The organism is Pseudonocardia kongjuensis, from assembly GCF_039526905.1.
In the GTDB taxonomy this organism is placed as follows: Bacteria; Actinomycetota; Actinomycetes; order Mycobacteriales; family Pseudonocardiaceae; genus Pseudonocardia; species Pseudonocardia kongjuensis.
This window is the reverse complement of the sequence record NZ_BAAAJK010000055.1, coordinates 1-57,671: the sequence shown is the minus strand read 5'-3', so window position 1 is coordinate 57,671 and position 57,671 is coordinate 1. Positions and strand designations below refer to the sequence as shown.

At 74.8% G+C, this 57,671-nt stretch carries 44 protein-coding genes and 1 pseudogene; 14 read left to right on the top strand and 31 right to left on the bottom strand.

Annotated elements, in window-relative coordinates:
- Positions 1-77: 77 nt before the first annotated feature.
- Entirely contained in the window at positions 78-992 is a 915-nt protein-coding gene (locus tag ABD160_RS31780; RefSeq protein ID WP_344029971.1) for an SAM-dependent methyltransferase, read from the top strand.
- A 52-nt stretch (positions 993-1,044) separates the two neighbouring features.
- Here ABD160_RS31780 and ABD160_RS31775 read toward each other — a convergent pair whose 3' ends face one another.
- The 4 genes from ABD160_RS31775 to ABD160_RS31760 all read right to left on the bottom strand — a co-directional run bounded on the left by ABD160_RS31775 (position 1,045) and on the right by ABD160_RS31760 (position 7,916).
- Complete coding sequence (locus ABD160_RS31775) at positions 1,045-1,878, bottom strand: helix-turn-helix domain-containing protein (protein ID WP_344029969.1); 834 nt, start codon at positions 1,876-1,878, stop codon at positions 1,045-1,047.
- 260 nt (positions 1,879-2,138) lie between these two features.
- A complete protein-coding gene (locus tag ABD160_RS31770; protein ID WP_344029967.1) occupies positions 2,139-3,338 on the bottom strand; it encodes a hypothetical protein in 1,200 nt (399 codons plus the stop codon).
- A 520-nt stretch (positions 3,339-3,858) separates the two neighbouring features.
- Positions 3,859-5,703 carry an aspartate--tRNA ligase gene (gene aspS / locus ABD160_RS31765; RefSeq protein ID WP_344029964.1) on the bottom strand — a complete coding sequence of 615 codons (1,845 nt, stop codon included), beginning with the start codon at positions 5,701-5,703 and terminating at the stop codon, positions 3,859-3,861.
- An 89-nt stretch (positions 5,704-5,792) separates the two neighbouring features.
- Positions 5,793-7,916 (bottom strand): intein-containing Rv2578c family radical SAM protein, encoded by a 2,124-nt coding sequence (locus ABD160_RS31760; protein ID WP_344029961.1) that lies wholly within the window; start codon positions 7,914-7,916, stop codon positions 5,793-5,795.
- Between the two features lie 104 nt (positions 7,917-8,020).
- Here ABD160_RS31760 and ABD160_RS31755 point away from each other — a divergent pair, with 104 nt between their 5' ends.
- Complete coding sequence (locus ABD160_RS31755) at positions 8,021-9,991, top strand: YibE/F family protein (RefSeq protein WP_344029958.1); 1,971 nt, start codon at positions 8,021-8,023, stop codon at positions 9,989-9,991.
- Between the two features lie 82 nt (positions 9,992-10,073).
- Here ABD160_RS31755 and ABD160_RS31750 read toward each other — a convergent pair whose 3' ends face one another.
- Entirely contained in the window at positions 10,074-10,628 is a 555-nt protein-coding gene (locus tag ABD160_RS31750) for a class I SAM-dependent methyltransferase (RefSeq protein ID WP_344029956.1), read from the bottom strand.
- Between the two features lie 8 nt (positions 10,629-10,636).
- On the bottom strand, positions 10,637-11,950 hold the full coding sequence (gene hisS / locus ABD160_RS31745; protein ID WP_344029953.1) for a histidine--tRNA ligase: 1,314 nt from the start codon (positions 11,948-11,950) through the stop codon (positions 10,637-10,639).
- Between the two features lie 128 nt (positions 11,951-12,078).
- On the opposite strand from hisS, the gene ABD160_RS31740 reads away from it, so the two are divergent.
- A complete protein-coding gene (locus ABD160_RS31740; protein WP_344029950.1) occupies positions 12,079-12,930 on the top strand; it encodes a peptidylprolyl isomerase in 852 nt (283 codons plus the stop codon).
- Positions 12,931-12,968: 38 nt separating this feature from the next.
- Here ABD160_RS31740 and ABD160_RS31735 read toward each other — a convergent pair whose 3' ends face one another.
- The 8 genes and pseudogenes from ABD160_RS31735 to ruvC form a co-directional block, all read right to left on the bottom strand.
- Positions 12,969-15,311 carry a RelA/SpoT family protein gene (locus ABD160_RS31735; protein ID WP_344029946.1) on the bottom strand — a complete coding sequence of 781 codons (2,343 nt, stop codon included), beginning with the start codon at positions 15,309-15,311 and terminating at the stop codon, positions 12,969-12,971.
- A gap of 83 nt (positions 15,312-15,394) precedes the next feature.
- Positions 15,395-15,964, bottom strand: a complete 570-nt coding sequence (locus ABD160_RS31730; RefSeq protein ID WP_344029943.1) for an adenine phosphoribosyltransferase — start codon at positions 15,962-15,964, stop codon at positions 15,395-15,397.
- Positions 15,961-17,085: a protein translocase subunit SecF gene (gene secF, locus ABD160_RS31725; protein WP_344029940.1), complete on the bottom strand. Its 1,125-nt coding sequence runs from the start codon at positions 17,083-17,085 to the stop codon at positions 15,961-15,963. The genes ABD160_RS31730 and secF overlap by 4 nt, the downstream gene beginning before the upstream one ends.
- Positions 17,082-18,785, bottom strand: coding sequence for a protein translocase subunit SecD (secD, locus tag ABD160_RS31720; RefSeq protein ID WP_344029937.1), 1,704 nt, complete (start codon positions 18,783-18,785; stop codon positions 17,082-17,084). The genes secF and secD overlap by 4 nt, the downstream gene beginning before the upstream one ends.
- Before the next feature lie 160 nt (positions 18,786-18,945).
- A complete protein-coding gene (gene yajC, locus ABD160_RS31715; RefSeq protein WP_344029934.1) occupies positions 18,946-19,347 on the bottom strand; it encodes a preprotein translocase subunit YajC in 402 nt (133 codons plus the stop codon).
- A gap of 450 nt (positions 19,348-19,797) precedes the next feature.
- On the bottom strand, positions 19,798-20,853 hold the full coding sequence (ruvB, locus tag ABD160_RS31710; RefSeq protein ID WP_344029931.1) for a Holliday junction branch migration DNA helicase RuvB: 1,056 nt from the start codon (positions 20,851-20,853) through the stop codon (positions 19,798-19,800).
- A complete protein-coding gene (gene ruvA / locus ABD160_RS31705; RefSeq protein ID WP_344029928.1) occupies positions 20,850-21,446 on the bottom strand; it encodes a Holliday junction branch migration protein RuvA in 597 nt (198 codons plus the stop codon). The genes ruvB and ruvA overlap by 4 nt, the downstream gene beginning before the upstream one ends.
- 86 nt (positions 21,447-21,532) lie before the next feature.
- Positions 21,533-22,153: pseudogene (gene ruvC, locus ABD160_RS31700) on the bottom strand (crossover junction endodeoxyribonuclease RuvC); the annotation flags it as partial.
- Between the two features lie 128 nt (positions 22,154-22,281).
- Here ruvC and ABD160_RS31695 point away from each other — a divergent pair.
- Positions 22,282-23,427 (top strand): alpha/beta hydrolase, encoded by a 1,146-nt coding sequence (locus ABD160_RS31695; protein ID WP_344029926.1) that lies wholly within the window; start codon positions 22,282-22,284, stop codon positions 23,425-23,427.
- A gap of 318 nt (positions 23,428-23,745) precedes the next feature.
- Positions 23,746-24,315 (top strand): hypothetical protein, encoded by a 570-nt coding sequence (locus ABD160_RS31690; RefSeq protein ID WP_344029923.1) that lies wholly within the window; start codon positions 23,746-23,748, stop codon positions 24,313-24,315.
- A 70-nt stretch (positions 24,316-24,385) separates the two neighbouring features.
- Here the strand turns inward: ABD160_RS31690 and polA are convergent, their stop codons facing one another.
- Both polA and ABD160_RS31680 read right to left on the bottom strand, forming a co-directional pair.
- Positions 24,386-27,241: a DNA polymerase I gene (polA, locus tag ABD160_RS31685; protein ID WP_344029921.1), complete on the bottom strand. Its 2,856-nt coding sequence runs from the start codon at positions 27,239-27,241 to the stop codon at positions 24,386-24,388.
- Between the two features lie 94 nt (positions 27,242-27,335).
- Positions 27,336-28,085 (bottom strand): YebC/PmpR family DNA-binding transcriptional regulator, encoded by a 750-nt coding sequence (locus tag ABD160_RS31680; protein WP_344029918.1) that lies wholly within the window; start codon positions 28,083-28,085, stop codon positions 27,336-27,338.
- 298 nt (positions 28,086-28,383) lie between these two features.
- Here ABD160_RS31680 and ABD160_RS31675 point away from each other — a divergent pair, with 298 nt between their 5' ends.
- Together ABD160_RS31675 and ABD160_RS31670 are read left to right on the top strand one after the other, a co-directional pair.
- Positions 28,384-28,662, top strand: coding sequence for a DUF1490 family protein (locus ABD160_RS31675; protein ID WP_344029915.1), 279 nt, complete (start codon positions 28,384-28,386; stop codon positions 28,660-28,662).
- A 244-nt stretch (positions 28,663-28,906) separates the two neighbouring features.
- The gene (locus ABD160_RS31670) at positions 28,907-30,994 is read left to right on the top strand and encodes a heavy metal translocating P-type ATPase (RefSeq protein ID WP_344029913.1); all 2,088 of its coding nucleotides are present in this window, start codon (positions 28,907-28,909) and stop codon (positions 30,992-30,994) included.
- Here ABD160_RS31670 and ABD160_RS31665 read toward each other — a convergent pair.
- The 4 genes from ABD160_RS31665 to ABD160_RS31650 all read right to left on the bottom strand — a co-directional run bounded on the left by ABD160_RS31665 (position 30,902) and on the right by ABD160_RS31650 (position 34,560).
- Positions 30,902-31,705 (bottom strand): hypothetical protein, encoded by an 804-nt coding sequence (locus ABD160_RS31665; RefSeq protein WP_344029910.1) that lies wholly within the window; start codon positions 31,703-31,705, stop codon positions 30,902-30,904. The two genes, ABD160_RS31670 and ABD160_RS31665, sit on opposite strands and share 93 nt — an antisense overlap.
- 77 nt (positions 31,706-31,782) lie before the next feature.
- Positions 31,783-32,244, bottom strand: coding sequence for a hypothetical protein (locus tag ABD160_RS31660; protein WP_344029907.1), 462 nt, complete (start codon positions 32,242-32,244; stop codon positions 31,783-31,785).
- 98 nt (positions 32,245-32,342) lie between these two features.
- Entirely contained in the window at positions 32,343-32,957 is a 615-nt protein-coding gene (gene pdxT / locus ABD160_RS31655) for a pyridoxal 5'-phosphate synthase glutaminase subunit PdxT (RefSeq protein ID WP_344029905.1), read from the bottom strand.
- Positions 32,958-33,153: 196 nt separating this feature from the next.
- On the bottom strand, positions 33,154-34,560 hold the full coding sequence (locus tag ABD160_RS31650; RefSeq protein WP_344029902.1) for an NAD-dependent malic enzyme: 1,407 nt from the start codon (positions 34,558-34,560) through the stop codon (positions 33,154-33,156).
- Between the two features lie 130 nt (positions 34,561-34,690).
- Here ABD160_RS31650 and ABD160_RS31645 point away from each other — a divergent pair, with 130 nt between their 5' ends.
- A complete protein-coding gene (locus ABD160_RS31645) occupies positions 34,691-36,763 on the top strand; it encodes an elongation factor G (RefSeq protein WP_344029899.1) in 2,073 nt (690 codons plus the stop codon).
- 21 nt (positions 36,764-36,784) lie between these two features.
- Here the strand turns inward: ABD160_RS31645 and ABD160_RS31640 are convergent, their stop codons facing one another.
- Positions 36,785-38,047 (bottom strand): DUF4032 domain-containing protein, encoded by a 1,263-nt coding sequence (locus ABD160_RS31640; RefSeq protein WP_344029896.1) that lies wholly within the window; start codon positions 38,045-38,047, stop codon positions 36,785-36,787.
- Positions 38,047-39,066, bottom strand: coding sequence for a LacI family DNA-binding transcriptional regulator (locus ABD160_RS31635; protein WP_344029894.1), 1,020 nt, complete (start codon positions 39,064-39,066; stop codon positions 38,047-38,049). Before ABD160_RS31635 ends, ABD160_RS31640 begins: the two co-directional genes overlap by 1 nt.
- A gap of 226 nt (positions 39,067-39,292) precedes the next feature.
- On the opposite strand from ABD160_RS31635, the gene ABD160_RS31630 reads away from it, so the two are divergent.
- The 4 genes from ABD160_RS31630 to ABD160_RS31615 are packed head-to-tail and all read left to right on the top strand — an operon-like array spanning position 39,293 to position 43,663.
- The gene (locus ABD160_RS31630; protein WP_344029891.1) at positions 39,293-40,588 is read left to right on the top strand and encodes an extracellular solute-binding protein; all 1,296 of its coding nucleotides are present in this window, start codon (positions 39,293-39,295) and stop codon (positions 40,586-40,588) included.
- A complete protein-coding gene (locus ABD160_RS31625) occupies positions 40,585-41,550 on the top strand; it encodes a carbohydrate ABC transporter permease (protein WP_344029889.1) in 966 nt (321 codons plus the stop codon). The genes ABD160_RS31630 and ABD160_RS31625 overlap by 4 nt, the downstream gene beginning before the upstream one ends.
- Positions 41,550-42,383 carry a carbohydrate ABC transporter permease gene (locus ABD160_RS31620; RefSeq protein WP_344029886.1) on the top strand — a complete coding sequence of 278 codons (834 nt, stop codon included), beginning with the start codon at positions 41,550-41,552 and terminating at the stop codon, positions 42,381-42,383. Before ABD160_RS31625 ends, ABD160_RS31620 begins: the two co-directional genes overlap by 1 nt.
- 35 nt (positions 42,384-42,418) lie before the next feature.
- Entirely contained in the window at positions 42,419-43,663 is a 1,245-nt protein-coding gene (locus ABD160_RS31615; protein ID WP_344029884.1) for an ABC transporter ATP-binding protein, read from the top strand.
- A gap of 77 nt (positions 43,664-43,740) precedes the next feature.
- Here the strand turns inward: ABD160_RS31615 and ABD160_RS31610 are convergent, their stop codons facing one another.
- The 9 genes from ABD160_RS31610 to thrS form a co-directional block, all read right to left on the bottom strand.
- Positions 43,741-45,207, bottom strand: coding sequence for a DUF2867 domain-containing protein (locus ABD160_RS31610; RefSeq protein ID WP_344029881.1), 1,467 nt, complete (start codon positions 45,205-45,207; stop codon positions 43,741-43,743).
- 171 nt (positions 45,208-45,378) lie between these two features.
- Positions 45,379-46,293 (bottom strand): glycoside hydrolase family 16 protein, encoded by a 915-nt coding sequence (locus tag ABD160_RS31605; RefSeq protein WP_344029877.1) that lies wholly within the window; start codon positions 46,291-46,293, stop codon positions 45,379-45,381.
- A 1,068-nt stretch (positions 46,294-47,361) separates the two neighbouring features.
- Positions 47,362-48,279 carry a pyridoxal 5'-phosphate synthase lyase subunit PdxS gene (gene pdxS / locus ABD160_RS31600; protein WP_344029874.1) on the bottom strand — a complete coding sequence of 306 codons (918 nt, stop codon included), beginning with the start codon at positions 48,277-48,279 and terminating at the stop codon, positions 47,362-47,364.
- A gap of 16 nt (positions 48,280-48,295) precedes the next feature.
- Entirely contained in the window at positions 48,296-48,862 is a 567-nt protein-coding gene (locus ABD160_RS31595) for an NUDIX hydrolase (RefSeq protein ID WP_344029870.1), read from the bottom strand.
- 11 nt (positions 48,863-48,873) lie between these two features.
- Positions 48,874-50,007 (bottom strand): glycosyltransferase family 4 protein, encoded by a 1,134-nt coding sequence (locus ABD160_RS31590; protein WP_344029991.1) that lies wholly within the window; start codon positions 50,005-50,007, stop codon positions 48,874-48,876.
- An 8-nt stretch (positions 50,008-50,015) separates the two neighbouring features.
- Positions 50,016-50,933, bottom strand: coding sequence for a phosphatidylinositol mannoside acyltransferase (locus tag ABD160_RS31585; protein WP_344029867.1), 918 nt, complete (start codon positions 50,931-50,933; stop codon positions 50,016-50,018).
- A complete protein-coding gene (gene pgsA, locus ABD160_RS31580) occupies positions 50,926-51,540 on the bottom strand; it encodes a phosphatidylinositol phosphate synthase (protein WP_344029865.1) in 615 nt (204 codons plus the stop codon). Before pgsA ends, ABD160_RS31585 begins: the two co-directional genes overlap by 8 nt.
- A 43-nt stretch (positions 51,541-51,583) precedes the next feature.
- Positions 51,584-52,159 carry an HIT family protein gene (locus ABD160_RS31575; protein WP_344029862.1) on the bottom strand — a complete coding sequence of 192 codons (576 nt, stop codon included), beginning with the start codon at positions 52,157-52,159 and terminating at the stop codon, positions 51,584-51,586.
- A gap of 9 nt (positions 52,160-52,168) precedes the next feature.
- Positions 52,169-54,220 carry a threonine--tRNA ligase gene (gene thrS / locus ABD160_RS31570; RefSeq protein WP_344029858.1) on the bottom strand — a complete coding sequence of 684 codons (2,052 nt, stop codon included), beginning with the start codon at positions 54,218-54,220 and terminating at the stop codon, positions 52,169-52,171.
- Between the two features lie 152 nt (positions 54,221-54,372).
- On the opposite strand from thrS, the gene ABD160_RS31565 reads away from it, so the two are divergent.
- Complete coding sequence (locus ABD160_RS31565; protein WP_344029855.1) at positions 54,373-55,380, top strand: LLM class flavin-dependent oxidoreductase; 1,008 nt, start codon at positions 54,373-54,375, stop codon at positions 55,378-55,380.
- 7 nt (positions 55,381-55,387) lie between these two features.
- Positions 55,388-55,765, top strand: coding sequence for a nuclear transport factor 2 family protein (locus tag ABD160_RS31560; RefSeq protein WP_344029853.1), 378 nt, complete (start codon positions 55,388-55,390; stop codon positions 55,763-55,765).
- Positions 55,766-57,671 lie beyond the last annotated feature (1,906 nt).

Here is a 57,671-nt window from a genome sequence, read left to right as displayed (position 1 = left end):
GGACTGATGCAATTGCAACCGTAGCAGTCGTCGGCTCCCCCGTTCGCCGTTTACGACACGTCCGGGTGGCGGCTCGAATGCACGGCGCAACCGCTACCATCGGCACGACCGGACACCGTCGTGCACGATCGGGGGCCGGGCCCGTCGGAACGGTCGAGCAAGGGAGCGTCGCAGGAATGGATCGAGCGCGATCGGTCACGCCGTCCGAGGTCGACGTCAGCACACCGAGCGTGGCTCGGATGTACGACTTCTATCTCGGGGGCAAGGACAACTACGAGGTGGACCGGCAGGCCTGCGCCGCGCTCTCCGCGGCCGCCCCGGGCACCGCGGCGCTCGCGATCAACAACCGGCGCTTCCTCATCCGGGCCGTCCGGTACCTGGCGGAGGAGCACGGGATCCGCCAGTTCCTCGATCACGGCTCGGGCCTGCCCACCCAGGACAACGTGCACCAGGTCGCGCAGGCGGTCGATCCGGCCTCGCGCACCGTCTACATCGACAACGACCCGATCGTGCTCGCCCACGGCCGCGCCCTGCTGGAGCAGGACGACGCGTCCACCGTCATCCAGGCCGACGTCCGGGACTTCGCCACCATCTACAGCGACCCCGAGGTCACCCGGCTGCTGGACTTCTCCCGGCCGACCGCGGCGCTGTTCCTGTCCTTCCTGCACTGCATCCCGGACGGCGACGACCCGGCCGGCCTGGTCGCCGGCGTGCTGGACCGGCTGCCGAAGGGCAGCGCCGTCGTGATCTCGCACCTGGCGAGCACCGACGCGGAGGTGCGGCGCAACCTCACCGACATGATGCTCACCAACACCGGGGGCAACTGGGGCCGGGTGCGCACGCCGGACGAGGTCGAGGCGCTGTTCGGCGGGCTGTCGGTGATGGAGCCGGGCATCGTCGAGGTGTCCACCTGGCACCCGGACGACGTGGCACCGGAGGTGCAGGCCACCAAGGAGTGGATCGAGTACGGCGGGGTGGCGTTCAAGAACTGACCGCGGGCCGCTCCGGTCACCCGGGCCGACGGGTGACCGGAGCGGCGTCCGGTCAGAACATGCCGCGCAGCGACGAGATCATCGCCTGCGAGCGGCGCGGGGTGAGCGCGGCCGCGGCGAGCCGGTCGATGAGCACCAGGTAGGTCTCGACGTCGGTGCGCTTGTCCAGGTAGAGCGCGCTGGTCAGCTGCTCCAGGTAGACGATGTCGGGCAGGTCGGCGTCGGCGAACCGCAGCAGGATGAACGGCCCGCCGGTGGCGGCCGCACCGCTCTGGTTGAACGGGAGCACCTGCAGCGTCACGTTCGGCAGCTCGGACACCTTCAGCAGGTGCTCCAGCTGGTCGCGCATGGCCTGGTCGCTGCCCATCGGGCGGCGCAGCGCCGCCTCGTCGATCACCGCCCAGAACTCGGGGGCCGACGAGCCCTCCAGGATCTGCTGGCGCTCCATCCGCAGGGTGACCCGGCGCTCGACCTCCGCGGGCGGCGCGGGGCGGCCCAGCTCGATCACGGCGCGGGCGTAGCCCTCGGTCTGCAGCAGGCCCGGCACGAACTGCGGCTCGTAGGTGCGCATCGTGGCGGCGGCCTGCTCGAGCCCCACGTAGGTGGTGAACCAGTCGGGCATGGTGTCGCTGAACGGCTGCCACCAGCCCGGCTCGCTGGCCCGCTGTGCGAGGACCAGCAGCTCCGAGCGCTCGGTCTCACCGATGTTGCCGTAGAGCGTCAGCAGGTCGGCGACGTCGCGCTGCTTGAACCCGACCCGGCCGGACTCCATCCGGCTGATCTTCGCCTCGGAGCCGCGGATGAGATCGGCGGCGACCGCCCGGCTGACGCCGGCGGCCTCCCGGAAACGCTTCAGGTGCGTTCCGACGAGGATGCGCAACGCCACCGGCCCGGCCGCGGTCTCGGCTGCTGCCGAACCGCTCGGACGAGACTCGCCGGAACCCATCAACCACCCCGGAACGTGGACGGACGCGTACGGAGAGTGTGGCATGCCGCGCCCGCGACACCGCCCAGGCTCCCCCGGGTGACGATCATCTCACGATCGTCGCAGCCGAGGGAGTCTGCACGTACCCGTGTCGCGCGGACGCCCGTGCCGCCCCGGGGCCGGGTTCGCCACGGACACCGACCGGCCGAGACCGGCGGGGGTCAGCGGTCGGCGGTGCGGAACGCCGGGAAGACGGGCAGCTCGGAAGGCGCGTCCGGGAAGCGGGCGTCGAGCGCGGTGACGACGGCGGCGGCCAGCTCGGCCGTCGCGGCCCGGTCGGTGGCCGCGGCGGCGGCGGCGAGCCCCTGCCAGTAGTGCCGCAGCGCGGTGCTGATCCGCGGCGACCGCCCGGCGTCGCGCCCGATCGGGCGGTCCCGGTGCAGCACCCGCGGCAGCAGCAGCCAGCTCGACCACCACACCCAGAGCAGGTGCGCGTCGGTCAGCCTGGACTCCAGCAGCTCGGTGTCGTCGAGCTCCGGCCAGACCGGCGCGACCTCGGCCCGCCACGCGTCGAGCATCTGCTCGCGTACCGGTGACGGCAGGGCGTAGCTGGCCGCGCAGCCGGGGAACGGGACCCGCACGTAGGCGGCGTCCAGCACGACGTCCCGGAAGCATCCCCACTCGAAGTCGACGAACCGGACGCCGCGGCTGGTGACGAGATTGTTGTCGGGACAGGTGTCGGACGGGCTGAACGCCCGGAACCCGGTCCCCCCGAGCAGCCGGACCCCGCCCCGGGCCTCCAGCACCGCCATCTCCGGGACCTCCACGCCGACGGCGTCGGCGAGCAGCCCGGGCAGCCCGGCGAGTGCGGCGCGGGCCTGGTCGGCGATCGGGTCCCTGCGGACCTTCTCCCCCAGCCGTCGCAGCAGCGCCCCGAAGTCACCCTCCCGGCCCGCGGTGGCCGCCTGCATCCGGCCGAGCCCCCTGGCCCAGCCGAGCAGGCAGATCCGGGCCGCCTCACGATCCGGGCCGAACAGCTTGTCCGCGAGCGTCATGCTGCGGCCCAGGTCCTCGAGCACCAGCAGCCGCTGCTCCGGGTCGTGGGCGATGATCACCGGGCTGGGCCGGACGTCGCTGGGCAGCGCGGTGAACAGCTGGCAGGACGCGACCTCGTAGCGGTACGGGTCGGACGTGATCGGGTCGTCGTCCGGACCCGGCGGCGCGTACTGCTTGATCACGACGCTGCGCCGGTCGGAGAACGGGTTCTGCGCCATCCTCGCCCGGGCGACGACCGAGCGGCCGCTGCCGCCGAGGTCCTCCGGCTCGGAGAGCTCCACCTCCGAGCCCGCCCGCCGGGAGAGCAGCCGCGCGGCACCGGCCATCGCCGCGACCGCGCCGGGAGTCGCCTGCGGATCGGTCATCGCCTGCGGACCCTACCCCTCGTGTCGGACGTGCCCCTCCGGACGGAGCAGCTCGGAACCCGGACGCCTTCACCCTGCCGGTGTCCCGCCGGGGCCGGTAGTGCCGCCGCGGGACGTGCCCCGGCGCCCGTCGTGCTCGGTGGTGACGGGCCCGTGGTGGGCCGGTGCCGGTCGGCCGGTGCTGGTCGGCCGGTGCTGCCGGGCCCGTGCTGCCGGGCCCGTGCTGCCGGGCCCGTGCTGCCGGGCCCGTGCTGGTGCACCGCCGCCGAGCGGGACGAGCCGCCGGACGTCCGCGCGCGGCGAGTGGTGTGGTGCTGCGCGGCCGGCCGTGCCGGGCTCCTGGACGGATGGCGGCCCGCCGGCGTGGGGCCGGCGGGCTCCCCGGTGCCGGTCGGAGCCTCGACGGCAGTGCCCGATCGGACCACGGCGCGCCGGCCGGCCGGGCCCCTGCGCGCCGGCAGACCGGACCCCGCCGCGGTGGCCGGCCGGTCGGGCCGGCCACCGGTCGTGCCGGGGGCGCTCAGGCGGCCGGGCCGGGCTTCTCCGGCGCACCGCCGCCGGTCTCCGCGGGCCGCCCGGGGGCCGAACCGCCGGGCGCCGGGCCGGCCGGGCGCGCGTCCACCCCGGCCTCCTTGCGCTGGCCCGCGGTGATCGGGGCGGGCGCCTGGGTGAGCGGGTCGAACCCGCCGCCGGTCTTCGGGAACGCGATGACCTCGCGGATCGAGTCGCTGCCGGCCAGCAGCGCGGTGATCCGGTCCCAGCCGAACGCGATCCCGCCGTGCGGCGGCGGCCCGTAGGTGAACGCGTCGAGCAGGAAGCCGAACTTCTCCTTGGCCTCGGCCTCGGACAGCCCCATGATCTCGAAGACCCGCTTCTGGACGTCCGCGTCGTGGATACGGATCGAGCCGCCGCCGATCTCGTTGCCGTTGCAGACGATGTCGTAGGCGTAGGCCAGCGCGCTGCCCGGGTCCTGCTCGAAGGTGTCGATCCACTCCGGGGTGGGCGAGGTGAACGCGTGGTGCAGCGCCGTCCAGGCCCCGCCGCCGACGGCGACGTCGTCGCTGTCGGCGGTCGACTCGAACAGCGGCGCGTCGACGATCCAGACGAACGACCAGGCGGAGGAGTCGATCGCGCCGATCCGGCGGGCGATCTCGCCGCGGGCGGCGCCGAGCAGCGCGCGGGCCTCGTTCGGCTTGCCTGCGGCGAAGAAGATGCAGTCGCCCGGCTGGGCGCCGGTGGCCTCGGCCAGCCCGGCCCGCTCGGTCTCGGAGAGGTTCTTGACGACCGGGCCGCGCTCGTCGACCGTGCCGTCCTCACCGATCAGGACGTAGGCGAGGCCGCGGGCGCCGCGCTGCTTGGCCCACTCCTGCCAGCCGTCGAGCACCTTGCGGGCCTGCGACGCCCCGCCCGGCATCACGACGGCGCCCACGTAGGGGTTCTGGAAGACCCGGAACCCGGTGCCGGCGAAGTACCCGGTCAGCTCGGTCAGCTCGATGCCGAACCGCAGGTCCGGCTTGTCCGAGCCGTACCGGGACATCGCCTCGGCGTAGCTCATCCGCGGGATCGGGGTCGTGATCTCGTGGCCGACCAGCTTCCAGAGCGCGACCAGGACGCGCTCGGCGAGCGCGATCACGTCGTCCTGCTCGACGAAGCTCATCTCGATGTCGAGCTGGGTGAACTCGGGCTGCCGGTCGGCGCGGAAGTCCTCGTCCCGGTAGCAGCGCGCGATCTGGTAGTAGCGCTCCAGGCCGCCGACCATCAGCAGCTGCTTGAACAGCTGCGGGCTCTGCGGCAGCGCGTACCAGGACCCGGGGCGCAGCCGGGCGGGCACCAGGAAGTCGCGGGCGCCCTCCGGGGTGGAGCGGGTCAGCGTCGGCGTCTCGACCTCGATGAAGTCCTCGGCGGCCAGCACGTCGCGGGCCGCCTTGTTGACGTCGCTGCGCAGCTTCATCGCCGCGGCCGGGCCGGGGCGGCGCAGGTCGAGGTAGCGGTGCGTCAGCCGGATCTCCTCGCCGACGCCGCTGTGCTCGTCGATCGGGAACGGCAGCGGCGCCGACTCGGACAGCACGGTCAGCTCGGTGACGGTGACCTCGATGTCGCCGGTCGGCAGCTCCGGGTTCTCGTTGCCGGCCGGGCGCGCGACGACGGTGCCGACGACCTGCACGCAGAACTCGGAGCGCAGCCGGTGCGCGCGCTCGGCCATCTCGCCCTCGCGGAACACGACCTGGGCGGATCCGGACCGGTCACGCAGGTCGATGAAGATCACGCCGCCGTGATCCCGGCGGCGGGCCACCCATCCGGCGAGGGTCACGGTCTGGCCGGCGTTCTCGGCACGCAGGGTGCCGACGGGGTGGGTTCGCATCACGGCGGACAAGGCTATCCGCACGCCCCACCGGGCCCGCCACCAGGTTTGCGGTCCGGTGGGCCCGGCGCCGGTGCGAACCCCGCCCGGCGTCACATCAGGCTCAGCTGGCCGGCCCGCGGATCGGGCGGCGCCGGCGGCCCGGACTCCTGCCGTGTCCAGCCCGGGTCCCGCGGGTTCGGCTCCGGCCGGTCCAGCCCGTGCCGGGCCAGCAGCGGCGCCACCCGCCGGGCCAGCGCCTCCCGGTAGTCGCGCCCCGCGTACGCGCCGCGCCGGTAGAGCCGCTCGTAGCGCGGCAGCAGCGCCGGGTACTCCCGGCCCAGCCACCCGAGGAACCACTCGCGGGTCCCCGGCCGCAGGTGCAGCGCGAGCACCGTCGCGCCGCTCGCCCCGGCGGCCGCGATGTCGGCGAGCAGCGCGTCGAGTGCCTCGGCGGAGTCGGTCAGCCACGGCAGCACCGGCGCGACCATCACCCCGCAGGGCAGACCGGCGTCGGTGATCCGCCGGACCAGGTCGAGGCGTGCCCGCGGGCTCGGTGTGCCGGGTTCGAGCCGGGACTGCAGCTCGCGGTCGAGCAGCGCGACCGACACCCCCACCCCGACCCGGACGTCGGTGTTCGCGGCGGCCAGGTCCGGCAGGTCGCGGGTCAGCACGGTGCCCTTGGTGAGGACGGAGAACGGCGTCCCGGACCGGGCGAGCGCGCCGATCACCCCCGGCATCAGCCGGTAGCGGCCCTCGGCCCGCTGGTACGGGTCGGTGTTGGTGCCCATCGCGACGTGCTCGCGCCGCCAGCCCGGGCGGGCGAGCTCCCGTTCCAGGACCCGGGCGACGTTGACCTTGACCACGATCTGCGAGTCGAAGTCCGTGCCCGCATCCAGGTCCAGGTAGGTGTGCGTGTTCCGGGCGAAGCAGTTGTGGCTGACCACGCCTGCGGCGACGAAGTCGCCGGTGCCGGTCGTGATGTCGAACATCGGCACGATGTCGCCGGTGTCCTGCACGTCGACCACCCGGGGCGCGCCGTCCCGCGGTTCCTCGACGAGCGCCCCCGCCACGTCCCGGACCCGGGCGAGGGCCGGATCGGCCACCGCGACGAGACGCAGCTGCTCCGCGGCCCCGCCGAGCACCCGCAGCGACCGGCCGCCCGGCCGGCCGGACGGCTCGGAGGCGACCCGGAACCCGAGCCTGCGCAACGCGTCCACGGTCGCCCGGGTCAGCTGCTCGTCGCCCGGGGTGATCCGCAGGACACCCGCGGACACCTCGCCGCTCGCGTCGAGCACTCCCCCGAGGAAGCCGGCGGACCAGCCCGGCCCCGGCCGCTCCGGCCACACCGTCGGCGAGGGGGCGGCGCGGTGCGGCGCCGGGGCGGCGGAGGCGTGCCGCGCCGCTGCCGCCTGCCGCGCACCCGCCGGACCGGCGCCCGCCGGGACGCGGCCCGCACCGGCCGCGCCGGGACGGTTCGCCGCGCCCGGGCCGGTGGCATCCGGGCCGCCCGGGCCGCCCGAGGTGAGCAGGTGGTGCGCACGGGCCAGCGCCTCCAGCTCGACCCAGTCGGACGGGAACGGCTCCGCGGACCGCCTGCTGCGGACCGCGTCGGCCCGGACCAGCCCGCACAGGTACCCCTCGGCCCAGCCGGCCGGGTGGCCCTCCGCGGGCATCGCCGCCGCACCGGGCCCGACCAGCGCCGATCCGGCGGTCAGGTGCGGCCGGTCCGCCGACGAGCGGCAGCGCCCCGGCCGGACGTGCGCCCAGCCCTCCCGGGTCAGGAACCGGTGCTCGGCCGACGTCACGAGGACCGTCCCGTCGTCCAGGGACACCCGCTGTGCGCGGCGCCGGGTCGACCAGTGGGCCAGCACCGGGGTGCGCACGAACCGGCGCCTGCCGTGCCCGTCGGTCACGGTGCCGATCACCTCGTCGCCGGGGCGGAGATCGGCGATCGGCCGGGACCGACCACCGGCGGTCAGCACCGGGGTGTCCCCCCGCAGGCAGTACGTGCAGGCGTGGGCGCATCCCCGGTACGGGTTCACCGTCCACCCGAAGGGCACCGGCGACGACGGCCCCACCCGGTTCAGCGCCGAACGCGCCTCCACCTCGTGGAAGACCGCGCCGGCGAACTCGGGGGTCCGCACCGAGCGCAGCAACCCGGCCATGCCCGGCAGCACCGCATCCGCCCCGACCCCGTCGGTTCCCACCTGCTGTCCGCTCCACCGCACGGGCATCAGTCGAACACAAGTTCGAACGCGGGGCAACCGGTCGTCGCCCGGCGGTGCCCTCCGGGCGAGCACCGCTCCGGCGCCGGGTGATCACTTGCGAGGATGCCGGGGTGCACCCCGACGATCCCGACCGGTCCGCCGGTGACGTGCGTCCGGACCGGGAACCCGGCGGGCGTCGGCGGGCGGACGGGACGGGCAGGCACCAGCGGCCGGAGTCGCCGCCGCGGTCCGCCGGCGCACCGGACGAGCCGGCCCCGGCCGGGGGCCGTCCGGCCGGCCGGCCGGCCGTACCGCGCTCCGGCGGCACCGGTGGGGGTACCGGCGCCCGGCCGTACGACGCGGACGGACCGCAGCGCGGCGCCCGCCGTGGCGCACCGGGCCCGTACGAGCGCGATCCGGCGCCGGGCGGGCCCGGTGCCGAGCGGCCCCGTGCCGAGCGGCCCGGTGCCGGGGCGGCCCCGGCCGGGGCCCGGCCGGGGCCGCCCGGACCCGGTGCCACGGGGGGCCGTCCGCCGGGCACCGCGCCGCAGCCCCGCCGCAGCGGCCCGGCCGGGCACGGGCGCGGGGACCGCGACGCGGGGGCCCGGCGGCGGGCCGGCCGGGGCGACACCGGCGGGACGTACGGCCACGGCGCTCACGACGAGGAGACGCCCACCCACCGCCGCAGCCGGGCGGAGACCGGCGAGCACCCGGCCGCGGCGCCGGAGGCCACCGGGGCACGGGTCCGCGACACCGCGCACGGTCCCCCGGCGGACCGGGCCCGCGGCGCCGGCCTGCCGGACGGCGGCGGGCGTCGCGTCCGCGGGTCGGCACCGGCACCGGAGGACGCCGGTCCCGACGACGACGCCGGGATCGCCGGGACCGGCCCGGTCACCGCGGGAGCCGCCGCTGCCGCCGGACGCCGGTCGGCCCCTCCGACCGGCCACGGCCACGGCCACGGGCACGGCCACGGCAGCCCCACCCCGGCCGGACGGCGGGTGCGGAACCTGCTGGTCGCCCTGCTGATCCCGTGCGCGCTCGCCACGCTGGCCGGCGTCGCACTGCTGTGGCCCGGAGACGTCCCGACGCCGGAGTTCCCGCCGACCGAGCAGGTGCGCGGGGACGTCACGGCGGTCGCCGTCGCGGACTGCTCCCCCGGCTCCGGGGACGGCGCCTGCACCGGCGTCACGATCGCGATGACCGACGGCCCCCGGGCCGGACGCGACCTGGTGCAGCTGGTGCCGAACGAGCCGTCCAGCCCGCGGTTCGCGGTCGGCGACCCGGTGACCCTCGCCTGGTCCGGCGGCGATCCCGACTCCGCCGGGTCGTACCAGCTCAACGACTTCCAGCGGACGCCCGCGCTGATCTGGCTGGCGGCCGCGTTCGCGCTGGCCGTCGTGCTGCTCGGGCGGCTGCGCGGGTTCGCCGCACTGATCAGCCTGGGGCTGACGTTCGTCATCCTGCTGTGGTTCGTACTGCCCGCGATCCTGTCCGGCGGTTCACCGCTCGCGGTGGCGGTGACCGGGGCGTGCCTGATCATGTTCGTGGTGCTGTACCTGACCCACGGGTTCAGCGCCCGGACGTCGTGTGCGGTGCTCGGCACGCTGGTGTCGCTGGCGCTGATCGGGGTGATCGGCTACGGCTTCACCGCCGCCGCGCGGCTGACCGGGCTGGACGACACCACGGCCAACCTGATCGGCACCCTCGGCGGGATCCCGATCGACCCGCGCGGCCTGGTGCTCGCCGGGCTGGTGATCGGCGCGCTCGGTGCGCTCGACGACGTGACGGTCACCCAGGCGTCGGCCGTCTGGGAGCTCGGCGCGGCGAACCCGGAGCTGGGTGCCCGGGAGCTGTTCTCCGCCGGGATGCGGATCGGGCGGGACCACGTCGCGTCGGCGGTGAACACCCTGGTGCTCGCCTACGCCGGTGCGGCGCTGCCGCTGATGCTGCTGTTCTCGGTCGCCGCCGGGGGCGTGTCGGACGTGCTGACCAGCCAGGACGTCGCCACCGAGATCGTCAGGACGCTGGCCGGGAGCATCGGTCTGGTCGCCGCGGTCCCGGTCACCACCGGCCTGGCCGCCCTCGTCGCCGCGCATCGCTGACCGCAGGCCCCGGTCCTCGCACCCCTGGGCCGCCGGCGCACCGGGCCCGCGGCTGCGACCGCCGCCCGGACCGCTCAGCGCATCACGGCCGGCGGGCCAGCAGGTGCGCCTCGCCGTCGGCCTCGTGGTGGGCGAGCACCTCGAACCCGCCGAACGCGGCGAGCAGCTCCCCGGGGGCCGCGCGGAACCGGCCGCCGGAGTCGCCGACCTCGGACAGCACGGTGATCGCGAGCAGCCCGCCGGGGGCCACCGCGGCGGCCAGCGCCGGGTACAGGGCGGGCACCCGGAACCGCTGGCAGACCACGACGTCGTAGACGCCGTCGTCGGTGGGGAAACCGTCGTCCAGGTCGGCCTCGACCCAGCGGATCCGGCCGGGCGGGGCGAGGGCGGTGGCCAGCTCGGCGCCCGCGGCGAGCCCGGCCGGGGACACGTCGACCGCGACCACGTCGAGCCCGCGCCCGGCCAGCCACACCGCGACCGCACCGCGGCCGCAGGCCAGATCGAGCGCCCGGCCGGTCTCCGGGACGAGCTCGAGCCGGCCGCGCAGCGCGTCCGGGGGCAGCGCGGCACCGGCACCGGCACCCGCACCGACGGCGCGGTGCCTGCGGTCCCAGTCCTCCCGGTCCGACGCGGCCATCGCGGCGCTCAGCCGACCTCGGCGGCGACCGCGGTCACCACGGCGTCGACCACCCCGTCCAGCGGGACGTCCTGCTGGTCACCGGAGACCAGGTCCTTCAACCCGATCGTGCCGTTCTCCAGGTCGCGGCCGCCGAGCACCAGCGCGAACCGGGCGCCGGAGCGGTCGGCGGACTTCATCGCGCCCTTCAGCCCGCGGTTGCCGTAGGACAGGTCGACCCGCACCCCCTGGGCGCGCAGCCGGGCCGCGATCACGACCAGCCGGCGGCGGGCGTCCTCGCCGAGCGGCACGCCGAACACCTCGGCCCGGGCGCCCGACCACGGCTGCACGCCCTCGACGGTGCAGGCCAGCAGCGTGCGGTCGACGCCGATGCCGAACCCGACGCCGGACAGGTCCGGACCGCCGAGGGTGCCCATCAGGCCGTCGTAGCGGCCGCCGCCGCCGATCCCGGACTGGGCGCCGAGGCCGTCGTGCACGAACTCGAACGTGGTCTTGGTGTAGTAGTCCAGGCCGCGGACCATCCGCGGGTTCGGGGTGTAGGCGACGCCGAGGTCGTCGAGGTGCGCCAGCACGGCGGCGTGGTGCTCGGCGGCCTCGGCGGACAGGTGGTCCATCAGCAGCGGCGCGTCGGCCATCGCGGCCCGGACCTCGGGGCGCTTGTCGTCGAGCACCCGCAGCGGGTTGATCGCGGCCCGCTCGCGGGTCGGCTCGTCCAGGTCCAGCCCGGCGAGGAACTCCTGCAGCAGCTCGCGGTACCGCGGCCGGCAGGCGGCGTCGCCGAGCGAGGTGAGCTCCAGCCGGTAGCCGGTGAGGCCGAGCGCCCGGAAGCCCTCGTCGGCGATCGCGATGACCTCGGCGTCGAGCGCGGGATCGTCGACGCCGATCGCCTCGACGCCGACCTGCTGCAGCTGCCGGTAGCGGCCGGCCTGCGGGCGCTCGTACCGGAAGAACGGCCCGGCGTAGCGCAGCTTGACCGGCAGGCCCTGCTTGTCCAGGTTGTGCTCGATCACCGACCGGACGACGCCCGCGGTGCCCTCCGGCCGCAGCGTCACCGAGCGGCCGCCGCGGTCGGCGAAGGTGTACATCTCCTTGGAGACGACGTCGGTGGACTCCCCCACCCCGCGTGCGAACAGCCCGGTGTCCTCGAAGACCGGCAGCTCGATGTGGCCGTACCCGGCGCGCGCGGCGGCCCCGGCCAGGGTGTCCCGGACATGGGTGAACCCGGCCGAGTCCGGCGGCAGGTACTCCGGGATGCCCTTCGGCGCGGCGAACGGTTCGGGCTTGCGCGCCCGGCCCTCCGCCTGCTGCTCGGTGGCGGTCACTGCAGGTCCACGTCCTCTCGTGCCGGTGCGCAAGGCTCCCCCAGCCTAGAACCGGTGTCTCCCCGATTCGCCCCCAGGTGCCCCCGATACCCTCCGGTGACCGGTGATCGACTAGGGAGCAGCAGAGCGTGGCGACGAACGAGCAGCGCCGGGAGGCGGCCAAGCGGAAGCTGGCCGCCCAGCAGGCGCACCGGGTGGAACGGGCCCAGAAGCAGAAGCGGAACACGACGATCGCCGTCGTGGCGACGGTGCTGGTGGTCGCGGTGGCCGCCGGCGGCGTCTACGCCCTGACCGCGGCCTGGGGCGGCGGCGACACCGAGCCCGCCGACCCGGCCGCGCAGGCCCAGCAGGACACCGGACCGGACACCTCCGGGCTCCCGGTCGTCCCGCTGCCGACCCGCCCGACCGCGCTCCCCGCGTCGGTGAACTGCGCCTACCCGGCCGAGGCGCCCGCGTCGAAGCCGGTGGACCCGCCCGCCGACGGCGAGGTGTCCGCCGAGGGCACCGTGCCGGCGTCGTTCAGCACCAGCGCCGGCACGATCGATCTCACCCTGGACCGCGCGCTGGCGCCGTGCACGGTGCACAGCTTCGAGAGCCTGATCCAGCAGGGCTACTACAACGGGACGTCCTGCCACCGGCTGACCACCAGCCCCGGCCTGCAGGTGCTGCAGTGCGGCGACCCGACCGGCCAGGGCGCCGGCGGGCCCGGCTACACCATCCCGGACGAGGTGTTCGACGGCCTCACCTACGGCCGCGGCCTGCTGGCGATGGCGAAGACGGCGGCCCCCAACAGCGGCGGCAGCCAGTTCTTCATGATCTACGGCGACGCGCAGCTGCCGCCCGAGTACACCGTGTTCGGCTCGATCGGCGAGGAGGGCCTGCGGACCCTGGACGCGGTCGCCCGGGCCGGCGAGTCCACCGGCGGCGGTGACGGCACCCCGAACACCCCGGTCGACATCGAGAGCGCGACCGTCGGCTGAGCCGGCCCCGGGGGCGGGGAGTCCCGCCCCCGGGCCGCTCAGGCCGCCGAGGTGACCCGGTAGACGTCGTAGACGCCCTCGATGTTGCGCACCGCCTGCAGCAGGTGCCCGAGGTGCTTGGGGTCGCCCATCTCGAACGAGAACCGGGACACCGCGACCCGGTCCCGGGAGGTCGTCGTCGAGGCGGACAGGATGTTGACCTTCTCGTCGGCCAGCACCTTCGTCACGTCGGACAGCAGCCGGTGCCGGTCGAGCGCCTCCACCTGGATGGCCACCAGGAACACCGACTCCGGCGACACCGACCACGCGACCTCCACCAGCCGCTCCTCGCGGGCGGTGAGATCACCGGCGTTGGTGCAGTCGGTGCGGTGCACGCTGATCCCGCCGCCGCGGGTGACGAAGCCGAGGATCTCGTCGCCGGGCACCGGGGTGCAGCAGCGGGCCAGCTTGACGTAGAGGTCGCCCATCGCGTTGCCGTCGCCGTCCTGCACGACGACGCCGGCGTTCCCGGACGGCCTGCGGTGCCGGACGGTGGACGGCGTCGCCCGCTCGGCGAGCTCCTCCTCGGCCTCCTCCTCGCCGCCGAACCAGGCGACCAGCCGCTGCACGACGTGCTGGGCGCTGGTCTGGTTCTCGCCGACCGCGGCGTAGAGCGCGGACACGTCGGAGTAGTGCAGTTCGCGGGCGATCGCGGACATCGCGTCGCCGGAGATGAGCCGCTGCAGCGGCATCCCGGTGCGGCGCGCCTCCCGGCTGATCGCCTCCTTGCCCTCCTCGACGGCCTCCTCGCGGCGCTCCTTCGCGAACCACTGCTTGATCTTCGCCTTGGCCCGCGGCGACTTCGCGATGGCCAGCCAGTCCCGGCTGGGCCCGGCGTCCTCGGCCTTGGAGGTGAAGATCTCGACGACGTCGCCGGAGGACAGCTGCCGCTCCAGCGCGACCAGCTTGCCGTTCACCCGGGAGCCGATGCAGCGGTGCCCGACCTCGGTGTGCACGGCGTAGGCCAGGTCGATCGGGGTGGAGCCGGTGGGCAGGGTGACGACGTCGCCCTTGGGGGTGAAGACGAAGATCTCCCGGGCGGCGAGGTCGAACCGCAGCGAGTCGAGGAACTCGCCGGGATCGGCGGCCTCGCGCTGCCAGTCGAGCAGCTGGCGCATCCACGCCATCTCCTCGACCTCGACCTCCTTGCCCTGACCGCCCTTGACCTCCTTGTAGCGCCAGTGCGCGGCGATGCCGTACTCGGCGGTGCGGTGCATCGCGTGCGTGCGGATCTGCACCTCGAGCGGCTTGCCGTCCGGGCCGATCACGGTGGTGTGCAGCGACTGGTAGACGCCGAACCGGGGCTGGGCGATGTAGTCCTTGAACCGGCCGGGCATCGGCTGCCACAGGGCGTGCACCATGCCGATCGCGGCGTAGCAGTCGCGCACCTCGTCGACCAGCACCCGGACGCCGACCAGGTCGTGGATGTCGTCGAAGTCCCGGCCCTTGACGATCATCTTGCGGTAGATCGAGTAGTAGTGCTTGGGCCGGCCCTCGACCTTCGCCGGGATCCGCGCCGAGTCCAGCTGGGAGGCGACCTCGTCGATCACCTGGCGCAGGTAGGTGTCCCGGGACGGCGCCCGGTCGGCGACCAGCCGGACGATCTCCTGGTACTTCTTCGGCTGCAGGATCGCGAAGGACAGGTCCTCCAGCTCCAGCTTCACCGTCGCCATGCCGAGCCGGTGGGCGAGCGGGGCGAACACCTCGAGGGTCTCGTTCGCCTTCTTGACCTGCTTCTCCGGACGCAGGAAGCGCATCGTGCGCATGTTGTGCAGCCGGTCGGACAGCTTGATGACGAGCACCCGCGGGTCGCGCGCCATCGCGACGACCATCTTGCGGATCGTCTCGGCCTCCGCGGCCGTGCCGAACTCGACCTTGTCCAGCTTGGTGACGCCGTCGACCAGGTGCGCGACCTCGTCGCCGAACTCGGCGCGCAGCCGTTCGAGGGAGTAGTCGGTGTCCTCGACGGTGTCGTGCAGCAGCGCCGCGACCAGCGTCGTGGTGTCCATGCCGAGCTCGGCGAGGATCGTCGCGACGGCCAGCGGGTGCGTGATGTACGGGTCGCCGGACTTGCGGGTCTGCCCCTCGTGCTTGGACTCGGCGACGTCGTAGGCGCGCTGCAGCAGGACCAGATCGGCCTTGGGGTGCAGCGACCGGTGCACCGCGGCGAGCGGTTCCAGCACCGGCGTCACGATCGCGACCCGCTGCGGCGTCATCCGGCGCGCGATCCGGGCCCGCACGCGCCGGGTCGCGGACGGGCGGGGCGGTTCGTCGTCGGGCGTGAGCGGGCGTGTGGCGGGATGTGCGTCCGCCGTGGTGCTCGTCCGGTCGACCTCGGTCACCGCACCTCCTGCTCGTGCCCGGTAGCGGGTGGTCCGTCCCCGAGGATAGTCCGCGGACCGTCCCCCGGCGGAACCGCGCCGGATCAGGCGCTCAGCAGCGCATCCACCCGCAGGTCGCCGAGCCGTCCCCGGCCGTTCAGCGCGGTCAGCTCGAGCAGCGTGCCGAACCCGACGATCTCGGCGCCGACGTCGGTGAGCAGTGCGCAGGCCGCGGCCGCGGTGCCGCCGGTGGCCAGCACGTCGTCGACGACGTAGACCCGGGTCCCGGGCTCGACGACGTCCGCCGGGAGCTCCAGGGTGGCGCTGCCGTACTCCAGCTCGTAGCTGCGCGACGCGGCCACCGCGGGCAGCTTGCCCGCCTTGCGGACCGGGACCGTCCCGACGCCGGCGACGAGCGCGACGGCGGCACCGAGCAGGAACCCGCGGGCCTCGACGCCCACCACCAGCTCGGCCTCGCCGGTGTGCGCGGCCAGCTCGGTGGCGACCGTCGCGAACGCGCCGCCGTGCGCGAGCACCGGCGTGATGTCGCGGAACAGCACCCCGGGCTCGGGGTGGTCGGGCACCGAGCGGATCAGGTCGGCGATCCGCAGCAGGTCCTCCGCGGAGTCGCCGTCGACGCCGGGGCCGGGCCGGATGTCGTCGACGGCGGTCACCGGCGGGCCCGCCCGGTCTTGCCGGTGGGCCGGGACGCCGTGCTGGGGCGGGAGCTGCTCACGACCGCGAGGGTATCCGCCGCGGCCGCGCCGTCCTCCGGGGTGGTGCGCGCCCGGCGCGCGGCGACCCGCAGTGCCTGGTCGCGGAACCGCTTGTCGCGCAGCTTTATGTCCACCAGCAGCGGGGTCGCCAGCAGCAGCGACGAGATCACGCCGGTGATCATCCCGACGAGCTGGACCAGCGCGAGATCGGCGAGTGTGCCGACGCCGAGCAGCCCGACGCCGATCACCAGCAGGCCGAGCACCGGCAGGATCGCGATCAGCGAGGTGTTCAGCGAGCGCATCAGGGTCTGGTTCAGCGCGAGGTTCGCCGCCTCGGCGTAGGTCCGGCGGGTCCGCTTCAGCAGGCCGCGCGCGTTCTCCCGGACCTTGTCGAAGACGACGACGGTGTCGTAGAGCGAGAACCCGAGGATGGTGAGCAGGCCGATCACCGTCGCCGGGGTCACCTCCAGGCCGATGATCGAGTACACCCCGGCGGTGACGACGATGTCGTTGACCAGCGCGACCAGCGCGGCCGCCGCCATCGCGCGTTCGAAGTAGACCGCCAGGAAGATCGTCACCAGCACGATGAACACGGCCAGTGCGATCAGGGCCTGGCTGGTCACCTCGCCGCCCCAGGTGCCGGACACCTGGGAGTCGCTGATCGCCGCGGCGCTCGGCACCCCGTCCGGGCCGAGCGGCTGCAGCTGGGTGAACAGCGCGTCCCGCAGCGGGATCAGCTGCTCCGGGGTCAGCGGCTCGGACTGCACCACGATCGACGCCGCGGCGCCGCTGCCGACCGCCTGGGTGACCTCGGGCGGGCTGCCGATCACGCCCTGGTAGACCTGCTCGACCTGCTGGGTGCTGATCACGCCGCCGGCGCCGGTGGCCGGCAGCTGGAGCTGCGAGCCGCCGGTGAAGTCGATGCCCAGGTTGAACCCGCGGAACACCAGCGACAGCAGGCAGATCCCGACGAGCACGGCGAACCCGATGTACCAGGTGCGGCGGCGGCCGACGATGTCGACGTCGGCGGTGCCGGTGGTGAGCCGGGTCCAGCCCGACAGCCGCTCGGGCGCGGTCATGCCCGTCCTCCCTGCGCTGCGACGCGGCGGCCCGCCGCGGGGGCGGTGCGGCGGTGGCGCGCACCGATCCGGTCGACGGCGGCCAGCCCGGACAACCCGGGCCGGCCCAGCGTCCGGGACCGGGATATCAGCACGACCAGCGGGAACGTCACCAGGAACACCACGACCAGGTCGAGCACGGTGGACATGCCGAGGGTGAAGGCGAACCCGCGGACCTCGCCGACGGCCAGGATGTAGAGCACCGCGGCGGCCAGGAAGCTGACCGCGTCGGCGGTGAGGATCGTCCGCCGGGCCCGTTCCCAGGAGCGCGGGACGGCGGAGCGGAACGTGCGGCCCTCGCGCATCTCGTCCTTGAGCCGTTCGAAGAAGATCACGAACGAGTCGGCGGTGATGCCGATCGCGATGATGAACCCGGCGACGCCCGCCAGGTCCAGGGTGAACCCGATCCAGCGGCCGAGCAGGATCAGCACCGCGTAGACGACCAGCCCGGACAGCACCAGCGACAGCATCGTGAGCAGCCCGAGCAGCCGGTAGTAGGCCAGGCAGTAGACGAGCACCAGTGCCAGCCCGACGGCGCCGGCGATCAGCCCGGCCTCCAGCGAGGCCAGGCCGAGGGTGGCGGACACGGTCTGCGCGGTGCCGGAGTCGAAGGCCAGCGGCAGCGAGCCGTAGCGCAGCACCTGGGCGAGCTCCTGGGCCCGCTCCTGGTTGAACTGGCCGGAGATCTCGGTCGCGCCGCCGAGGATCGGGACGGTGATCTCCGGGGCGGACACCACGTCGCCGTCGAGCACGAACGCGACCCGCTTGCCGATGTTCTGCGTCGTGTACTCGCCCCACGCCTGCGCGCCCTGCGACTTGAAGGTGAGGCTGACGACGTAGCCTGCGCCCTGCGGGTTCGGCTGGGCCTGCGCGGACGCGATCTGGGTGCCCTCGATGAAGGTGGGCCCCAGGACGTACTTGACCGAGCCGTCCTCGCTGCAGGTGACCAGCGGCCGGGCCGGGTCGTCGTAGCCCTGCAGCGGATCGGTGCCGGTGCAGTCCAGTGCGAGCAGCGCCTGCGCCTGGACCGCCGGATCGTCGCTCTGCCGGGTCTGCCTGGCCTGCGACACCTCCGCGGCGATCCGCGGGTCGTCCGGCGCCGGGGGTTCCGGGGCGGGCGGCGGGTCCTGCAGCGGGCCGGCGTACGCCACCGGTGCGACGGCGGCGGACCGCTCCGGCGGACCGCCCATGCCCTGCGGGACGGTCGCGTCCCCGGCGGCGGGCGGGGTGCCGGCCGGCGGCGGGGTCGCGGCCGACGGCGGGGCGGCCGGGGCGGCCGGGACCTCCTGGACCACCTCGCGGAACCGCAGCTGCGCGGTCTGGCCGAGCGAGCGGGCCTGCTCGCCCTCGTCACCGGGGACGGTGATGACGATGTTGCTGCCGTCGAGCTGGACCTCGGCGCCGCTGACCCCGAGGCCGTTGACCCGCTGCTCGATGATCTCCTGCGCCTGCACCAGCTGGTCACGCGGCGGCGGCAGGCCGTCCGTCGTGCGCGCGGTGAGCGAGACGCGGGTGCCACCCTGCAGGTCGATGCCCAGCTTCGGCGTGAGGTTCCCGCCCCCGGTGAACAGCACCAGGGTGTAGAGGATCACGACGATGCCGAGGAAGGCCGTCAGGTAGCGCCAGGGGCGGACATACTGCTGCCCCGACGACGGTGCCACGTTGGTGTTCTCCTGCTCCGACTCGTGCGACGGCCACGGCCGGCCTCACGGTCGGTCGCCCGGACCCGACCGGCCCCGGCCGGACCTCAGGGGGTCCGATGCCGGGCCGGTCCGCGGGACCGGGGCAGCCGGAGCGGGACGTGGCCCGCTCGGCGGCCGCTCAGTGGATCGTCGGCTTGTTCTCCGACTTCTGCTGCGAGGCGTCCGTGTCGCCGGCGGACTCGGTGGAGTCACCGGAACCGGACTCGTCCTCCGACGCCGCGTCGGGGTTGACCTTCTCCCGGATCGCCGCACGCAGCCAGGTCGTGACCACGCCGTCGGCGATCTCGAGGTCGATCGTGTCCTCGTAGGAGGCGTCGGTGACGGTTCCCCGCAGCCCGGACGTGGTGACGACGACGTCGCCGTCCTCCAGCGCCTGCTGCATCGCCTGGGTCTCCGCCATCTGCCTGCGCTGCTTGCGGCCGTTCAGGAACAGCGGCACGAACAGCAGCAGGATGATGAGGAAGGGCAGCAGCGACAGCAGACCGGAACCACCGGCCTCCTGCGCAAGAATCAGATCCATCGTGCGGGGTCTCCGTCTCGTTTCGCCACGTATCAGTGTGCCAGTCGCCGGGAAATCACCGAGCAACCCCCGACCATTCAGGCCGCTCGTCGCAGAATCGCGGGACGAACGGTGGTGCTGCGCCTGCTACACCACTCAACGGCACTGATGTTCGGATTGTCCCACACTGCCCGATCCGGACCTGCATGTCCGTGCCGGGCGGTCCGCGCGGTCCCGGCGGGACCCGCCCGGGACCGCCGGGACCGGCCCGGGACCCGGCCGTCACCGGCGCCGCCGCGGCGACGGTACCGCCGTGCGGGCATCCCGCGCCGGACCGTGCCGTGGACGGTCCGGCGGATTGCGTCCGAATTGTCGCGGGCGGTCCGGATTGCGCCGGATAACGGCGTTGCGAACCATTTCCGGAACGGGCCCGGCGACCGGTCGGTGCAATTCCCCCGGCGGTGCCGGGAATCAGAACAGCGGTTCGATCCGGTGCCCGGCGGGCGCGTCGGCGGGCGCGGTGAGGCCCAGGTGCGACCACGCCAGCGGGGTGGCGACCCGGCCGCGCGGCGTGCGGGCGAGCATCCCGGCCCGCACCAGGTAGGGCTCGCAGACCTCCTCGACGGTGCCCTGGTCCTCCCCCACCGCGACGGCGAGGGTGGAGATGCCGACCGGGCCGCCGTGGAACGAGCGGACGAGCGCGCCGAGCACGGCCCGGTCCAGCCGGTCCAGGCCGAGCTCGTCGACGTCGTACACGGCGAGCGCGGCGCGGGCGATGTCGCGGCGGATCACGCCGTCCGCGCGGACCTCGGCGAAGTCGCGCACCCGGCGCAGCAGCCGGTTCGCCACCCGCGGGGTGCCGCGGCAGCGGCCGGCGATCTCCTCGGCGCCGTCCGGCCGCAGGTCGATGCCGAGGATCCCGGCGGCCCGGCGGAGCACCTGCTGCAGCTCGCCGTCGTCGTAGAACTCCATGTGCGCGGTGAAGCCGAACCGGTCGCGCAGCGGCCCGGTCAGCGATCCGGCGCGGGTGGTGGCGCCGACCAGGGTGAAGGGTGCGACGTCGAGCGGGATCGAGGTCGCACCCGGACCCTTGCCGACGACGACGTCGACCCGGAAGTCCTCCATCGCCAGGTACAGCATCTCCTCGGCGGGCCGGGCGGTGCGGTGGATCTCGTCGATGAACAGCACGTCGCCGGGGACGAGATTGGACAGCATCGCGGCCAGGTCGCCGGCCCGCTCCAGGGCGGGCCCGGAGGTCAGCCGGATCGCGGCGCCCATCTCCTGGGCGACGATCATCGCGAGGCTGGTCTTGCCGAGCCCGGGCGGGCCGGAGAGCAGGATGTGGTCGGGCGGGTCGCCGCGCCGCCGCGCGCCCTCCAGCACCAGCTCCAGCTGCTCGCGGACCCGGGGCTGGCCGATGAACTCGTCCAGCGAGCGCGGCCGCAGGGATGCCTCGACGTCGAGATCGTCGGGATGGACGACCGCGTCGACGTCGCGGAACTCGGCGTCGTCCCCGGCGGTGGTCACCGGGACCGGCCCAGCGAGGACAGCGCGGTGCGCAGCAGGGTGCTGGCCCCGGCGTCCGGCGAGCCGGCCAGCACCGCGTCGACCGCCTGCTCGGCGGGCTTCTGGGTGAAGCCGAGACCGAGCAGCGCCTCCACCACCTGGTCGCGGGTGGAGGTGACGGCGGACGGTGCGGCGGCCGCCGGGGTGGCGGCGGGCGCGGTCACCTTGTCGCGGAGCTCGACGACCAGCCGCTCGGCGCTCTTGCGCCCGACGCCCGGGATCCGGGTGAGCACGGCCAGGTCGCCGTCGGCCAGCGCGCGGCGCAGCGTGTCCGGTTCCAGCACGGCGAGGGTCGCCAGGGCGAGCCGGGGCCCGATCCCGGAGACCGTCTGCAGGAGCAGGAACAGCTCGCGCTCCTCGGTGTCGACGAAGCCGAACAGGGTCAGCGACTCCTCGCGCACCACCAGCGTGGTCGCGAGCCGGGCCTGCTCACCGCGCCGCAGCCCGCCGAGCGTCGCCGGTGTGGCGTACACGGCGAGGCCGACCCCGCCGACCTCGACGACGGCGTGATCGAGCCCGATCTCCAGCACCGGGCCGCGCACCGAGTGGATCACCGACGGGTCCCCTTCCCGCGAACGGTCGTTCGAGATCCGACGCTACCGGGCGCCCCCGACACCCCCGGCGACCAGGTGCCGGCCGACCGCTCGGCGGCGGCGCGGGCGGCCGCCCACTGCGCGGCGGCGGTCGGTGCGGCGTCGCCCTGCTGGGCCTGGGCCTGGGCGAGCCGGGCCCGGTGCACCGCGGCCAGCTCCTCGGCGCGGGCCCTGGCCTGCGCCATCCGGTCCTGCATCGGCGAGCGCCAGCAGTGGCAGATCGCCAGCGCCAGCGCGTCCGCCGCGTCGGCCGGCTTCGGCGGCGCGTCCAGCCCGAGCACCTTCGCGACCATCGTCGCGACCTGGGCCTTCCCGGCCCGGCCCTCGCCGGTCACCGCCGCCTTGACCTCGCTGGGCGTGTGGAAGGCGACCGGCAGCCCGGCCCGCGCGGCGACCAGCGCGACGACGCCGCTGGCCTGCGCGGTGCCCATCACGGTGCGCACGTTGTGCTGGCTGAAGACCCGCTCGACGGCGATCACGTCCGGCCGGTGCCGGGCCACCCAGCGCTCGACCTCGTCGGCGACCGTGAGCAACCGGCGCTCCAGCGGGACGTCGGTCCCGCTGCGGACCACGCCGACGTCGACGAACCCGACCGCCCGGCCGGCGCCGGTCTCGACGACGCCGATCCCGCACCGGGTCAGTCCCGGGTCGACCCCGAGCACCCGCACCGGCGTCACCCCTCCCGCACGTGCGTTCGAGATCCGCACGCTACCGGCCGGTCCGCGCGGCGACGCCGGGGGCGCGCCGGGCGGGGCCGCCTCGATCGGGCCGGGACCGTCGATGGCAGGGTGCGCGGGTGACGTCGTTCCTCCGCGCGCTCGCCCTGCTCTGGGCGGCCGTGCTGCTGTTCGTGCTGGTGGGTGCCTTCCGGCCGGAGACACCGGTGGCCGGCTTCGCCGGGTCGTTCGTCACCGGCCAGTACCCGCTGCACCTGGCGCTGGCCGCGGTGCTCGGGATCCTGTTCGGCCTGGCGGCCCGCTCGGCGGGCGCCCGGTTCAGCGGGTACGCGGCGGCGACGCTGTCGCTGGCCGCGGTGGTCGGGATGGTGACGGTGCTCGCCGCGCAGGGCCGGGCGGCCGCCGCCGAGGGCGTCCGGCTGGACTGGACGGCCGCCCTCACCGAGATCGGCCAGCCCGCCGGGGACCCGGACCGCTCCGTCGAGTTCACCGAGGGCCGCGCGCTGGACCTGTACCTGCCGTCCGGCCCCGGCCCGCATCCGGTGCTGGTGTGGGTGCACGGCGGCAGCTGGGTGCGCGGCGACCGGGAGGACCGGACGGCGCTCAACCGCTGGCTGGCCGACCGCGGATGGGCGGTCGCCGCCGTCGACTACCGGCTCCCGCCGCCCGAGCCGGTCGGCCGTGACCAGCAGCGCGACGTCGCCTGCGCGGTCGACTGGATCCGGGCGAACGCCGGCGGCGAGCTCGATCCCGGCCGGCTGGTGCTCGCCGGCCAGTCCGCCGGGGCGACGCTCGCGCTCAGCACGACGTCCGGGCTGCTCGACGGCACGCTCGCCTGCTCCGACGCGCCCGCCTCGGCCGGCGGCACCGGCCCGGCCGACGCACCGCTGCCGGCGCCGGGGCCGCCACCGGCCGGCGTCGTCGCGTACTACCCGCCGGTCGACCTGGCGCTGATCGACCCGGACCTGCAGCAGACCCTGTTCGGCGGGCCCGCCGCCGACGCGCCCGGACTGATGCGGCTGCTCTCGCCGTCCGAGCAGGTCCGCGCGGACCTGCCGCCCACCCTGCTGCTGCTCGGCTCGGCCGACCACTACGTGTACCCGGACCGGGTCGCCGCCTACGACCGGGAGCTGCGCGACGCGGGCGTCCCCGGCCGGCTGGTGACGGTGCCCTACGCCGATCACGTCTTCGACCGGCCGTTCGGCAGCCCCGGCGCGCAGCTGACCCGCGAGGCGGTCATCCGGTTCCTGACCGGGGTGGGCTGAGCGGGACGGGCTGAGCGGGACGGGCTGAGCGGGGACGGCCGACCGGGGTGGGCCGACCGGGGTGGGCCGACCACGGCGGGCCGACCACGGCGGGCCGACCACGGCGGGCCGACCGCGGCGGGCCGACCGGGGTGGGCCGATCGGGACCGGCCGAGCGCGGCGGGCCCGCCGCTCCCGTGGACCCGCACCGGCGCCCCGACCGTCCGGCGCCACCGGCGGACCGTCCGGCCGCACCGGGCGACCGCCCGGCCCGGGCCGCTAACGGCTGGTCGGGGACCTGCGAGTCCGTCGGCACCGAACCGCGCGGAGGTGACGCCGATGTCCCCCGTTCCGTACCCACGAACCTCCACCGACCCGGCCCGGCGGACCGTGCTGCGGCGCGACCTGCCCGGGGACCGGGTCGTCTGGGCCGCCCGGTCGGCCCGGATCAGCGGGCTGCTGCTGGCGCTCGCCGAGATCGAGGCCACCGGGGTGGAGCTGCCGGCCCCGGTCGCCGAGCGCCGGGCGCTGCGCGCGTGGACCCGGTCCGCGGGCCCCGCGGTGCGGGTCGCCGGGCTGCGCGGGGCGAGCTTCACCGTCGATCTCGACGACGTCGACGCGCTGGCCGACGCGGGCCGGGCACTGGCGCTGGTGCTGTGCCGCGCCCGGCACCGGATCCCGCGGCCCGGGGACCCGGGCACCGCGGCGGTCGCGCAGGTGCTGCACCGGGTCGCCCGGGACCACGACATCGCCGCCGAGCAGCTGGTCGCCGAGCTGGGCCGGGCGGCCCGGCTGCTCGCCCCGGCGCACCTGCGGTCCTCGCCGGCCCCGGAACCGGAGGCAGCCCCGGCACCGTCGACCGGACGCCCGCCGGCCGACCGGGACCCGGTCGGGGCGGTCGGCGGCTGAGACCCGGGCCCCGGACCGGCCCTCGGTGGCGGGGACCGGGCGGGGCCGTCGGCGAGGGGCCGGGCCGGGCTCAGTGCGCCGCGGCGTCCCAGCTGCGGCCGTAGCCGACCGAGACCTCGAGCGGCACCGACAGCTGCGCGGCGGCGCCCATCTGCTCGCGGACCAGCTTCTCCAGCGCCTCCCGCTCACCGTCGGCGACCTCGAGCACCAGCTCGTCGTGCACCTGCAGCAGCATCCGGCTGCGCAGGCCCTCCTGCTCCAGCGCCCGGTACACGCCGAGCATCGCGACCTTGATGATGTCCGCGGCGCTGCCCTGGATCGGCGCGTTGAGCGCCATCCGCTCGGCCATCTCGCGGCGCTGCCGGTTGTCGGAGGTCAGGTCCGGCAGGTAGCGGCGGCGGCCCAGGATGGTCGCGGTGTAGCCGTCCTTGCGGGCCTGGTCGACGACACCGGCCAGGTAGTCGCGCACCCCGCCGAACCCGGCGAAGTAGTCGTCCATCAGGCCCTTGGCCTCGTCGGTGGAGATCCGCAGCTGGCCGGACAGCCCGTAGGCCGACAGCCCGTAGGCCAGGCCGTAGTTCATCGCCTTGATCTTGGCCCGCTGCTCGACCGACACCTCGGTCGCCTCGACGCCGAACACCCGCGCGGCGGTCTCGGCGTGGAAGTCGTGCCGCGACCGGAACGCCTCGATCAGCGCAGCGTCCTCGGACAGGTGCGCCATGATCCGCATCTCGATCTGGCTGTAGTCGGCGGTCATCAGCTCCGCGTACCGCTCCCCATCGGGGCCGGTGCCGACCACGAACGCGTCCCGGATGCGGCGCCCGGCCGCGGTCCGGATCGGCACGTTCTGCAGGTTGGGATCGGTCGAGGAGAGCCGGCCGGTGGCCGCGATGGTCTGCGAGTAGGTGGTGTGGATCCGGCCGTCGTCGGCGACCGTCTTGATCAGCCCGTCGACGGTGACCTTGAGCCGGGTCGCGTCCCGGTGCTGCAGCAGGAACTGCAGGAAGGGGTGCTCGGTCTGCTCGTAGAGGCTCTGCAGCGCGTCGGCGTCGGTGGTGTAGCCGGTCTTGGTGCGCTTGGTCTTCGGCATGTTCAGCTCGTCGAACAGCACGACCTGCAGCTGCTTGGGCGAGCCGAGGTTGATCTCCTTGCCGATCACCTCGTAGGCGCTGGCCGCGGCCTCGCGGACCTGGGCACCGAAGTCGGACTCCAGGTCGGACAGCGTCTCCGAGTCGACCGCGATCCCGGCCGCCTCGCAGCCGGCCAGCACGAACGCCAGCGGCAGCTCCAGATCGGCGAGCAGCTCGGTGCCGCCGAGCCGGGCCAGCTCGGCGTCGAGCGCGTCGGCCAGCTCGGCGACGGCCGAGGCGGCCAGCATCTCCTGCTCCGCGGCCTGTGCGTCGGCCTCCTCCTCGCCGCCGAGCAGGGACAGCTGCCCGTCCGCGGGCTGCTCGGTGCGCAGCTCGCGGCGCAGGTAGCGCAGCGCCAGATCGGCCAGGTCGAAGGTGCGCTGGCCGGGCCGGGCCAGGTAGGCGGCGAGCGCGGTGTCGCTGGTCAGCCCGGCGACCGACCAGCCGCGGGCGCGCAGCGCGTGCAGCACCGGCTTGATGTCGTGCGCGGCCTTCGGGACGGCCGGGTCGGCCAGCCAGTCGCCGAGTGCGGCCTCGTCGTCCGGGGTGAGCCCGGTGAGCGCCAGGTGGCCGGCCTTCGGCACCCCGGCCGCGGCACCGGCGGCCCGCTGCTCGACGGTCGGCTCGCCGACGGCCAGCGCGACGCCGGTGAGGTCCCGGCCGGCGACCGGACCGGCCACGCCGGCGAAGCTCAGCCCGACCCGGCGGCCGTCCCGGGCGTGGGTGTCCAGCCAGGCCCGCACGCCGCCGGGGGCGATCACCTCGCCGGAGATCTCGAAGCCGTCCTCCGCCTCCGGCTCGGCCGAGGAGAGGGTGGCGAACAGCCGCTCGCGCAGCACCCGGAACTCCAGCTCGTCGAACAGCCGGTGCACCGCGTCCCGGTCCCAAGCGCGGACCTCCAGCTGCTCCGGGCCCGCGCCCAGGTCGACGTCACGGACCAGCTCGGTCAGCTGCCGGTTGAGCAGCACGTTCGCCAGGTTCGCGCGCAGCGCGTCGCCGGCCTTGCCCTTCACCTCGTCGACCCGGTCGGTCAGCTCGGCCAGCGAGCCGAACTCGCGGACCCACTTGGCGGCCGTCTTCTCCCCCACCCCGGGGATGGAGGGCAGATTGTCCGAGGGGTCGCCGCGCAGCGCCGCGAAGTCCGGGTACTGGGCCGGGGTGAGCCCGTAGCGCCGGTCGACCTCGGCCGGGTCGATCCGGCCGAGATCGGACACCCCGCGCTTCGGGTAGAGCACCGTGACGTCGTCGGTCACCAGCTGGAACGCATCCCGGTCGCCGGTGGTGATGAGCACCTGGAAGCCCTGCTGCTCGGCCCGGGTGGCGAGGGTGGCGATCAGGTCGTCGGCCTCGTAGCCGTCGACCGCGAACACCGGGATGCTCAGCGCGCCGAGCACCTCCTTGATGAGGTCGATCTGGCCGCGGAAGTCGTCCGGCGTGCTGGATCGGTTCGCCTTGTACTCCGCGTAGCGCTCGGAGCGGAACGTGGTGCGCGAGACGTCGAACGCGACGGCCAGGTGGGTCGGCTCCTCGTCGCGCAGCAGGTTGATGAGCATCGAGGTGAAGCCGTAGACCGCGTTCGTGGTCTGCCCGGTGCCGGTGCGGAAGTTCTCCGCGGGGAGCGCGAAGAACGCGCGGTAGGCGAGCGAGTGCCCGTCGAGCAGGAGCAGCCGCGGCCGGTCCGGGGCCGTGCGCCCTGCGGCGGCCTTCGCGGTACCGGCTTTCGCGGTACCGGCCTTGGCGGCAGCGGCCTTCGATGCGGCGGCTGTCGATGCTGTGCCCTGCGTCGCGGTGCTCATCGGCGGCGAGTCTAGAACCGACCCCCGACAAGTTCGGCCCGGCCCGGCCCGCGGCCCGTCCGACGGACGGACCGGCCGGCCGGGCCGGCGCCGGTCAGCCGACCTCTGCCATGACCTCGTCGGACACGTCGAAGTTGGCGTAGACGTTCTGCACCTCGTCGGAGTCCTCCAGCGCCTCGATCAGCCGGAAGACCTTCCGCGCCCCCTCGGCGTCCAGCTCGACCTGCATCGACGGGACGAAGATCGCCTCGGCCGAGTCGTAGTCGATGCCGGCCTCCTGCAGCGCGGTGCGCACGGCGACGACGTCGGTCGCCTCGGAGACGACCTCCCAGCTCTCGCCGAGGTCGTTGACCTCCTCGGCGCCCGCGTCGAGCACGGCCAGCAGCACGTCGTCCTCGGCGAGGTCGCCCTTCGGGAGCACGACGACACCCTTGCGGGAGAACAGGTAGGCCACCGACCCGGGATCGGCCATCGTGCCGCCGTTGCGGGTCATCGCGGTCCGGACCTCGGTGGCGGCCCGGTTCCGGTTGTCGGTGAGGCACTCGACCAGCACGGCGACGCCGTTCGGGCCGTACCCCTCGTAGGTGATCGACTGGTAGTCGGCACCACCGGCGTCGGCGCCGGAGCCGCGCTTGACCGCGCGGTCGATGTTGTCGTTCGGGACCGAGCTCTTCTTCGCCTTCTGGATCGCGTCGTAGAGCGTCGGGTTGCCCTCGGGGTCACCACCGCCGGTGCGGGCCGCGACCTCGATGTTCTTGATCAGCTTGGCGAACATCTTGCCGCGGCGGGCGTCGATCACGGCCTTCTTGTGCTTGGTCGTCGCCCACTTGGAGTGGCCACTCATCGGCTCGTCTGCCCACCTCTCGTGCTCGGGCCGGGCGCATGCGTCGTGCACGGCCGGGGCAGGCCTCGGCGCGCCGCAGCGTGCGCTGCGGGCCGGGTGGACCTGCGGGAACTCCTCGATGTTACCGGCGCCGCACGCACCCGGCCGGTCCGGGCCGCCGGACCGGCGGTACCACTCCGCCGGGCGATCACGCCCCGCCCGGGCCTCGACGGTCGTGTCCCGGGGCTACTCTGGACCTCCCGGCCGGGTCGGTTCGACCGTCCCGTTCGCCGGGGTCGCAGGCGGAAGGAGCGGGCGCGTGTTCGGAGCAGTGCTGGGTAAGGCCGCAGGTCTGGTGGTCACGGGTCTGGCCGGGGCCGTGACCTACGACGGCGTGAAGCGGGTCGCCCGCTCCGGCGCCGTCCGGGAGGCGGCCGTGACCGCGACGGCGTGGGGCCTGCGCGGCGCCCGTGCCGCCGAGACCGGCGCGGAGCGGGCGCGGCTGGCGACCGCCGACATCGTCAGCGAGGCCCGCGGCCGGATCGGCGAGGAGGCACCCGCCCCCGGCAGCGGCCACGGGCACACCCACGAGCACTGAGACCCGGGCACCGAAACACGAGCACTGAGGCGCGGGCGCCGAAACACGAGCACTGAATCATGGGCGCCGAGACACGAGCGCTGAGACACGGGCACCGAGACACGAGCGCCGGTTCACGAGCACCGAGTCACGGGCGCCGGGACACGAGCACTGAGTTCCGATCGGGGCGAGCATCCTGAACACCGACACCGATGACCCGCAGGTCACCGTCCTGAGCGACGCGGCGGGCCGGGTCCGCTACGCGGTGCCCGCGCTGCGCGGCCGGGTGGCGCTGGCCGTCGCCGTCGAGGACCAGGTCGACCACGTCGCCGGTGTCCGTCAGGTGCACGCCTACCCGCGCACCGGCAGCGTCGTGGTCTGGGTGCGCTCCGGCTGCGACCGGGTCGAGCTGACCGAGGCGATCGGCAAGGGCCTCGGCGCCGATCCCGGCGCGACGGCGGCCCGCACCCCCCGCTCGGCGGACACCCATCACGGTGAACTCGCCCGGCTCGTCGTCGGCGGGATCGCGCTGGCCGCGCTCGGCCTGCGCCGCTACGGCCTGCGCCGCCCGCCGGTGCTCGGGCCGACCAGCCGCACCGTCGCCACCGGCGTCACGATCTTCACCGGCTACCCGTTCCTGCGCGGCGCGCTCCGGTCGCTGACCGGCGGCCGCGGCGCAGGCACCGACGCGCTGGTGTCCGCGGCGACCGTCGCCAGCCTGGTGCTGCGGGAGAACGTCGTCGCGCTGACCGTGCTCTGGCTGCTCAACATCGGCGAGTACCTGCAGGACCTGACGCTGCGCCGGTCCCGCCGGGCGATCTCCGAGCTGCTCACCGGCGCCACCACGAAGACCTGGACCCGCCTCGCCGACGGCACCGAGATCGAGGTCGACATCGCCGACCTGGTGATCGGCGACGAGATCGTGGTGCACGAGCGCATCGTGCTGCCGGTCGACGGCGAGATCGTCGAGGGCGAGGGCGTCGTCGACCAGGCCGCGATCACCGGCGAGCAGCTGCCCGTCGCGGTCGGCCCCGGCACGCCGCTGCACGCCGGTTCGGTGCTGCTGCGCGGCCGGCTCGTCGTGCGGGCCACCGCGGTCGGCCAGGACACCGCGATCGGCCGGATCATCGACCGGGTCGAGCAGGCGCAGGGCGACCGGGCGCCGATCCAGACCGTCGGGGAGAACTTCTCCCGGCGGTTCGTACCGGCCTCGTTCCTGCTGGCCGGGCTGACCCTGCTGGCCACCCGGGACGTCCGGCGGGCGATGACGATGCTGCTCATCGCCTGCCCGTGCGCGGTCGGGCTGTCCACCCCGACCGCGATCAGCGCGGCGATCGGCAACGGCGCCCGGCGCGGCATCCTGATCAAGGGCGGCGCGCACCTGGAGGCGGCCGCCCGGGTCGACGCGATCGTGTTCGACAAGACCGGCACGCTCACCCTGGGCCGCCCGGTGGTCACCAACGTCATCTCCTTCCACGACGACTGGTCGCCCGAGCAGGTGCTGGCCTACTCGGCGTCGTCGGAGATCCACTCCCGGCACCCGCTGGCGCAGGCGGTGATCCGGTCCACCGAGGAGCGCCGGATCGAGATCCCGCCGCACGAGGAGTGCGAGGTGCTGGTCGGTCAGGGCATGCGCGTGCAGGCCGACGGCCGGGTGCTGCTGATCGGGTCCCGCGAGCTGCTGCGCGCCCAGGGGGTGCGGGTCAGCCGCAAGGCCGCCGACTGGGTCCGCCGGCTGCAGCGGGCCACCGAGACGCCGCTGCTGCTGGCCGTCAACGGCGAGCTGGTCGGCCTGGTGTCGCTGCGCGACACCGTGCGCCCGGAGTCCCGCGCGGTGCTGGACCGGCTGCGGGCCGACGGCGTGCGGCGGATCGTGATGCTCACCGGCGACCATCCCCGCACCGCCCAGGCGGTCGCCGAGGAGCTGGGCATCGACGAGTACCGGGCACAGGTCATGCCCGAGGAGAAGCAGGACGTGGTGCGCGCCCTCCAGGAGGCGGGGCACACCGTCGCGATGGTCGGCGACGGCACCAACGACGCGCCGGCACTCGCGCTCGCCGACATCGGGATCGCGATGGGCGTGGCCGGGACCGACGTCGCGGTGGAGACCGCCGACGTCGCACTGGCCGCCGACGACCTGGACGCGCTGCTCGAGCTGCGCGATCTCGGCCGCCGCTCGATCACCCTGATCCGGCAGAACTACGGGATGTCGATCGCGGTCAACGCGGCCGGTCTGCTGGTGTCCGCGGGCGGGGCGATGTCACCGGTGGTCGCGGCGATCCTGCACAACGCGTCCAGCGTCGCCGTCGTCGGGAACAGTTCGCGGCTGATCCGCTACCGGCTGACCGGCTGAGCACCCGCCGGCCGGTGCAGCGCGCCGGCCCACCCGCCGGGGCACCGGCGCCGCGCCGCGCTCGGCCCGCTCCCGGATGCCGCACAGCATCCGGGAGCTCATCACCGCGCTCACCGGCACCACGAGCTCGATCATCAGCCGGGCCGCGACCGACCGCGGCCGGTAGCGCTCCCGGACCAGCAGCCGGGTGCGCGGCACCCCGTCCGGTCCGGGTTCGCCGTGGCGCAGCACGAACGCCCAGGAGAACCGGAACGGCAGGACGTCCGGCTCCCCCGCTCCGGGCGCCCCGAGCAGGACGAGATGCCCGCCGGGCTGCAGCGCGGCGACCCGCAGCGCCACGTCGCGGGCCAAGTGCACCGGATCGCCGACGGCCAGGTCCTGCCAGCGCGGGTCGATCCGGTCGGCGCTGTGGATGTCCAGGCCGGCGAGGTTCTCCAGCGCGTCGTAGGAGTAGAAGCCGCCGCGGCCCTGCCCCAGCTGCACCAGCCACGGCCACACCTGTTCCGGCGGGGCGGCGATCGAGACGGCCCGGGTGATCGACACGGTGGCGTCCGGCACCAGGACGTCCCCGGGCAGCGGGGCGAGTGCCTCGGCGCGGGTGCTCCCGCCGGTGCGGGCCGCGCGCAGGGCCAGCCCGGTCCCGAGCCCGGCCGCCGTCAGCACCGTCCGCATCAGCACCGTCCGCGAGACGGTCCGCGTCGTCGTCCTCATGGGTCCATCGTGCGCGGTGCGGCGGCGCGGTGGCAGGGGCGCCGGGCCCGGGACGGTCGGGCCGACCGGCCCGGCCGTCAGCCCGCCCGGTCCGGGCGGAAGAACCCGTTCGACGCGGGATGGAACAGCAGCGCGCTCGCCGCCAGCACCTCGGCGAGCTGCAACGTCCGCAGCCCGGCGGCGAGCAGCTCCGGGCCGGACGCCGCGGCCACGAACCCGCCGACGGTCGCACCGCCGAGCAACGCGTCCACCGGCTCGCCGAGCAGCGCCCACGTCCCGACCGCCCCGAGCGCCGCGACCACCGCCCAGCGGATCGTCTCGCGCCCGGTGCGCAGCTGGACCACGAGCACCGCCAGCACCAGGAAGATCGAGGACCGGGCGGCCAGCTCGCCGAGGGTGGGCGGGACCGGGCCGGCCAGCCGGACGATCGACTCGGCGACGCCGGCCAGGATCGCGCCCAGCCACAGCACCACGCTCGCGCCGACGACGGGTGGCGGCGCCGGGCCGGCCGCGGGCCGCGCGACGGCGAGCGTGCTCATCGAACCTCCGGGAGGTGGGTGGTCATCTCACTCTCGCCCGGAGACGGCGCCGGACACAGACGGCGCTCCCCCGCCCGCAGGTCGGGTCTGCACCAGTGTCAGGCGGCGCGCACCATGCGCACGAACAGCTCGTGCACCCGCCGGTCACCGGTCAGCTCCGGATGGAACGACGTCGCCAGCACCGGCCCCTGCCGCACCGCGACCGCGCGGCCGACCGCCTCCCCGGCCCCCGCCACCGGCGGGACCGACGCCAGCACCTCGACCTCGCCGCCGGTCTTCTCCACCCACGGCGCCCGGATGAACACCGCGTGCACCGGGTCGCCGGTCAGGCCGTCGAACTCCAGGTCGGTCTCGAACGAGTCCACCTGGCGGCCGAAGGCGTTGCGCCGCACGACGACGTCCAGGCCGCCGAGCTGGTGCTGGTCGGGCCGGCCGTCGATGATCTCGTCGGCGAGCAGGATCATCCCGGCGCACGAGCCGTAGGCGGGCAGGCCGCCGCGCAGCCGGGCGCGCAGCGGCTCGAGCAGCTCGAACGCGTCGAGCAGCTTGGACATCGTGGTCGACTCGCCGCCCGGCAGGACGATCCCGTCGACGGCGTCCAGCTCGGCGGCCCGGCGCACCGGCACCGCGGTCGCCCCGGCGGCGGTCAGCGCGGCCAGGTGCTCGCGGACGTTGCCCTGCAGGGCGAGGACACCGACGGTCGGGGAGGACATGGCGTCCAGGATAACGCCGTCCGACCTGCGGGAACGCCGACGGCCCCGGTGAGCCGGCGCACCCTCCCCGCGCCGCGTGGCACCGGAACGGCGCACCCCTGCCCGGACGTCGCACCCCTGCCTGCGCCGCGCACCGGCTCCAGCGGGTGCGGGGTGCAGCCGGGGGTGCGACGACGGGGACGGAGTGCGCGGTGGCTCAGCTCACCTCGACCTCGCCCCGCTTCGCCTGCTTCCCGGCGACCGCGCGCAGCGCGTCGGCGACGGCCGGCGCGACGCTCTGGTCGAACACGCTCGGCACGATGAACGACGGGTTCGGCTCGGCCACCACGTCGGCGATGGCCGCGGCGGCGGCCAGCATCATCTCGTCGGTGATGTCGTGCGCCTGGGCGTCGAGCAGGCCGCGGAACACGCCGGGGAAGGCCAGCACGTTGTTGATCTGGTTCGGGTAGTCCGAGCGGCCGGTCGCGACCACGGCGGCGTGCTGCATCGCGACCGTCGGGTCGACCTCCGGGTCCGGATTGGCCAGCGCGAACACGATCGCGTCGGAGTTCATCGTCGCCAGCTCCTCGGCCCCGAACAGGTTCGGCGCGCTGACCCCGACGAACACGTCCGCACCGACCAGCGCGTCGGCGAGGGTGCCCTGCTTGCGCTCCTTGTTGGTCTGCGCAGCAATGGAGCGGAGGTTGGCGTCCATGTCCGGGCGGTCCGGGTGCACGATGCCGTCGACGTCGACCGCGACCACGTCCGCGGTCTCCTCGGAGCCGAGCAGCCGGATGATCGCCGAGCCGGCCGCGCCGACCCCGCAGACGACCACCCGCACGTCGGAGAACTTCTTGCCGACCACCCGCAGTGCGTTGCGCAGCGCGCCGAGCACGACGACCGCGGTGCCGTGCTGGTCGTCGTGGAAGACCGGGATGTCGAGCAGCTCGCGCAGCCGTGCCTCGATCTCGAAGCAGCGCGGGGCGGCGATGTCCTCCAGGTTGATCCCGCCGTAGCCGGGGGCGATCACCTGGACCGTGCGGATGATCTCCTCGGTGTCCTGGGTGTCCAGGCAGACCGGCCAGGCGTCGACACCGGCGAACTGCTTGAACAGTGCGGCCTTGCCCTCCATCACCGGCATCGCGGCGGCGGCGCCGATGTTGCCGAGCCCGAGCACCGCGGACCCGTCGGTGACCACCGCGACGGTGTTCCGCTTGATGGTCAGCCGGCGGGCGTCCTCCGGGTTGTCCGCGATCGCCATCGACACCCGCGCGACGCCCGGGGTGTAGGCGCGGGACAGGTCGTCACGGGTGCGCAGGTTGACCTTGGACCGCACCTCGATCTTGCCGCCGAGGTGCAGCAGGAACGTGCGGTCGGAGACCTTGCGGACCGAGAAGCCGTCGAGCCCGTCGATCGCGGCCTTGATCTCCTCGACGTGCTCGGTGTTGCGGGCGTTGACCGAGATGTCGACGACCAGCGAGTCGGTCCGGGCCTCGACGACGTCGAATGCGGTGACCACGCCACCGACCAGGCCGACCGCGGCGGCGAGATCGCCGGCGGACGTGGGGCGGGCAGGGGCGTCGACGCGAGCGGTGATGGCGTAACCGGGACCGGGAATGGACACGGCCCGGAACAGTACCGCCGAGCGTGTGGTTACCGGCCGGTCGGCGCTGTGACGCCCGTCCGCCGTTCCGGGGTTGTGTTGATCGCGCCGCCGGGTGTGTGATCCAGGACACCTTCGGGAGGTGGTCGTGATGGCGGTCAGAGCGGATCGCGCACGCACCGGGACGTCCGCCGTCGCAGCGGTCACCGATCCGGCGCTGGTGCGCAACGTGGCGCTGGTGGGCCCGTCCGGCGCGGGGAAGACCACCCTGGCGGAGGCGCTGCTGGTGCACGCCGGTGCGATCGGGCGGGCCGGATCGGTGACCGAGGGCACCACCGTCTGCGACCACGATCCGGCGGCGGTCCGCAGGCACCGGTCGGTGGGCCTGGCGCTCGCGCCGCTGCGCTGGGACGGCGTCACGGTCAACCTGCTCGACACCCCGGGCTACGGGGACTTCCGCGGCGGCATGCTGGCCGGGCTGCGGGCCGCCGAGGCGGCGCTGTTCGTGCTCCCGGCGTCCGAGGGCCGCGACGGCGCCCTGGAACCGGGGACGGTGGCGCTCTGGGAGGAGTGCGCGGGGATCCCGCGGGCGGTCGTGCTGACCCGCTGCGACGACGCCCGCGCCGACGTCGGGGCGACCCTGGCCGCCTGCCGGGCGGCGTTCGGCGCGGGTGTCGTCGCACTGCACCTGCCGGTCCGCGACGACGCCGGGACCACCACCGGCCTGCGCGACCTGCGCACCGCCGGGGACGACGCCGGGGCGGCGCTGATCGAGCAGGTCATCGAGCAGTCCGAGGACGAGGAGCTGCTGGAGAGCTACCTCGGTGGCGGCACCGTCGGGCCGGACGCGCTGCGCGGCGCGATGCGCACGGCGCTGCTCCGGGCGTCGTTCCATCCGGTCGTCGGGGTCTGCACGACCGGCGGGACCGGCCCCGGGCAGCTGCTGGACCTCCTCACCTCCGTCTTCCCGGCCCCGGTCGACCGGCCGCCGCCGGTCCCGTCCGATCCGGGGCGCGGGCCGCTGCGCGCCGACCCGGACGGCCCGCTGGTCGCCGAGGTCGTGCACACCGGCGCCGATCCGCACGTCGGGCGGATCTGCCTGGTCCGGGTGTTCTCCGGGACACTGCGCCCGGACGGGCCGGTGCACCTCGGCGGCGCCGTCCCCGCCCCGCGGGAGAGCCCGGAGAACGCCCCGCGGGAGAGCACCCGCGAGTTCGACGGCCGGATCGGGCGCGTGCACTCACCGCTCGGCGCCCTGCTGCGCGAGACCACCGGCTGCGTCGCGGGCGACCTGTGCGCGGTCCCCCGGCTGGAGGCCGCCGTCGGCGACGTCCTGTCCGATCCGGCCGATCCGGTGCACCTGGCCGGCTGGCCGCGGCCCGAGCCGCTGTTCCCGGTCGCCGTCGAGGCGCGCGACCGCAGCGAGGAGGACGCCGTCGCCCGCGGCCTCACCCGGCTGGTCGCCACCGATCCGGGGCTGCGCCTGCAGCGCGACCCGGAGACCCGCCAGACCGTGCTGTGGTGCGCCGGCGAGGCGCACGCCGACGTGGCGCTCGGGCGGCTGCACGACGCCGGCGTCCGGGTCGACGTCGTCGACGTGCGGGTCCCGCTGCGCGCCACCCCGGCCCGGCCCGGGCGGGTCACCGGGCGGCACGTGAAGCAGTCCGGCGGGCACGGCCAGTTCGCGGTCTGCCACGTCGAGTTCGCCCCCGGCGAGCGGGGCTCCGGACTGGTGTTCGGCTCGGCCGTGGTCGGCGGCGCCGTCCCCGGCCAGTACGTGCCGAGCGTCGAGAAGGGCATCCGCGCCCAGCTCGACCGCGGCCTGCCGGTCGTCGAGGGCGGCGACCCGCATCCGGTGGTCGACGTCGTCGCACGGCTGGTGGACGGCCGCGCGCACAGCGTCGACTCCTCCGACGCCGCCTTCCAGACGGCCGGTGCGCTGGCCGTGCGCGCGATGGCCGACGAGTGCGGGCTGGTCCTGCTCGAACCGGTCGACGAGGTCGCCGTCCGGGTCCGCGACGAGCACCTCGGCGCCGTCCTCGGCGACCTCTCGGCCCGCCGCGGACGGGTGCTGGCCACCGAGCCGGACGGGGCGGGGCACACCGACGTGCGGGCCGAGGTGCCGCGCGCGGAGCTGCTGCGGCACGCCGTCGACCTGCGCTCGCTGACCGCGGGCACCGCCGTCGCCACCCGGCGGTTCGCCCGCTGGTCCGAGCGGCCCTGAACCACCGGCCGGGGCCGCGGGTCAGGGCTCGTCGTCGGTGACCCGCGGGATCTGCCCGGTCGGGGCGTCGGCGACGGCGGTCTTGGCCGCCGAGTCGGTCGGCGCGGACGCCCCCAGCTCGGCCAGCGCGGCCTCGTTGCCGACGTCGTACCCGGCCCGTTCGGACAGCAGCCAGCGGACCTCGAGCAGGTCGCAGTAGGCCTGCACGTCCGAGCCGGCCCGGCCGAGCGCCTCGTGCGCGGCGCGGGTGCCGGGGATCAGGCAGGTGTCCAGCCAGCTGCGCGCCGCGACCCGGTCGGGCACCTCGGACCCGGTGCGCCGGCACATCCACTCCTGGTGCGCGCGCAGGTCGCCGAGCAGCACCTGGGCCTGCCCCTCCCCCACGTCCAGCCCGGTCAGCTTGCGCAGCTGGTCGCTGTGGAAGTTCCGGTCCCCGACGGCGATCTGCAGCCGGGCGCGGTCCCCGCCGACCGGCTGCAGGGACACCTCGTCGACGACGAACCCGAGCTCGTTCAGCTCGCGGATCGTGCCCTCGATCCGGTACCGGTCGCCGAACGCGAAGACCGGCGTGGCGTGCAGCACGTCCCAGAGCGCGCGATAGCGGTCCGGGAGCGCGTTCGCCTCGTCGATCAGCTGCGGGATGATCTCCGGCGGGCGTTCCAGCCGGGTCGCGAGGTCGATCATCCCGGCGGCCACGTTCTCCACCAGGATCATCAGGTCGTGCTCGCGCTGGCCGTCCGACAGCTCGGCATGGATCTCGCTGGTCTCGGCGTCGACCAGGTAGGCCTGCAGGGTCTGGCCGTCCCGCATGAACAGCGTGTTCGCCAGCGAGCAGTCGCCCCAGAACACGCCGTTGCGGTGCAGGTCGACCAGCAGCGAGATCATCCCGTCGAACAGCCGGGCCCGCTGCCGGGGCTGGTTCGGCGGCAGCCGCATGATCAGCCGCCGGTACTGCCAGGAGCCCTGCAGGTAGCGGGTGACCAGCACCGCGGTGTCGTGCTCGGGCTGCAGCACCAGCCCGGCCGGGCGAACCGCGGGCAGGCACTCCTCCTCCAGGTACCGCAGCACCCCGTACTCGCGGCGGGCGATCCGCTCGGGCATGTCCTTGAGCGCCCACAGCTCGCCGTCGGCCTCGACGAAGCGGACCAGGTGCCGGCTCGGGCCGACGGCGATGTCGCGCAGCGGCACCTCGGTGGCCTGCCACTCGGCCAGCGGGCGGTCCCAGGGCAGCGCGAGCAGCCCCGGGCAGGGTGCCCGCAGGACCAGCTCCGGCAGCGCCGCCATCAGGACGCTCCCGGCCCGGGCGGGCGGCCGCTGGTGCCGCGGATGACCAGCCGGGTCGGCACCGTCACGATCGGGTCCACCGGCTCGCCCGCGAGCCCGGCCAGCACCGTCCGGGCGGCCAGCTCGCCCTGTTCGGCGGCCGGCTGGGCGACCGTCGAGAGATCGGTGATCGCGGCCAGCGGATGGTCGTCGATCCCGATCACCGACACGTCCCCGGGGACCCGGTAGCCGGCCCGGCGCAGCGTCCGCAGCGCGCCGAGCGCGATCTCGTCGGAGTGCGCGTAGACCGCGGTCGGCGGGCGGGCCAGCCCGAGCAGCCCGCTCATCGCGCGGGCGCCGCACTCCGGGCTCCAGGTGACGGTGGCGGTCAGGTCCGGGTCCGGGTCGATCCCGGCGTCGGCGAGCGCCGCACGGTAGGCGGCCGACCGGCCTGCGGGCTGGGCGAGGTCGAGGTCCGGATCGGCGGCGACGATCATCCCGATCCGGCGGTGCCCCAGGTGCAGCAGGTGGTCCATCGCCTGCCGGCCCGCGGCGTACTCGTCGATCGACACCGACGGGTGCGACCCGACCCGGGTGCCCGCGGCGACGATCCCGACGCCGATCCGGTCCAGCCGCTCCCGTTCCCGCTCGTCGACGCCGAACCCGAGCAGCACGACGGCGTCCGCCCGGCGGCGGGCCGGCAGCTCGTCGAAGAACGCCTGCCGGGCCGCGGGATCGCCGAGCCGGTAGAGCAGCAGGTCCAGCCCGGCCGCGCGGAGCGCCCCGGACAGGCCCTCCAGCGCCGCGCCGAACCACCACCGGGCCAGGTGCGGCACGACGACGGCGACCCGGCCGGTGGTGCCGCGGGCCAGGCCGGTCGCGTCCGGCGAGGCGACGTACTCCAGGTCCCGTGCGGCCTGCCAGACGCGCTCCCGGGTCGCGGCCGCGACGTGCGGGTGGTCGCTCAGCGCGCGCGACGCGGTGGCCGACGAGACACCGGCCCGCCGGGCCACGTCCGCCAGGTTCACCGGTCCGGCCACGACCCCATGTATGGCGAATGCTGGAAGCGATTGCAACACGGTTCAGGCTCAGAATCGATTCCGAAGATCAGCTACTGACCGGGAATGACACGTGGTGGTAACCGTTCGGCTGTGAAGCTTGACACGATCGTGACAAGCCTCGAAAGTCTCTGACCGCAAACGCTTCCAGGACGGGTCGGCCCCGACCCGCCCTGGCCACGCCGAGCACTGGGGGTCGAGGTTGACCATGCGTCGCGCACGGTGGAGGAGGGGACTGGCCGCCGGTGTCGCCGCCGCCGCCCTCGCGGGACTGGCCGGGTGCGGCGGCGCATCCGACGGCCCGCCGGTGCTCAACTGGTACATCAACCCGGACGACGGCGGGCAGGCCGAGATCGCGGCCGCCTGCACCGCCGACTCCGGCGGCGCCTACCGGCTCGCGGTGTCGGTGCTCCCCCGCCAGTCCGGCGAGCAGCGCCAGCAGCTCGTCCGGCGGCTCGCGGCGAACGACGCCTCGATCGACATCATGAGCATCGACCCGCCCTACATCCCGGAGTTCGCCGAGGCCGGGTTCCTCGCCCCGGTGCCCGAGGACGTCGGCGCGCGCACCACCGAGGGCGTGGTGAACTCGGCGGTCGAGGGCGCCAGCTGGAACGGCGAGCTGGTCACCGTCCCGTTCTGGGCGAACACCCAGCTGCTCTGGTACCGCACGTCCCAGGTCGAGGCCACCGGGCTCGACATGGACGCCCCGGTCACCTGGGACCAGATCATCGAGGCCGCCCAGCAGGGCGACAAGCAGATCGCCGCCCAGGGCGCGCGCGCCGAGTCGATGACGGTGTGGCTGAACGCGCTGGTCGAGTCGGGCGGCGGGGAGATCATCACCAACCCGTCGCCGGGTGACCCGGAGGGCATCGAGCTGGGGCTCGACTCCCCCGCCGCGACCAAGGCCGCCGAGATCATGCGGCAGGTCTCCCAGGTCGCCGGGCCGGGCTTCTCCACCGCGGACGAGGACCAGAACTCCAACGCCTTCCAGGGCGACGCGGCGATGTTCCAGGTGAACTGGCCGTTCGTCTGGGGCAAGGTCAACAGCGCCGTCGCCGACGGCAGCGTGGAGCAGTCGGTCGCCGACGACTTCGGCTGGGCGCTGTACCCGCAGACCGAGGCGGGCAGGCCGTCGGCGCCGCCGTACGGCGGGATCAACCTCGGGGTGGGCGCCTTCAGCCCGCACGTCGACCTGGCCTACCGGGCCGCCGAGTGCATCGTCTCCGAGGAGAACCAGAAGCAGTACATGCTGACCAACGGCAACCCGGCGGCCAAGGAGTCGGTGTTCACCGATCCCGAGGTGCTGGAGCAGTTCCCGATGGCGCCGCTGATCGAGCAGTCGCTGCAGCAGGCCAAGCCGCGGCCGCAGACCGCCTACTACAGCGAGGTCTCCGAGTCGATCCAGCGCAACTACCACCCGTCGGCCGGCATCGACCCGGCCACCGTCGGCCCCGCGACCGCCGAGCTGATCCGCGCGGTCCTGGCGAAGGAGCAGCTGCTGTGACGACGACGACGGAGCGGACCGGCACCGGGGGCGCCGTCCCCGCGTCACCGGCCGGCCCGGGCACCAGCGACAAGGCCCGATCCGAGCAGCGGCTGGGCTGGATGCTCGCCGGCCCGGCGTTCGTGATCATGCTGCTGGTCACGGCGTACCCGATCGCCCAGGCCGTCTACTACTCGCTGTTCAACTACCGGCTGACCGACCCGGACAACATCTCGTTCATCGGGCTGAACAACTACGCGGTCATCCTCACCGACGAGATCTGGTGGATCTCGTTCGGCGTGACCGTGTTCATCACGGTCGTGACGGTCGCGGTCGAGCTGGTGCTCGGCTTCGCGCTGGCGCTGGTGATGATGAACGCGCTCAAGGCGATCCGGCCGGTCCTGCGGGCCGCGATCCTGATCCCGTACGCGGTGATCACGGTCGTGTCGGCGTTCGCCTGGCAGTACGCGTTCTCGCTGGACTCCGGCTTCGTGAACTCCTGGTTCTCCTGGCTGCCCGGGGTGGCCGCGGACACCGACTGGTTCGGCGGCACCTGGTCGTCGCTGTTCGTGATCTGCCTGGCCGAGATCTGGAAGACGACGCCGTTCATCTCGCTGCTGCTGCTCGCCGGCCTCGCCCAGGTGCCGGACGTGCTGCAGGAGGCCGCCCGGGTGGACGGCGCCTCCTGGTGGCAGCGGATGTGGAAGGTGACCATCCCGAACATGAAGGCCGCCATCATGGTGGCCCTGCTGTTCCGGACGCTGGACGCCTTCCGGGTGTTCGACACCGTCTTCGTGATGACCGGCGGCGCGAACAACACCGAGACGGTGTCGTTCCTGGCCTACCGGCAGACGATCGCCCGGCTGGAGATCGGGCTCGGCTCCGCGGTGTCGGTGCTGCTGTTCCTGTCCGTCGTGGTGATCTGCGTCGGGTTCATCAAGGGCTTCAAGGTCGACCTGTCCCAGGCCCGAGGGGAGAAGTGATGTCCACCCGCGAGAGGGTCCTGTGGATCGTCGCCGGCATCGCGATCGTGATCTACGCGCTGTTCCCGGTCGGCTGGATCGTGTCGCTGTCGCTGAAGTCGTCGGCCGACATCGCCAACGGCCAGTTCCTGCCGACCGCCGTGTCCTGGGAGAACTACTCCCAGATCCTGGTCGGTGACGCGGCCGAGCTGTTCCTGCCCGCGCTGCGGAACTCCTTCGGCATCGTGCTGATCTCCACGTTCATCGCCTGCGTGCTGTCGATGTTCGCGGCGTACGCGATCGCCCGGCTGGACTTCCGGGGCAAGAAGCTGATCCTGTCCACCGCGCTCGCGGTGGCGATCTTCCCGGTCATCTCGATCGTCACGCCGCTGTACAACCTGTGGCGCCAGATCGGGCTCTACGACACCTGGCCCGGCCTGATCATCCCGTACCTGTCGCTGACGCTGCCACTGTCGATCTGGACGATGTCGGCGTTCTTCCGGGAGATCCCGTGGGAGATGGAGCAGGCCGCGCAGGTCGACGGCGCGACCAGCTGGCAGGCGTTCCGCAAGGTGATCGTGCCGCTCGCGACGCCGGGCGTGTTCACCACGGCCATCCTGGCGTTCTTCATCGCCTGGAACGACTTCGCCTACGGCATCTCGCTCACCTCGACCGGGGCGGCCCGGCCGGTCCCGGCGGCGCTGGGACTGTTCTCCGGGGCGTCCCAGTTCGAGTCGCCGAACGGCCCGATCGCCGCGGCGGCGGTGATCGTGACCATCCCGGTCGTCGTGCTCGTGCTGATCTTCCAGCGGCGCATCGTCGCCGGTCTCACCAACGGCGCCGTCAAGGGCTGACCCGTACTTCTGCGAGAGAGAGGACCCGATCGGACATGGCGTCGATCGAGATGAAGAACATCGTCAAGAAGTACGGTGACGGCTACCCGGCGGTCAACGACGTGAGCATGGACATCGCCGACGGCGAGTTCATGATCCTCGTCGGCCCGTCCGGCTGCGGGAAGTCGACCCTGCTGCGGATGATCGTCGGCCTGGAGGACATCACCTCCGGCGACATGGTCATCGGCGGCACCCGGGTCAACGAGAAGGCCCCGCGGGACCGGAACCTGTCGATGGTGTTCCAGAACTACGCGCTCTACCCGCACCTGTCGGTCTTCGAGAACATCGCCTTCCCGCTGCGCCTGGCCAAGACGCCCGAGGAGGAGGTCCAGAAGAAGGTCAACGACGCCGCGGCCGTGCTGGAGCTCAACGAGCACCTGCAGCGCAAGCCGGCGAACCTCTCCGGCGGGCAGCGGCAGCGGGTCGCGATGGGCCGCGCGATCGTCCGCGACGCCGACGCGTTCCTGTTCGACGAGCCGCTGTCCAACCTCGACGCCAAGCTGCGCGGCCAGATGCGCACCGAGATCGCCCGGCTGCAGCGGCGGCTGGGCATCACCACCGTCTACGTCACGCACGACCAGACCGAGGCGATGACCCTCGGCGACCGGGTCTGCGTGCTGCGCAAGGGCGTCATCCAGCAGGTCGCCTCGCCGCGCGAGCTCTACGAGCAGCCGGTCAACCTGTTCGTCGCCGGGTTCATCGGCTCGCCGCCGATGAACTTCCTGCCCGCCACGGTGTCGGAGTCCGCGCTCGACACCCCGTTCGGGAAGATCGAGCTGGACGCGGACCGTGCCGCGAAGGTGGCGGGCAAGGACCTGGTGCTCGTCGGGATCCGGCCCGAGTACTTCGAGGACGCGTCCCTGGTCGACGAGGCGAAGAAGCCGCTCGGCTCGACCTTCACCGCGCGGGTCGACGTGACCGAGTGGCTGGGCGACTCGCAGTTCGCCTACATCCCGTACGAGGCGCCCGCCGAGGTGGAGGCCAAGCTCAAGGAGCTGTCCCGCGAGCTCGACTCGGACCAGCTGCGCACCCAGGCGATCGTGTCGATCGACTCGACCAGCCGGATCCGGGAGGGCCGCGAGGCGGAGTTCTGGCTGGACGCGCGCAAGATCCACGTCTTCGATCCGGAGTCCGGCGAGAACCTCACCCGCGATCCCGAGGCCGGCGCCGAGCTGACCCGGATCGCCGCCGAGGACCGCGCCGAGCAGGTCGCGAACGCCCGGGAGGCGGCCCAGGCCTGACGGCTCACACCCCGTGGCCCCGGCTCACACCCGTCGCAGCAGGTGTGAGCCGGGGTCACGGGGTGTGTACCGGGCCGTCACCTCCTCGACGGGCTGCGCAGCTGCTGTTGGTAGCGGGTGTGCGCGACGCCGATGAGGGTCTGCGCCATCACCGCGAACACGAAGCGCTGGCCCGGGTACGCGGCCAGCCAGGCCAGGCGTCCGGCCAGCCCGCGCGGGGTGAACCGCACGGTCTGCTCGTAGCGGCTGGTCAGCCGGCCGGTGGCGCGGACCCGCAGCTCCAGCCGCGCCACCCCGGGCAGCGGGGCGGCCGCGCGCAGCACCAGCCGCTCCCCCGGCTCCACCGACTCGATCACCCAGCGGTCCAGCGGCTCACCGGCGAGCAGCCGCGGCGGGCCGTCGGAGTGGCGGCGCGGCAGCCGGCCGCCGGCCAGCACGTCCAGGAAGCCGGTCACCGTCGCCACCCCGGGCACGGTGTACCAGCCGTGCTCGCCGCCGAGGGTCTCGATCACCGACCAGACCGCGTGTGCCGGCGCGTCCACGTCCTGCGCGTCGGTGCTGGCCCACTCGGCGGGGCCGGTGCCGGGCGGGTCGGACCGTCCTGGCCCGGCCGCGCCGACGCCGTCCAGCGCGCGGCGGACGGCCGTGCGGTACGGCGTCCGGCCGCCCGGCGGGGCGCCGACCAGCGCGTCGAGGGCCGCCAGGTCGGCCGGGTCGCAGACCAGCTCGTGCCGCATCGACTCGACGAGCGGCCGGGCCAGCGCCCGGTCCACCGGGGTGAGCGCGGCGACCGCGCGCGCGGTGAGCCGGGGCGCCGACAGCGGGACCGGCAGCGGCAGCGGCCGGCGCAGACCGGCCTCGGCCGCGTACCCGCTCATCAGCGCGCGGTAGGTGAGCACGTCCGGCCCGCCGATGTCGAACGCCCGGTCCACCTCGGCGGGCAGCTCCAGGCAGCCGGCGACGGTGTGCAGGACGTCGTCCACCGCGACCGGCTGGATCCGGTTCCACAACCGGTCCGGCAGTGGCAGCACCAGCGGGCCGCCCATCGCGACGTCGGTCAGGTGCCGGATCATCTCGAAGCTCGCCGAGCCGGTCCCGACCACGATCCCGGCGCGCAGCACGGCGACCGGCACCGGCCCGTCGAGCAGGATGTCGCCGACCTCGCGGCGCGAGCTCAGGTGCCCGGAGACGGTGCCGGCGTCGTCGTCCGGCTGCAGCCCGCCCAGGTAGACGATCCGCCGGACGCCCGCCGCGGCGGCGCCGTCGGCCAGCGCCCGGGCGGCGTCCCGGTCCCGGTCGGCGTAGCCGGGGCCGTCCATCGCGTGCACCAGATGGACGACGGCGTCGACGCCCGTGCAGGCCGCCCGCAGCGCCGCGGCGTCCGTCGCGTCGCCGGGGAGCACCTCGACCGCGTCCGCCCAGGCATGGACCTGGACCTTCGCGGGGGTGCGGGCGAGGACCCGGACCGCGTGGCCGTCGCCGAGCAGGCGCGGGACGAGGCGCGAACCGATGTAGCCGGTGGCGCCGACGACGAGGACGTGCATGGCGACGATCCTCGCCGCCGCGGGCCCGGGGCGCGCGGTGGGATGCGTCTCCCCACGCGCTGCTCGTCCCGCGTCGAGTCGCACCCCCGGACCCGCCGAGATGCAGATCAGCGGGCGCCGGCCCCTCGCACGGGCCCGCTGATCTGCATCTCGGTGTGTCCGGCCGGTCGGTCAGTGCCCGCTCGGCGCGCGGGTCGCGGCGCCCTGCACCGGATCGCGGACGCCCTCGGTGATCCGCTCGCCCAGATCCTGGACGAGTCCCTCGGCGGCGCCGGTCGTCTCGGACTCGGGCAGCGAGTACTGGCGGACCCAGTCGACCTCCATCTTCGACGGCGCCACCTCGCCGTCGCCGTCCGGGAACCAGTCGAGCTGGATGCACAGGTGCATCGGGCCGGGCGGCAGGATCGAGGTGTCCTCGGTGCGCCACCACTCCTCGCCGTTGACGTAGGCGACGACGCTGTCCGGGGTCCACTCGACGGCCCAGTTGTTCCACTGCGTCCCGTCGATCTCGACCTCGCCCTGCACCTGGCTGTTGTCCTCGCCGTAGTGCAGGAAGAGCTCGGTCGTCTGGCGGGTGTGGTCGGTCATCTCCATGAAGTCGATCTCGCCGCCGACCGGGAAGTCCTCCGCGGTGGGCCAGAGCAGCAGCAGGGCGTTGTACGTCGGGTCCGACTCGGGTGCGCGGACGCGGCCCTCCCAGCGGCCGTACTTCTGGCTGTTGCCGGTCCACGCCATGCCGGCGGTGGTGCCGTCGGCGTCGCCGTCGATGGTGAGGATCCCGTTCTCGACCGAGGCAGCGGCCGGGGACCGGGTGCCCTCACCGGCGTGACCGGGGCCGTCGTAGAGGTTCCAGCCGCTGAGCTCGGTGTCGAACTCGTCGACGTGGTCCGGCTCGCCCCAGCCGTGTGCGGTCGCGGCGCTGGTGTCCGCGCCGGCGTAGGCCCCGGGCTCGGCCGGGTCCGACGGGCCGGCCGGGTCCGACGGGGTCGCGGGTGCGGCCGGGTCGTCGGGCGTGGCGGCCGGATCGCAGTCGGCCGGGTCGGTCGCCGGGTCGGTCGCCGGGTCGGTCGTGCCGCCCGGGGACACCGGGGCGCCGCCGGAACCCGCCGCGTCGTCCCCCGGACCCGGGTCGCCGCCCGGACCCGGCGCAGCTCCGGTACCGGTGGCACCGCCCGATCCGGGTCCGTCACCCGGGGCCGGGTCGTCTCCCGGGCCCGGGGCGGCATCGCCGGAACCGGAGCCGAAGTCGGAGCCGTCGCCCGAACCGGAGCCGGCATCCGGCCCCGGGCCGGAGTCACCGGAGCCGCCCGAACCGGTCCCGTCACCGGAGCCGCCCGAACCGGTCCCGTCACCGGAGCCGCCCGAACCGGTCCCGTCACCGGAGCCGCCCGAACCGGTCTCGTCACCGGGGGCCTCGGGGGCGATCTCGGAGCCGGCTGCCCCGGCCGCGGAGGTACCGGTGCCGCCGGGCTTCCCCGTCCCGGCGGTACCGTCACCGCCTCCCGCGTCCGGGCCGGAACCCGCACCCGCGCCACCCGCAGCGGAGCCGGCATCCGGAGCAGAGCCCCCACCCGCGGCGGTCCCGGCATCCGCAGCCGAGCCGGCATCCGGAGCAGAGCCCCCGCCCTGAGCGGTCCCGGCATCCGGAGCAGAGCCCCCACCCGCGGCGGTCCCGGCATCCGGAGCGGAGCCGGCATCCGGAGCGGTCCCGGCGCCCGGAGCGGTCCCGGCCGGGTCGCTGCCGGCCGGACCGGCGCCGGCACCCGGGGCCGGGCAGTCCACCGCGGCGACCGCTCCCGGGTGCGCCGCGGCCCCGGTGTCGGCGAACGCCGCCGCCGGCAGGCTGATCAGCATGGCCGCGGCGATCGCTGCGGCTCGCACAGAGCGTCCCATCAGGCTCCTCCGCCCCATCGGTCTCGTGATTCACCGAGGACGCTAGATGCCACACCGTCACCACGCGCACCGCTGTCACCACATCGAGTAGGCAACCCCGCCTGCGAGTGACCACGAAACGTGTCGGGATCGGACACGGGCCGCTTCCGAGGGACCGGATCGTTCACCCCGCCGTGGAGCCACGTCCCCCGGGTGCCGCACATGCGTCGAGCCCCGACCGGATCGACCGGGCGGGGCTCGACGGGACTGCTGCGGGCGGTGTTACCAGCCGCGGGCGGCGTAGCGCTGGTCCTCCGGGATGTCCGGGATGTTGATCCCGACCATCGCCTCGCCCAGGCCGCGGGACACCTTCGCGATCATGTCCGGGTCGTCGTGGAAGGTGGTGGCCTTCACGATCGCCGACGCGCGCTGTGCCGGGTCGCCGGACTTGAAGATGCCGGAACCGACGAACACGCCCTCGGCGCCGAGCTGCATCATCATCGCCGCGTCGGCCGGGGTGGCGATGCCGCCCGCGGTGAACAGCACGACCGGGAGCTTGCCGGTGCGGGCGACCTCGGCGACCAGCTCGACCGGGGCCCGCAGCTCCTTGGCCGCGATGTAGAGCTCGGCGGCGTCGAGCGAGCCGAGCCTGCCGATCTCGGACCGGATCGAGCGCATGTGCCGGGTGGCCTCGACGACGTTGCCGGTGCCGGCCTCGCCCTTGGACCGGATCATCGCCGCGCCCTCGGAGATCCGGCGGAGCGCCTCGCCGAGGTTCGTCGCGCCGCACACGAACGGCACGGTGAACGCCCACTTGTCGATGTGGTGCGCCTCGTCGGCCGGGGTGAGCACCTCGGACTCGTCGATGTAGTCGACACCCAGCGACTGGATGACCTGGGCCTCGACGAAGTGTCCGATCCGGGCCTTCGCCATCACCGGGATGGACACCGCCTCGACGATGCCGGCGATCATGTCCGGGTCGGACATCCGGGCCACACCGCCGTTCGCGCGGATGTCCGCGGGCACGCGCTCGAGGGCCATGACGGCCACGGCTCCGGCGTCCTCGGCGATCTTCGCCTGGTCCGGGGTGACCACGTCCATGATCACACCGCCCTTGAGCATCTCGGCCATGCCGCGCTTGACCCGCGCGGTGCCGTGCTGCGGACCGGCGTTCTCCGGGGTGTTATCGGCTGCGGACACGGGTGATCGGAGCTCCTCACATGACGGTGCGGTGACGGGTCGATCCTACGTCAGCCCGGTACCGGAGACTCGCGGGTTCCGGATCCACGATCTCGAAGTACACCGGCTCCGGCGCGGTGCCGTACAGGTGCAGCCGGCGGACCAGCCGGCGCGAGCGGAGCACCCGGGTGTCCCGGACGGCGTCGTTGTGCACCCGCCGGGCCAGCACGACGAGCTGCTGGGCGTCGTCCAGCTCGGCGGCCAGCCGCGGGTCCGGCACCGCCCCGCCGAGCGCGGCGAGTTCCCTGGTCAGCGCGTTCTCGGCCATCTCGCGGGACTCCCTGGTCCCGGCCGGGTCGCGGCCGTCGGCGGCCGGCGCGGAGCCGGCCCCGGCGGCGGTCGCCGCGGCCGCGAGCGACGCCCCGCGCGGCGGGTCGAGCAGCTCGGCGACCTCCAGCGCGACCCGGACCCGCCGGGCGAGTGCCGCGGCGAGCCCGCTGCGGGCGGCGTCCACCCTGGCGTGCAGGCGGTGCAGCCTGCGCACCCGTGTCAGGCACCACACGGTGAGTGCCGCCACGACGAGCAGCAGCACGCCGGCTGCCATCGCGCCGCCGGTCACGCCGCACCCCCGGTGGACGCGCGCGGATCGGCCGCGATCGCCGCCCGGTAGACGCGCAGCACCTCGGCCGCGACGACCGGCCAGTCGTAGCGCGACGCCCTGGCCCGCCCGGCGACGGCGAGCGCGGCCCGGCCGGCCTCGTCGTCGAGCAGCCCGGTCAGCGCACCGGCGAGCGCGGCCGGGTCACCGGCCCGGAACAGCCTGCCCGCACCGCCGCCGACCACCGCGCGGAACGACTCGATGTCGGCGGCCAGCACCGGCGCGCCGGCCGCCATCGCCTCGGTCAGCACCATCCCGAAGCTCTCGCCGCCCCGGTGCGGGGCGCAGTAGACGTCCATCGCGCGCAGCGCCGCCGCCTTGGTCGGCTCGTCGACGGCGCCGAGCAGGTCGATCCGCCCGGCCAGCTCCGGCCCGGCGGCCCGGCGCAGCGCGGCGCCGTCACCCCGCCCGACCACGAGCAGCCGCAGGTCCCGGTACCGCTCCGGCAGCCCGCGCAGCGCGTCGAGCAGCACCGGCATGCCCTTGCGCGGCTCGTCGAACCGGCCGACGAACCCGACCCGGGTGCCGCGCGGCAGGCCGGGGACGAGCTCGTCGAGCGCCGGTCCGCGGGCGAACCGGGCGACGTCGACGCCGTTCGGGATCTCGGTGGCGTCCCCGCCGAGGTGCTCGACCTGCACCCGCCGGGCGGTCGCGGACACCGCGATCCGGGCCGTCACCTTCTCCATCAGCGGCCGGATCATCCCGCCGAACGCGGCGAGCGCGCGGGACCGCTCGGTCGAGGTGTGGAAGGTGACCACGATCGGGCCGCCCGCGGCGAGCAGCGCCAGCACCGACACGCTGACGGTGGTGGGCTCGTGCAGGTGCAGCACGTCGAGATCGTGCTCGGCCAGCCAGCGTCGAACCCGGTGGTAGGTGAGCGGCCCGAAGGTGACCCGGGCGACCGAGCCGTTGTAGGGGACGCCGACCGCCCGGCCGAGCGGGGTGACGAACTCCGGCGCCTCCCGCACGCCCGGGGCCAGCACCTCGACCCGGTGCCCCAGCGTGCGCAGCGCGGCCGCCAGATCCAGGACGTGGTTCTGCACGCCACCGGGGACGTCCAGCGAGTACGGGCAGACGATCCCGATCCGCAGTGCGCCGGTCACGCCGGGGCCCCGATCGGCTGCAGCATGTGCCAGTCCTCCGGGCGTTCGGCGATCAGCTCGCCGAACGCGTCGGCCAGCGCCTGCACCGCCTTCGCGTCGGACCGCCGCGACCGTTCCGCGGGGACCGCGATCTCCGTGCCGACCCGCACCCCCCAGGCGTCGCCGGCGAACACCGGGTAGGCCGGGTGCAGCGCGGCACCGGTGCTGCGGGCCAGCCGCGCCGGACCGGCCGGGAGCCGGGCGGGCGCGCCGAGGAACGACACGTCGACGCCCCGGCCGGACAGGTCCCGGTCGGCGATCAGGCACGCCACCCCGCCGGCGCGCAGCCGCGCGGTGAGCGCCCGGTGCGCCCCGCGCGGGTCGTCGGCGGCGACCACCTCGAAGCCCAGCGCGCGCCGGTAGGCCAGGAACCGGCAGAACAACGACTCCGGACGCAGTCGCTGCACCACGGTGGTGATCACCGGATCGTGCCCGCGCCGGGCCAGCTCGCGGACCAGGTAGACGCCGGCGACGTCCCAGTTCCCGCCGTGCGGCAGCGCGTACAGCACGCCCCGGCCGCGGGCGAGCGGCTCCAGCGAGGCGGCGACACCGTGCGCGTGCGGGTGCATCGCGGCGTGCAGCGCGTCCGGGTCCAGCGACGGCAGCGCGAACGCCTCCCGCCAGTAGCGCGCGTAGCTGCGCATCGCGCGCCGGACCAGCCGGTCCAGCTCGGCCGGATCGGCGTCCGGCCGGACCCGGGCGAGGTTCGCCCGCAACCGGCGCACCCCCGGACCGTCCCGGCGGGTGGCGAGATCGGCACCCGCGTCGAACACCCGCCCGGCGACGCCGGCGGGCAGCCGGCCGGCCACCGCCCAGCCCGCGGCGTAGCCGGCTCCCGCGACCGCCTCGCGGAGGCGGCCGCGGACCTCAGGCACGGGGCACCTCGCGGGCGCTGCGCCGCACCGCCAGGATCCGCTGGCCCAGGGTCACCACCGTTCCGGCGGCCAGCAGCAGCAGCGCGACGGTCAGCGCGTACGGCACCCCGAGCCCGGAGACGAACGCGCCGAGCAGGCCCAGGATCAGCCGCTCCGCCCGTTCGACGAAGCCGCCCTCGGCGGTCAGCCCGACCGACTCGGCGCGCGCCTTGACGTACGACACGATCTGGCCGCCGACCAGGCAGACCAGCGCGGCCGCCCCGGCGACCGGCTCCGCGCCGCCGGTCAGCGCCCACCAGGCGAGCGCGCCGAACAGGGCGCCGTCGACCATCCGGTCGCAGGTGGAGTCCAGGACCGCGCCGAACCGGGTGCCGCCGCCCAGCGCCCTGGCCATGGCGCCGTCGATCAGGTCGGTGAGCACGAACAGCGTCACCACGACCGCGCCGAGCACCAGCCACCCGGCGGGCAGGAACACCAGCGAGCCGGCGATCGCGCCGACGGTGCCCAGCACCGTCACCGCGTCCGGGCTGACACCGCGGTCGACCAGAGCGCGGCCGACCGGGTCGGTGAGCCGGTTGACGTGCCCGCGGGCGAACATGTTCAGCATCGTGCGCGGTGCGCTCCAGGTTCTCGAACGGGACGCCTCCAGCCTAGTCCGGCCGCGGGTCCTCCCGCCGCGGACTCACCCACGCGGCGGCCAGCTGGTCCCTGGTCTCCGCCAGGAGCTGCGGGATGACCTTGGTCTGGCCGACGACGGCGATGAAGTTGGCGTCCCCGCCCCAGCGCGGGACGACGTGCTGGTGCAGGTGGTCGGCCAGCGACCCGCCGGCCAGGTGGCCGAGGTTCAGCCCCACGTTGAAGGCGTGCGGCGCGGCGACCTTCTTCATCGTCACCACGGCCTGGCGGGTGAAGTCCATCAGCTCGGCGGACTCCGAGCCGGTCAGGTCCTCCAGCTCACCGACGTGCCGGTACGGCAGCACCATCAGGTGCCCGGGGTTGTACGGGTGCAGGTTGAGCAGTGCGAAGACCTCCGCGCCGCGGGCGACGACGAGATTGTCGGCGTCCGGGTCGGTCGAGTCCTCGAGCGACTCGCCCCGGGCGATCCGGCAGAACGGACAGCCCGGGTCGGTCGTGCCCTTGATGTAGGCCAGCCGGTGCGGGGTCCACAGCCGGGCGAACCCGTCGGGTGTCCCGACACCCTCCTGCGGGACCCACTCCTGCTCCATGAGCCGATCCTAGGCGCCGGTGCCGAAGCTCTCCGCGGTCGGCGAGACGTTCGTCCGCGACGCGACCCAGGACGCGATCTGCTCGACCGCCTCGTCGACCGGCACGCCGTTGCGCTGCGACCCGTCCCGGAACCGGAAGCTGACCGCGCCGGACTCCTCGTCGCGGGCGCCGGCCAGCAGCAGGAACGGCACCTTCTGCAGGGTGTGCGTGCGGATCTTCTTCTGCATGCGGTCGTCACCGGCGTCGACGTCGATCCGGATGCCCTTGCGCCGCAGGCGGGCCGCGATGTCGCGGACGTAGTCCTCCTGGCCGTCGGTGACCGGGATGCCGACCACCTGCACCGGCGCCAGCCAGGCCGGGAACGCGCCCGCGTAGTGCTCGGTCAGCACGCCGAAGAACCGCTCGATCGACCCGAACAGCGCGCGGTGGATCATCACCGGGCGCTGCCGCGAGCCGTCCGGCGCGGTGTACTCCAGCTCGAAGCGGTCCGGCAGCATCAGATCGACCTGGATGGTGGACATCTGCCAGTAGCGGCCGATCGCGTCGCGCGCCTGCACCGAGATCTTCGGCGCGTAGAACGCGGCGCCGCCCGGGTCGTCCCGCAGCTCCAGGCCGAAGCTCTCGGCCGCGGTCCGCAGCGCCTCGGTCGCCTCGGCCCACGACGCGTCGTCGCCGATGGACTTCTCCGGGTTGCGGGTGGAGAGCTCGAGGTAGAAGTCGTCGAGGCCGTAGTCGCGCAGCAGGTCCAGCACGAACTGGAGCAGGCTGCGGATCTCGTCGCCCATCTGCTCGCGGGTGCAGTAGATGTGCGCGTCGTCCTGGGTGAAGCCGCGGGCCCGGGTGAGGCCGTGCACGACGCCGGACTTCTCGTACCGGTAGACGGTGCCGAACTCGAACAGCCGCAGCGGCAGCTCGCGGTACGAGCGCCCGCGCGACCGGTAGATCAGGTTGTGCATCGGGCAGTTCATCGGCTTGAGGTAGTAGTCGACGGCCGGCCGCCGCAGCTCGCCGTCGGCGGTGTACTCCGCGTCGAGCTGCATGGGCGGGTACATGCCCTCGGCGTACCACTGCAGGTGCCCGGACAGCTCGAACAGCTGGCCCTTGGTGGCGTGCGGCGAGTAGACGAACTCGTAGCCGGCCTCGGCGTGCCGCTCGCGCGACAGGTCCTCCAGCTCCTTGCGGACGATCCCGCCCTTCGGGTGGAACACCGCCAGCCCGGAGCCGATCTCGTCCGGGAAGCTGAACAGGTCCAGCTCGGTGCCGAGCCTGCGGTGGTCGCGGCGCTCGGCCTCGGCGATCCGCTCCAGGTAGGCGTCCAGCGCCTCCTGCGACTCCCAGGCGGTGCCGTAGATCCGCTGCAGCTGGGCGTTGTTCTGGTCGCCGCGCCAGTACGCGGCGGCGCTGCGGGTCAGCGTGAACGCCGGGATGAACTTCGTGGTCGGCAGGTGCGGGCCGCGGCACAGGTCGGACCAGACGGTGTCGCCGGTGTGCGCGTGCACGTTGTCGTAGATCGTCAGCTCGCCGGAGGCGTCGACCTCCATGACCTCGGCGTCGCTGTTGCCCTTGAGCTCGACCAGCTCAAGCTTGTACGGCTCGTCGGCCAGCTCGGCCCGGGCCTCGTCCCGGTCGGCGAACCGGCGCCGGGAGAACCGCTGACCGGACTTGACGATCTTCTTCATCGCCGACTCGATCTTCTTCAGATCCTCGGGCGTGAAGGGGGCCTCGACGTCGAAGTCGTAGTAGAAGCCGTCGGTGATCGGCGGGCCGATGCCCAGCTTCGCCTTCGGGAACAGCTGCTGGACGGCCTGGGCCAGGACGTGCGCCGCCGAGTGCCGGATGACGCTGCGGCCCTCCTCGGTGTTCGCGCCCACCGCGACGACCTCGGTGTCGGCCTCGGGGGCCCAGGCCAGGTCGCGCAGGTTCCCCTCGGCGTCCCGGACGACGACGATCGCCTCGGGACCGCTGGTCGGCAGGCCCCCCTCCCGGACGCGCGCGCCGGCGGTCGTCCCGGCCGGCACCCGGATCGGGGCGGACGCGGGCGGGGCGGGCGGTGCGGACACGGTGCGGCCTCCAGGGCGGTCACGATCGGATGGGGCTCCACGTGGAGCGTCGTCGATGCTAGTAGGAGTCCGCGAACCGGTTTCGGGCGCCGCACCCGTCGAACGGCCGCTCCGCCGGGAAGACCGGCGGCGACCCCCGTGTTGCACCTCCCGTGGTCCCTCTCTCCGTCCTCGACCTGGTCCCCGTCGCCGAGGGCTCGTCGGCGTCCGACGCGCTGGCGCACAGCACGCGGCTGGTCAAGCGGGCCGACGAGCTCGGTTTCACCCGCTACTGGGTGGCCGAGCACCACGCCATGCCGGGCATCGCGAGCTCGTCGCCGCCGGTGCTCATCGCGCACCTCGCCGGCGCGTCGGAGCGGATCCGGGTCGGGTCCGGCGGCGTGATGCTGCCGAACCACCGGCCGCTCGTCGTCGCCGAGCAGTTCGGGACGCTCGAGGCGCTGCACCCGGACCGGATCGACCTCGGCATCGGCCGCGCGCCGGGCACCGACCCGCGCACCGCGGCCGCCCTGCGCGGGATCTCCGCGGCGCAGCTGCACGCCCCCGACGACTTCCCGGACCAGCTGGTCGAGCTCGCGTCCTACTTCCGCGGCGACGCCGACGTGCTCGCCGTCCCGGCGGCCGGGAACGCGCCGTCGCTCTGGCTGCTGGGCTCCTCGGACTACTCGGCGAAGGTCGCCGGGATGCTGGGTCTGCCGTTCGCGTTCGCGCACCACTTCAGCAGCCGCAACACGCTGCCGGCGCTGCAGGTCTACCGGGACCGGTTCCGGCCGTCGGCGACGCTCGCCGAGCCCTACTCGATGCTCGCGGCGAGCGTGTTCTGCGCCGACACCGACGACGCGGCGCGCGAGCTCGCGCTCCCGGCGGCGCTGCAGTTCCTGCACCTGCGGCTGGGGGACCCGCGCCCGCTGCCCGGCCCGGCGGAGGTCGCCGCATTCGAGTGGACCGACCAGGCCCGCGCGTTCGTCGCGGAACGCCAGGCCGACCAGATCATCGGCGCCCCGGACACGGTCCGGGCCGGCGTCGAGGAGCTGGTGGCGCGCACCGGCGTGGACGAGCTGATGGTGACGACGTCGACCTTCCGCGGCGAGGACCGGCTGCGCTCCTTCGAGCTGCTGGCCGGGGTGCTCGGCACGGCGTCGTCCACCGCTGCGGCATGATCATCGGATGAGCAGCAGTACGGCGGCGCGCTTCCGCACCGCGATCGAGGCCGGCGATCCGGACGCGGCCGTGGAACTCTGCACCGACGACGTCGTGTTCCGCTCCCCCGTCGTCCACCGCGCGTACCACGGTCGCGAACCGCTCCGCGCGATCCTCGGCGCGGTGCTGACCGTGTTCGCCGAGTTCCGCTACGTCGCGGAGTTCACCGGCGACGACGGCCACGTCCTCGAGTTCACCGCCCTGGTCGGCGACCGCGAGGTGCAGGGCATCGACCTGCTCCGGACCGACGCCGGCGGGCGGGTGCGCGAGCTGACCGTGATGGTCCGTCCGCTGTCGGCGGCCGAGGCCCTGCGGGACCGGATGGCCGTGCTGCTCGGCGGCTGAACGGCCCCGTCCGGCGCGGCGCAGGGATGCAGCGGCCGGGCCCGGCCGTCGTTCGGCGCCGGCGGCCCGCCGCACGGCCCGTGCCCGACGGCACCCGGCCCGTCCGGCTCCCGGTGCGCTGCGCGTCGTCGCACCCAGGTGCCCGCTGCTCGACGGGACGGATCACCCGGCCGTGTCCGCCGACCGGCCGAGGCAGGATGGGACGAGCGGCGGATGCTCCCCGGCCGGAACGGTCACGCACCGACGCACGACCCCCGTGACGTGCCGACATTCGAGTGATGTCGATCAGATCGGCACAACGCAACGCTCCGGTAACTCGTTGGCCGGACGAGCGCGCATTATGACGGAGCCCGACCGTACGGCGGGCTCCCCCGACGAACGGACCGTGAGAGGAGAGGCGGTTGACCGCAGGCCCGCCCCCGCCCCCGCGGTCCCGGCGCTCCGTCGACCTGGCCGATCCGTACGACCCCGACCGGCCGGGCCGGGGCGTGCGCACCGCCGAACGCGCCGCCGAAGGCGCCGGTGGCCGCCACGGCAGCGACGAGATCGCCCGCCCGGGCTCCGGCCGGTCGCCGCGGCACGGCGAGGGCGCCGCCCCGCGGGGCCGGCACGACTCCGGCGAGCACGCCCGGCCGGGACACGGCTCCGGTGGCGTCCCCCGGCACGGCCGCCCGGCCCCGGAGGGCGACCGCTCCTTCCGCGACGCCGGCCGCACGCCCGACGGGCTCGCCCCGCAGCAGCCCGGGCCGGCACCGACGCAGCGCGCCGCGGTGGGGTGGGAGGACCGTCCCGGGGCGGCACCGGAGGACCGTCTGGCACCGCAGCGGCCGACCGCGCCGCGGCAGCCGGGCGCGGCCACCACCCCGGCCGGAACCGCCGGACCCGCCGGCCAGGGCGGACCCGCGAACCCGGCCGGGCCAGCAGGCCCCGCCGGACACGGTGGACCCGCCGGAACCGCGAACCCGGCCGGGCCAGCCGGACACGCCGGCCCGGCCGGAACCACCGGACCAGCCGGACACGCCGGAACCGCGGGTCCGGCCGGACCTGCCGGGCCGGCGCGACACCCGGACCCGGCGCCCGCGCCCGGCGGCCCGCAGCGCCCGGGTACTTCTCCGGCCCCCGTCGCGAACGGCCGGAGCGCACCGGGGACCGAGAGCCCGACCAGGGTCGGGCTCCGCGTCCGTGGGGGCACCGTGCCGCGCGAGCCCGGTGCCGGTGCACCGCCCGCCGGACCGGGCCGCCCCCCCGTCCCCGGCGGGCCGCCCGCCGCCGGGCGCCCCTCCGGTGGACCGGCGCCGGCCCCGGGAACCGGCGACCGCGGCCCGGCCGGACCCCCGGCCACCGGCCGGCCCCCGGCGGCCCCCGCGGCACCGGCAGCCCCGGTGGCTCCTGCAGGCACCGCAGGTCGCGGCGGCCGCGCGGGCACCGCAGGCCCCGCGGCACCGGCAGGCCCTGCTGCACCGGCAGGCCCTGCTGCACCGGCAGGCCACACGGCACCGGCAGGCCCTGCTGCACCGGCAGGCCACACGGCACCGGCAGGCCCGGCCACCCCCGCAGCCCATGCAGCCCCCGCACCGCCGGCCCGGCCTGCCGCGTCCCGCCCTGCGGCGGACCCGGCGGGCCGTACCCCCGCCGCCCCCGCACCCCGGACCGACGACGTCGCGGCGACCCGGCCGCGCGGCACCCCCGCACCGTCCCCGGCCGGTCCGGGCCCGGGGTCCGGTCCGGCCCCCGGTGGCGACCGGCCCGGTGCCGCGACGCCGCTGGATCCCTCCGGCACCGTCCCCGCCGCCGCGCAGGGCGCCCGGGACACCCCGGAGCGCGCCGCGGCGCCCCGGGGCGGCCGGCGCCGCCGACCCGAACCGGCGACCGGGCAGCCGGCCGCCGCCGGGGCCGGCACCACGGC

Bases quoted from the DNA above. Each gene is read 5' to 3' on its own strand.
- ABD160_RS31780 (WP_344029971.1), top strand. From the start codon at position 78: ATGCACGGCGCAACCGCTACCATCGGCACGACCGGACACCGTCGTGCA.
- ABD160_RS31770 (WP_344029967.1), bottom strand. From the start codon at position 3,338: ATGACCGATCCGCAGGCGACTCCCGGCGCGGTCGCGGCGATGGCCGGT.
- ABD160_RS31760 (WP_344029961.1), bottom strand. From the start codon at position 7,916: ATGCCCGTGCGGTGGAGCGGACAGCAGGTGGGAACCGACGGGGTCGGG.
- ABD160_RS31750 (WP_344029956.1), bottom strand. From the start codon at position 10,628: ATGGCCGCGTCGGACCGGGAGGACTGGGACCGCAGGCACCGCGCCGTC.
- secF (WP_344029940.1), bottom strand. From the start codon at position 17,085: ATGACCGCGCCCGAGCGGCTGTCGGGCTGGACCCGGCTCACCACCGGC.
- yajC (WP_344029934.1), bottom strand. From the start codon at position 19,347: ATGGATCTGATTCTTGCGCAGGAGGCCGGTGGTTCCGGTCTGCTGTCG.
- ABD160_RS31690 (WP_344029923.1), top strand. From the start codon at position 23,746: ATGTCCCCCGTTCCGTACCCACGAACCTCCACCGACCCGGCCCGGCGG.
- polA (WP_344029921.1), bottom strand. From the start codon at position 27,241: ATGAGCACCGCGACGCAGGGCACAGCATCGACAGCCGCCGCATCGAAG.
- ABD160_RS31680 (WP_344029918.1), bottom strand. From the start codon at position 28,085: ATGAGTGGCCACTCCAAGTGGGCGACGACCAAGCACAAGAAGGCCGTG.
- ABD160_RS31665 (WP_344029910.1), bottom strand. From the start codon at position 31,705: ATGAGGACGACGACGCGGACCGTCTCGCGGACGGTGCTGATGCGGACG.
- ABD160_RS31660 (WP_344029907.1), bottom strand. From the start codon at position 32,244: ATGAGCACGCTCGCCGTCGCGCGGCCCGCGGCCGGCCCGGCGCCGCCA.
- pdxT (WP_344029905.1), bottom strand. From the start codon at position 32,957: ATGTCCTCCCCGACCGTCGGTGTCCTCGCCCTGCAGGGCAACGTCCGC.
- ABD160_RS31645 (WP_344029899.1), top strand. From the start codon at position 34,691: ATGGCGGTCAGAGCGGATCGCGCACGCACCGGGACGTCCGCCGTCGCA.
- ABD160_RS31640 (WP_344029896.1), bottom strand. From the start codon at position 38,047: ATGGCGGCGCTGCCGGAGCTGGTCCTGCGGGCACCCTGCCCGGGGCTG.
- ABD160_RS31630 (WP_344029891.1), top strand. From the start codon at position 39,293: ATGCGTCGCGCACGGTGGAGGAGGGGACTGGCCGCCGGTGTCGCCGCC.
- ABD160_RS31620 (WP_344029886.1), top strand. From the start codon at position 41,550: ATGTCCACCCGCGAGAGGGTCCTGTGGATCGTCGCCGGCATCGCGATC.
- ABD160_RS31615 (WP_344029884.1), top strand. From the start codon at position 42,419: ATGGCGTCGATCGAGATGAAGAACATCGTCAAGAAGTACGGTGACGGC.
- ABD160_RS31610 (WP_344029881.1), bottom strand. From the start codon at position 45,207: ATGCACGTCCTCGTCGTCGGCGCCACCGGCTACATCGGTTCGCGCCTC.
- ABD160_RS31595 (WP_344029870.1), bottom strand. From the start codon at position 48,862: ATGGCAGCCGGCGTGCTGCTGCTCGTCGTGGCGGCACTCACCGTGTGG.
- pgsA (WP_344029865.1), bottom strand. From the start codon at position 51,540: ATGCTGAACATGTTCGCCCGCGGGCACGTCAACCGGCTCACCGACCCG.
- ABD160_RS31575 (WP_344029862.1), bottom strand. From the start codon at position 52,159: ATGGAGCAGGAGTGGGTCCCGCAGGAGGGTGTCGGGACACCCGACGGG.
- ABD160_RS31560 (WP_344029853.1), top strand. From the start codon at position 55,388: ATGAGCAGCAGTACGGCGGCGCGCTTCCGCACCGCGATCGAGGCCGGC.